The sequence below is a fragment of the Peribacillus sp. NPDC055009 genome (assembly GCF_053608705.1).
Genome location: NZ_JBSGVZ010000015.1, coordinates 1 through 57,671, shown reverse-complemented (window position 1 = coordinate 57,671; position 57,671 = coordinate 1). Strand labels below are relative to the sequence as shown.

Here is a 57,671-nt window from a genome sequence, read left to right as displayed (position 1 = left end):
TGGTCACCAAAGAATGATTGTCAAACAAACAATGAGGGTGCCGGAACTTTTCCGGCACTCCTTTTTTAATTCCATTGATGTTATCTGATTGTGGATATTCAGCTTGAATTGATATGAATGAGAGAGTATAAGAAAGTGAGATCCTTCTTTTACAAAAGTAAGGCGGCCCATGTCGGACCGCCTCCTAAATCAACTGATTGCTAGAGTATACCTTGAGTCAGCATCGCATCCGCCACTTTAAGGAATCCGGCAATATTGGCCCCAACAACTAAGTTGCCAGGCTCACCATATGCTTCTGCAGCCTCTACACTGTTTTTATAGATGTTTTTCATGATTTCATGCAGCTTGGCATCGACTTCTTCGAAAGTCCAAGGCATCCTGGCGCTGTTTTGGGCCATTTCGAGTGCAGACACGGCTACACCGCCAGCATTGGCCGCTTTTGCTGGTCCAAAAAGGATGCCGTTATTAAGGAATACATCAATGGCCTCAAGGGTTGAAGGCATATTAGCACCCTCACCGACCGCCTTCACATTATTTTTGACCAGTAGTTTTGCTGCTTCTTCATCGATTTCATTTTGTGTGGCACAAGGCAGTGCGATGTCGCATGGTACAGACCAAATACCGTAGCTCCCTTCATGATATACAGCTTCCGGATGCGCATCGACATATTCACTCAAGCGTTTTCGTTCCACTTCTTTTAACCGTTTAACTGTATCCAGGTTAAGACCATTTTCATCATATATGTAGCCATTTGAATCGCTGCATGCAACCACTTTTGCGCCTAGCTGTGTAGCTTTTTCAATGGCATAAATGGATACATTGCCAGATCCGGAAATAACGGCAGTGCTGCCATGGAATTGTAACCCTTTGTCATTGAGCATCTCCTCGACGAAGTAAACCGTTCCATATCCAGTCGCTTCTGTACGGGCCAAGCTTCCTCCGTAACTTATACCTTTACCAGTTAGAACACCGGCATGGTAGCTGCCTTGCATCTTTTTATATTGACCGAACAGGTATCCAATCTCTCTTGCACCGACTCCGATGTCACCAGCTGGTACGTCTGTATCAGGGCCGATATAGCGAGATAGTTCCGACATGAAGCTTTGGCAAAAACGCATGATTTCTGCGTCCGATTTTCCTTTTGGATCGAAGTCCGACCCGCCTTTTCCCCCGCCGATCGGCTGGCCAGTAAGAGAGTTTTTAAAGATTTGCTCGAAACCAAGAAACTTTATGATGCTGGAATTGACAGTGGGATGGAATCGGAGACCGCCTTTGAATGGTCCGATTGCACTGTTGAATTGCACACGAAAACCACGGTTTACTTGAACATTGCCCAGGTCATCAACCCAAGAAACACGGAAGGTGATCATTCTTTCGGGTTCAACCAGCCTCTCCAATATCCCGCTTTTCATATATTCAGGATGTTTTGCAAAAACAGGGATCAGTGAAAGGAATATCTCCTTTACGGCTTGATGGAACTCATTTTCGTGAGGATTACGCTCCTTTACCTGTGCGTATACTTGACTTACAAACTCTTTGGCAACTTGTAATTCCTCATGCTCGACTTCTTGTGAAGTGGTCATTGTTCTCTCTCCCTTAAGGTAATATAGTAGTTTTAAAATACTAATTGAATAAGATATCGGTTTTTATATGATACTTTCATGATATAATTTAAAAATAAAACAAACAATCTGAATATTAGATAAGTAGCATGCTGTTTTGATATGGAAGAGGGAGCTTAGAGTGGAATTAAGGCAAATCGAATATTTCATTGAAGTGGCAAAGCGTGAACATATGACGGAAGCAGCAGTGAACTTGCATGTTGCCCAGTCAGCTGTCAGTCGTCAAATCTACAATTTAGAAGAAGAATTAGGCGTGCCACTATTTATCAGGGATGGCCGAAAGATTAGATTGACGCCTATCGGACATACCTTTTTAGCGAATATGGAGCAAGCTATGGATATAATCGATCGTGCCAAACGTGAGATGGCTGAAAGCCTGCACCCAGAAAAAGGGACAATCCGGATTGGCTTTCCCAGCAGTTTAGCTTCTTATGTATTGCCAAGGGTCATTTCCGACTTCAGGGAAAGTTATCCGCAGGCAAAATTCACATTGAAACAAGGTTCATATCGATACCTGATAGATTCGGTAATAAAAGGTAACATTAACATGGCCTTGATCGGTCCTCTGCCGATGAATGAAAAGAAAATCAAAGGTGAAACGCTATTTATTGAGAAGTTAGTTGCCCTTTTACCAGAGAGTCATCCTTTGGCCTTGAAGAAATCACTACACTTGAATGAGCTTCAAGGAAACCCGTTCATCCTATCTCCAAAGGGTTATGTATTAAGGGATCTCGTTATGAAAGCTTGCAAACTGCATGGCTTTGAACCGGAAGTGGCATTTGAAGGAAAAGATACTGATGCCATAAAAGGCCTGGTGGCAGCAGGTCTGGGTATAACCTTGATACCTGAGATTTCCTTAGTCGATAGCTTGCCGCGTTTTACGGTTAAATTGCCGCTGGAGGAACCTTCTGTTACCAGGGCTGTAGGTGTCATCGTTCCAACTGATAGGGAACTGATGCCCACGGAGAAATTGTTTTACCAATATTTGAAGGAAACTTTTGCTAAATTGGAAGGTTTTCAAAAATAGGATGGGTATCTATTAGAAAAGTCATAAATCCAGCTAATGGGAGAATCCTTAATCGGGTTCTTTTTTTTTGGTCGCAAATGTACCGAAATATCTCCATATAGACATCTTAAAATGGGGATAAATTATTTTGGAATAATAAATCATTAGTTTTTATTGAATAGTAATGTGTTAAATCTTTATTTTTGAAAGCGCTTTTATTTTTTTAGAATAAAAATATCACTTACATTATCAGAAAATTCATGTTATTATACGAACAGACATTAGCAGACATTTAGGCAGCGGTACGATATACTTGATAGGCTTTTTTAATGAAGACCTTTATTTTTTTTTTTTGTTTTTCCTAAATTGAATATTCAGATAATTAATAAGGAGTGGAGATAAAGTGAGCAGGAAAGAATACATCAGCGATCGAATGTACAAGGCATCAACAGGGATAGCCAACGCAGTCTTGGTTACATTAGGGATCGGGTTATTGTTTGAATCCATAGGGGGCTATTTAGGCTGGGAGGTCTTCATGGCAATAGGCGGGGCTGCCAAGGTCTTGCTAGCGCCAGCTTTAGGAGCAGGTATCGCATATCAGCTCGGAGGAAATTCATTAATTATCTTTAGTGCCATGGCTTCAAGTGCTGTTGGAGGTGCTGCCATTCACAGAACTGCTGAGGGTGCCTTCACGATTGTAACGGGTCAGCCACTAAGTGCTGTCTTGGCGGCAGTGATTGCAACATATATAGGTAAGCGCCTAATCGGCAAAACGAAGTTGGACATCATGGCCATCCCAATGGGCGCTGTTCTGGTCGGTGGAGTTTCTGGATATGGCCTGGCTCTTGTCACCACTCCGCTCCTAACATGGATAAGCAGTCAAACCACCGCTGCGGTCGAGGGTTCTCCCTTAATCGGTTCCATGGTCATAGCCTTGGTATGGAGCATTTTATTGATGACACCGGCGTCTTCCGCTGCACTGGCGATCGCCCTGCAATTAGATCCCGTTTCCAGTGCTGCAGCTCTAATCGGATGTACCGTTCAGTTTGTCGGGTTCACTGTCATGTCTTATAAAGATAATGATATGGGCGGGTTCCTGGCACAGATGGTCGTTACACCAAAAGTCCAATTTCCTAACTTGATCAAAAAGCCATTATATGTAATTCCTCCTTTTGTGGCGGCAATCATCTGTGCGCCTATCGCTACCCTGGCATTCGATTTTCAAGTGCCGTATGAGCTTGGAGGCATGGGGTTAAGTTCAATGATTGCCCCGATTGCCATCATAACTGGTCAGGGGCTGTACACGTTCTTGGTTTATGTGGCAGTGGGTATGGTATTGCCAGCTGTAATCACACTTGCCTTGCATCGGGTATTGAAGATGATGGGTAAAGTTAAGCCAGGCGATCTTCATTTGGAAGTTTCATAATCAAAGTTTTCTTAAGAAACCAGCCTGGTTAAGGAACCGGGCTGGTTTTTATTTATAAAGGGATTAGGGTAAAATGGGGAGGAAAGCAATTGCATAGATAGGATGATATAGATGGTAAAAGAAATCGATATAAAAGTGAAAGCTAAGTTCGTGAGTAAAATCGCCAAGGGTTTTCCCTTGATTGTTAAAGAGTCGATAGCCAACCTTAATGACCTTCAGGAAGAGGGGTCCTTGGTGCGTTTGGTGGATGAAAACAACCGCTTTCTGGCAAAAGGTTATTATGGTAAACAGAATAAGGGCTATGGCTGGGTATTGACCCGAAGAGAAAATGAAAAGATCGATCAATCCTTCTTCAACGGCAAAATCCAGGCAGCATATGAATTCCGAAAGTCTTTTTTTGAAGATGGGGAGACTACAGCTTTCCGCTTGTTTAATGGGGAAGGTGATGGAATTGGCGGTTTAATCATTGATCATTATGATGGTCACTATGTCATTAGCTGGTATAGCAAAGGGATATATTCCTTTAAGGACTACATCATTAAGGCATTGCAGGAAACGGTCGAGGTCAAATCGATTTATCAGAAGAAACGCTTTGATACAAAGGGGCAGTACGTGGATGAAGACGATTTTGTCATGGGCGAACAGCCGGCATTTCCGCTTCTTGTAAAGGAGAATGGAGTCCATTTTGCTGTTTATCTGAATGATGGGGCAATGGTCGGTGTCTTCCTTGATCAACGCGATGTCAGAAGGAAAATCCGGGATGAATACGCAAAAGGGAAAACCGTGTTGAATATGTTCTCCTATACGGGAGCATTCTCCGTGTTTGCCGCTTTAGGCGGTGCTGTTAAAACAACTAGTGTCGACCTGGCGAATCGCAGTTTACCAAAGACGATCGAGCAGTTCAGTGTGAATGGAATAGATCCCGAAGCTCACAATATCGTGGTGATGGATGTTTTCAAGTATTTTAAATATGCAGTGAAGAAGGCTTTGAAATTTGAAATGGTCATCCTCGATCCGCCCAGCTTTGCCAAATCGAAGAAGTTTACTTTCAGTGCCGGGAAAGACTATGCCAATCTATTGAAGGATACCATTTCCATTACGGAAGACAATGGGATCATTATCGCCTCAACTAATTGCAGTACGTTTGACATAAAAAAATTCAAGAGCTTCATTGATGTTGCTTTTAAGGAAATGAATGGAAAATATGAGATCATGGAAGAATTCTCATTACCGGCTGATTTTAAAACGATAAGGGAATATAAGGAAGGCGATTATTTAAAAGTAGTCTTCATTAAGAAAATTAAAGGTTAAATAAAGGCGTCACAGTTCAAGCAGGGCTGTGAACGCCTTTTTTTGTAATATAAATGTTTCATGTGGAACGATTGGACATTCAGATTCACTGGATAGGCCGTTCACTTTTCAAACCTTTCGATAAATGAAAGGAAGGTTTCATGCGAATGCTGTTAGCGATGCAAAACTGGGCTGCATAGTAGGTAAGCATGATAATTGGGCCAGAATAGGCAACATCATCGATAAATTTGTTCCAAGATAAAATGGAGTCGGAAATCACGAATAGGACCCCGCCGATGATTGCGGCCGTATTTCCGGTCATAAATGCCGCCCAGCCCATGAGGGAGATGACCGTTACATAACAGATCACAGGGATGATGAGGTTATGTTCACCTTTTTCAATTAACGAATGTACAATTTCACGGCTAATCCAAGTGGAGTAAATGCTAATCGGAACAATCGTCGCAAATCGGAGCCATGAAAAGTTCCATAGTCCAAAGAATGCCGTAATATAGAAAAGGTGGCCGATCAAGAAGGCGGAAAGCCCGATGACGAACCAAATCAACAAACCATCTCCAAGCATGCAAAAGAATAAACCAAGAAAGATTAAGGATTGGTAACGATCCCGTCTTCTCACATTTGTCCGGGCGTAGAGCAAAATCAATAACATGGGGAGTATCTTGAACAGTATTTTGATGATCAAAGGCTCTTCCGGTATAAGAAAAATATATGCTAGTCCCGTGATAAGGATTGCGGCAGGTAGGCATTTCATTAACATTCCATTCCCTCCTTCAATCTTTAATTCTATGTAAGGGGAAGGAACCCCTTGTCAAAAGTCGTGAAAATGAAAAAACTGGCTCCTGTTTAACCAGGAGCCAGTCAGTTATAAGAATCATACAGCTGAGTTTTCTTTAACGAAAGTTTGTTTTAACCAGTTTTTCCCCTCAACAAGCCTTGTGACAAGCATGGCACAAACCGTGTTTCCTGTTGAGTTAAGCAGTGTAGCGGGAGCATCGATGATTGTTGATATAACGGCAATGATAGGCAGGACTTCCACAGGGAAGCCGAAAACACTAAGAATCAGCATTTCCCCAATCATGCCGCCTCCAGGAATGGCACCCATAACAGCTCCAACCAAAAAGGCAACAGCAAGTATACTTAAAATGCTTGAAATGCTTGTCATATCCTTTCCAAATAAGCTGAATAGGAAAACGATTTTCAATACCCCGCCGAATACCGAACCATCTTTATGAGTGTTGGCTCCGAGTGGGATGACAGTCTCCGCTATATCCTTAGGCACGCCCATTTTCTTGACCGATTCCAGATTGACTGGAATGGAAGCGGCACTAGAACAAGTGGCGATGGCTGTAATGGATGGTGTCAGGGCATTTTTCCAAAATAACTTAACTCCATCTTTCCCGCCTGCGATAAAGGCATACAAAGTGAAGAAGCCAAAATAATAAATCAAGGCCAAGACTAGATAAAGAATGAAAGTGCGAGCATAGCCTTCTAAAATCTGCGGCCCAAGCTGCCCGATAATCGCCGCAAAATAAGCACCAAGTCCAATTGGAGCATAGTACATCACGATTTTGACGACCTTCATCATGACAGCTGTACCCGCTGTCAAAAACTCAGTAATCGGTCTTGCTTTCTCACCGACCAGTGCAGTGGAAAGTCCGATTAGTACTGAGAAAACGATAAGCTGAAGCATATTGCTTCTGGAGAACAGTTCTGGGAAATCGGAAACGGTTACCGTGTTGACCAGTTGACTGAAGAAAGATACTTCTTCTATGGTCTCTTCAGGGGAACTGTTTTCCATCAGTTCTTTAATGGCTGTCGTATCTGTGCCTTCCAACGGATTGACAATGGTTGTCCCAATAAATCCAATGACGGCAGCCAAAGCGGCTGTTGTCAGGAATACGAGAACGATACTTCCCATGATTTTTCCGAGACGCTTCATTCCGCTCATATTGGCAATCGCTGAAGCAATGCTGAAAAATACCAATGGCACGATGATCGTGAACATCAGATTTAAGAATAAGTCCCCTAGAGGCTGTATGATCGAGGTTTTATCCCCGAAAACTACACCCGCTATCCCGCCGATAATAATGGCAGTGAGCAGTATTAAAGAGGATCGATAGTTTTTGATAAAACTCTTCATTAAAATTCCGTCCTTTCAGGATGAAGATATCAATAAAAATATACTTCATTATCAACTCTAAAATCAGGTTTGACAATATATTTTTATAGGAAGGAATGTTAAAAGAAGAAATGCAATAAATAATAATGGGGAATGAATGGTGAAAATATCAAGAAGGAGGGATAGAATGGCATTTATTGAGGTGGAAGAAGGCGTTCGGTTATTTTATGAAGAAAAGGGACATGGGAAACCGATTATCTTTATCCATGGTGTGTGGATGAGCAGCCGGTTCTTTAAAAGGCAGCTTCCGTACTTTTCAGAAAAATATAGAACGATCTTACTTGATTTAAGAAGCCATGGCCAGTCAAATCATGTACATTACGGAAATACGGTCTCCGTTTATGCAAAAGATCTTCATGCGTTCATAGTTGAACTGGGATTAAGGGATGTCATACTTGTAGGCTGGTCGATGGGGGCATTTGTCGTCTGGGAGTATCTTAAGCAATTCGGTGAGGAAAATATTCATTCAACCGTGATTGTGGATGAATTGGCATCTGATTTCAAGTGGCCCGATTTCAAGATCGGCGCATTTGATATGGATACGTTGATTGCCTTCATGACTGAAATACAAACGAATCGTTCCTCGTTTTTGCAAAGCTTCCTTGCTTCCATGTTCAACAATGAATTAACTGCAGAGGATGCAAGCTGGATGCTTAAGGAAGTGACCAAAATGCCGGAATCCATCGCCAGTAGCATTCTATTTGACCAATCGATTGTGGACTATCGTGAATTCTTGCCAGAAATCAATATTCCGACACTACTCTGTTTTGGAAGGCATGAAAAAGTCATTCCTGTAGCTGCAGGCGAACATTTGCATAAAAACATTCCTAACTCCAAACTAGTAATCTTTGAAGATAGTTGTCATTGTCCATTTATGGAAGAAAGCGATTTGTTTAATGAAACAGTGAATTGCTTCATTCAAAAGGGAGTATAGCCGTACAGGATAGGAAAAGGGGGATGCAGTGCCTGCATTCCTTTTAATTATGAATATAATTGAATTTTCTTTTAACTAAACGGTTTTGGCAGGAAATAAAGGGAATACTGGTACTAAGAAAGATAGTAGTGAAGGTTAATGGAATTGATAAATTAAATAGGTAATATTTTTATATCCTTTTCACAGGAATTGGGCTATTATGAGGTGGATTTAAATTGGTGTGATCGTTATCTGTTATTGAGAGAAACTCATGCAGGAAGTGATGGAGAGGATAAAATGGATGATCGTTTACCATACAATGAAATTATAGATGTATGTTTACTTGCGGGAAAAATCATGCTTCAGAACGGAGCGGAAACATCAAGGGTGGAAGATACGATGGTTAGGATCGCTGCAGCGTTTGGGTGCGGTGAATCACACAGTTTTTCGACCCCTACTGGAATTATTTTTTCGCTGGATGGCATGCATCCAGCTTCAAAATTGATCCGAGTTTCCCAACGATCTACAGATTTACATAAGGTAACGCTGGTTAACAGTATATCCCGAAGCATTTCCAGCAAGGAAATGACACCCGAGGAAGCATATTTACGGTTAAAACAAATCGAAAAGGCCGGGATGGGGTATCCCATGTGGGTACAGGTCTTTGCTGCATTTATAGCGAGCGGCTGCTTTTTAATCATGTTCCAAGGACAGTGGAGTGATTTCATCTGGTCCTGTATAGCTGGAGGAATGGGATTCTCTTGCCTGCTTTATTTGCACTGGTTACTGGAAGTTCGTTTCTTTGCTGAATTCATCGCCTCTTTAGTCGTAGGATTAGTAGCTATGTTCTTTGTCCAGATTGGAGTTGGAAGTCATCTGGACACGATAATCATTGGAGCGGTGATGCCGCTTGTGCCAGGGCTGTTAATTACGAATGCAGCCAGGGATTTAATTGCAGGGCATTTGGTTTCGGGTCTATCCAAGGGTGCGGATGCAGGTTTGACTGCTTTAGCCATTGGGGCAGGAATATCGGCTGCGTTTGTTTTCTTATGATTTTAGGGGAGGAAGAATGATGATTGCACAGCTTATTACCAGTTTCATTGCCTCAGCCGCCTTTGGAGTCATCTTCAATGTACCAAAAAATTCATTGTTTCAATGTGGTTTCGTAGGGATGTTGGGGTGGATCTTATACTTTGCTTTGGTTGAAAATGAGATAAACAGCATCATTGCAACTTTAGCGGCTGCATTTATCGTTGCGGTCATCAGCCAGTATTTTGCTAAAAGGTATAAAACGCCGATTACGATTTTCAATGTATCGGGAATCATCCCCCTAGTGCCTGGAGGTTTGTCATATGATGCGATGAAGCATTTTGTCGGAAATGATTTTTATGTCGCCGTTCAGCTGGCGGCCAAGGTCTTCATGCTGGCTGGTGCCATTGCGATGGGGCTGATCTTTGCAGAAGTCATGAACCAGTTAGTAACTAAGTACAATAGAAGGAAGTTAAGATTGAGAAGCTAGCGGGAATATTCCTGATGAATATGTTCTGAATAAAAAGAAAGGAGAGCAGGTCGAACACCCTGATCTCCTTTCTTTTTTTGATATTTTAAAATAATAATAAATCTAGCTTATATGGGATCTTTCATCCCAGTGTTAGCAGTGACCAAGATTTCGTCGTATTTTTTGGCATCAGCTTTCTTGCTTGACAGAAGTGTTCCGGCGATGGCTGCGATAAAACCAATCGGGATGGAGATGATGCCTGGATTGGCAAGCGGGAATAATGGCTCCCCAACGAATATTGCCGCTCCCTCTACCGGTGACCAGACATTGGGACTTAGGAATACAAGCAATAAAGAACTGACCAGTCCAACTATCATGCCCGTGACAGCCCCGGCAGTGTTAAAACGTTTCCAGAATACCGTGAAGACAATGATTGGCAGATTGGCACTGGCAGCGACGGCAAAGGCAAGTGAAACAAGGAAGGCGACATTCATGTTTTGGGCAAATAAGGCAAGGATGATGGAAAGGACGGATACTCCGATGGATGCCCAACGAGCTGCAACGACTTGTTCCTTGTCAGTGGCTTGGCCTTTCCGGATGATGTGGCCATAGAAGTCATGGGCAAAAGCAGATGCTGCCGATAGGACGAGACCTGCTACAACCGCTAAAATGGTTGCGAAAGCAACAGCAGAGACGAAGGCGAACAGGAAGTCACCCCCAATAGCTTCGGCAAGTAGCGGAGCAGCCATATTACCGGCTGCATTCGCGGCTATGATTTTGTCGTATCCAACAAAAGCTGCCGCTCCAAAGCCGAGGAAAATGGTCATTATATAAAAGATGCCAATGATCCACGTGGCATATACTACGGACTTACGGGCTGTGATGGCGTCTTTCACCGTAAAGAAACGGATGAGAATGTGAGGCAGTCCAGCTGTACCGAGTACAAGCGCTAAATTAAGGGATAAAGTATCCAAAGGATCCTTGAATTTGTTACCTGGGTTGAGGAAATCCCCGCCCAAAGGAGTGGCTGTTTTCATTTGCTTGAACATCTCGATCACGCTAAAGTCGAATTTCGCCAACACGATGATGGAGATGATGAATGTACCTGCCATCAATAAAACGGCTTTAACGATTTGGACCCAACTGGTAGCCGTCATACCGCCAAATACGACATAGACGGTCATTAAAATACCTACAATGATGACGGAGTAAAGATAATCAATTCCAAGTAAGAGTTTTATAAGTGCACCTGCACCGACTAATTGGGCGATCATATAAAAGGTTGAAATCGAAATGGTGTTAAGGGCAGCAACCCCGCGTACTTTCTTTTCATTGAAACGGGCAGCGATCATGTCCGCCAATGTATACTTGCCAAGGTTACGGAGCGGTTCGGCCACGATATAAAGAACGACCAGATACGCAACGAGAAAACCTATGCTATAGAAAAAACCATCAAATCCGGAGAGTGCGACCATGCCAGCTATCCCCAAAAATGAGGCGGCGGACATATAATCTCCCGCAATGGCCCAGCCATTCTGCCAGCCAGTAAGGCTGCTGTCAGCCGTATAAAAGTCCGCGGTCGTTTTGGTGCGCCGTGAAGCAAAATAGGTAATGACCAATGTTAGTCCGACAATGATTAGAAATAAAATAAAAGCAAGTATATTCATTGTGAATTCACCTTTATCCTTTCGCTTCTTTAACGATTTTTTCTACTAATCGGTCAAATGTCGCAGCTTTTTTGGAATAGAGGATGCATAATGTCCAGGTCATGATAAATTGAGCGAAGGCAAAGATCCAGGCCCAGCTGATTGCCCCGAAAGCATAGGAGTTAAGAACTTTAGAATAGGAAGTTAGTATGGGTAGGGTGAAATAAAAGACCATGAAAAAGATGGATAGCGGGACGATGAAATTGCGTTTTTTCCTTAAGAGTTCTTGAAAAGATTGTGATTGGACGATCTTGGTGTAGTCCGTGGAAGCGCTTACCTCGGTTTCCTTAGCGATTGAATCGTTTGATGCCAAGTTGGTTCCCCCTTCATCATCATTGATTTGGTTTTCATTACCAATTTCCGATAACAGTATCAGTATATATTTTTCAGAATATATTGTAAATTTAAATGCTGAAAATAAACCATTTTTCGTTCGACATAGTTTTTTATTGTTACGTACAAGCAAAAGCTGCTTGCTGATTGATATCAAACACATGGCCATTAAGGAAAAGTTAAGCTTCTTTCACGATACTGGTTTCAATGAAGGAAATCTGAAAGGAGAAAAGTGATGAAAAAGTTGATAATGATAGGCACGGTTTTAGTTCTTGCGATTGGTGGATGCGTTTGGTTTTTCATGAAGGACAATGCTGAGCCTGTAATTGCAAAGTCGGTGACGGCTACAGTTGAAAAGGGAGATCTTGAAGTTCAAATAAGCGGTTCCGGATCGGTCGCCGCAATCAATAGTGAGGACATCACTTCCTCGGTAACGGATGAAGTGGATGAAGTCCTTGTAGCGAAGAATGAATTGGTTGAGAAAGGCGATGAACTCATTACCTTCACGGATGGAAGTGACCCGATAACGGCACCATTCGATGGTACCGTGACAACATTGGATGTAGAAGAAGGAGATCGCGTATCAAGCAGTGAAGTGGTGGCACATGTTACGGATTATAAAAAATTGAAAACCACGATCAGTGTTGATGAATTGGATGTTCCAAGTGTTAAAAAAGGACAAACAGTTGAAATTAAAGCCAGTGCTTTTGAAGATGAAACGTTTACGGGTGAAGTGACCAGTGTAGCAAAGGAAGGTACATATGAGAATGGAGTTTCTACGTTCGATGTCACTATCAAAATTGACAAACCCGGCGATATAAAAATTGGGATGTCGACTGAGGTGAGCATTTTGACGAATAGTGTAAAAGATGCTTTATATGTTCCGATTGAAGCAGTCCAAATTGAAGGTGAAGAGAAATATGTGAATATACAACAATCCGGTACAACTGAAGGAGCTGCCAGTACAAAAAAAGTGGTTGAGACTGGGATCAGCAACGATAAGTATATTGAAATAACTTCGGGTCTTGAAGAGGGACAGTTCGTTTCCTTGCCCATCACCATCAATGAAAGCTCCACTGGCAGTGGCGGCGAAGGAATGAGGGGAGGCCAAGGAGGCGAAATAAGAATGCAGAGCGGCAGCGGAGTTCCGAGCGGCGGGATGCCAAGCGGTGGCGGAATGCCGAGTGGCAAGGGAGGTCAGTAAAATGGCGAAACCCATCATAAAAATTAAGAACATGTCTAAATCTTATGAATTAGGCGGTGAAACGGTCAACGCCCTTCAAGATGTCTGTCTTACAATCGATAAAGGCGATTTCATTTCAATCATCGGTCCTTCCGGATCAGGGAAATCGACGTTCATGAATATGATTGGCTGCCTTGACAAGCCTGACATAGGTGAATATCTTCTCGATGGAAAAGAAGTGGAAAAGATGAAGGATAATGAGCTGGCTGCCATTCGTAATATTAAAATCGGATTTATCTTTCAAAATTTCAACCTGTTGGCAAAACTGACAGCGTTGGAGAATGTCGAACTTCCCCTGGTTTATAGAGGGGCAAGCGTGAAGGAAAGAAGGGAAGTGGCCAATGCATGCCTTGATATGGTCGGCCTGAGTGACCGGAAGAATCACCTGCCGACCCAACTGTCGGGTGGACAGCAGCAAAGAGTTGCGATTGCAAGGGCACTTGCCGGTAACCCTCCCGTTTTATTGGCGGATGAGCCGACGGGGGCACTTGATAGTAAAACGAGTAAAGAAGTGCTGCAGATGCTGAAAGAATTGAACGGAAAGGGACAAACAATCATTCTTATAACCCATGACTTGGAAGTTGCTAAAGAAGCGACTCGTGTCGTCCGGATACAGGATGGTCAGCTATTTGAAAACGGAGGTGATTGGATTGAACCTGAGCGAATCTATGAAGATGGCTATACGCAGTATCAAAACCAATAAAGTCAGAGCATTTTTAACCATGCTTGGGATCATAATTGGAGTTGCCTCCGTAATCGTCCTTGTTTCGATTGGGCAGGGTTCCTCACAGTCCGTTCAGGATGAGATCAATAGCCTGGGAACGAACCTGATAACGGTAAGTGTCACGGATACCGACTCCGTGGAGCTGACGGATGATACAATTGAACAGTTTAAAGAGCTGAACGGGATATCGGAAGTGGCGCCTGTGGTCACTGGACGCGTTTATGCTAAGAATGGAGAAGCTACGGCACAGGTTTCAATGACCGGTGCATCTTCATCCTACTTATCAGTCAGGGATCTGGAGCTCAGTCAAGGCCGGTTTTTGACGGATATGGAAACGGAATTACGCTCCAAGGTCGTTGTCCTGGGATCAGATACAGCCGCCACGCTTTTTGAAAATCAAAAAGCCGTGGACCAGAACGTTCTCATCGGCGGCGTTTCTTATCGCGTGATCGGTGTGCTGAAATCTGTAGGCACCTCAATGGGATCGAGCGGGGATGATGTAATCATTGCCCCGATCACCACTGCCGAAAGGGCTACAGGCAGCACGACAATCGGAACCGTCTATTTAAAAGCGGAGAACGAGAATATCATAGATAGGGCGATGTACCAGGTACAAGGTACGATGACCACATCATTCCCGGAACAGAGTGATAACTATTCGGTATCCAATCAAGAAGATCTGATGGATACAATGAGCTCCGTGTCGGACACGTTCACACTCATGCTTGGCGGTATTGCGAGTATTTCGTTACTGGTAGGCGGAATCGGGATCATGAATATCATGCTGGTTTCCGTCTCGGAGAGGACGAAGGAAATCGGGATTAGAAAAGCAATTGGGGCAAATCGGAAATCGATCCTTCTTCAGTTTTTAATTGAAGCGATGGTCTTGAGCTGCTTCGGAGGACTGTTGGGAGTTGGAATTGGCTTGGGAATCGCAAAATTGATTTCAGCTTTTTCAAGCTTAACGATTAGTTATTCATGGTCGGTGACATTGTTTGCCTTCTTATTCTCCATTTTAATCGGGATAATATTTGGTGTATTTCCTGCCAATAAGGCATCCAGGTTAAATCCAATTCAAGCACTGCGTCACGAATGAACATACAATTTGAGAGAAAGCAGGCGATTAAAAGCCCGCTTTCTTTTGCATATGAAAAAGGATAAAATCAACATATATATCACAATTGAAGCGGCTGGGAGGTACCCTGAATGAAGGTTTTGGTGGTAGAGGATAATGTTTCATTATTAGAATCGATCCGACAGATTCTGACTGATGAATATGAAGTCGATACAGCAGACAATGGGGAAGATGGGCTATTCATGGCTCAGCAAAGTATATACGATATCATCATTTTGGATGTAATGCTTCCGGGAATCGATGGATTTGAAATCGTACGGAAAATCAGGGACGCAAAAATCGATACAAGTGTCTTGTTTTTGACGGCAAAAGATGCTCTTGAGGATCGTGTCAAAGGATTGGAAATGGGTGGCGATGATTATTTAGTCAAGCCGTTCCAGGCACCGGAACTTAAGGCCAGGATTCGTGCCCTGCTTCGAAGGAGCGGCATTATATCGCTTGCGCAGCATGTAAAATACCGTGGTATTGAACTGCTGGAAAAGGAAAAGGATATTTTAGTTGATGGAAAGGTCATTAAAATGACCTTGAAACAGTTTGAATTACTGGAGTACCTAATTCAAAATAATGGGAAAATATTGACCCGTGAGCAAATTTTCGACCGTATTTGGGGGTTTGATTCAGATACGACGATTGCCATTGTCGAAGTGTTCATCCATCACCTTAGAAAAAAATTGGAACCTTTCAATTATCATAAAGATATTCAAACCGTACGCGGTATTGGTTATATGCTAAAACAACCATAAGGGGATCATTATGTTCCAAAAAACACGGCTTCAACTAACATTATTGAATTCTATCGTCTTTATTGTCTTAATAGCCATATTAAGCAGAACGATTTATTTCTATACGGAAGACCAGATCTATAAGGATGTAAATGATTCACTTATAAAGGATTACAGGGATTTCAATAATGGCGGCATGCCAGGCGGACGTCCGCAAGGTGAGTTCCTCTTAGGTCCGGGGCCAAGTGTCATCGTTTGGGGACCGGATGATACGATCATTGAGCCAAGACTGAGTGTAGACAATTTTTTTAAGGTCAATGAAAAACAATTTTTCCCTAAAACATTTGATGACATTGAAGAAATATCGGTGAATGGATACACGTATCGGGCCCTCTCCACCCAGGTCGATACGGGGTATGGAGAGATGGCCGTGCAATTCATCAGGAATGTGGATACTGAAAAGGAAATGCTCGATCGCTTGCTGCTCATATTGTTTGTTGGTGGAGGAATTGGAAGTCTAGTGGCGGTTGGAGCAGGCTATCTTCTGGCAGGACGGGCTTTGATCCCGGTCAAGAAATCCTGGGATCAGCAGCAGCAGTTTGTCTCGGATGCTTCGCATGAAATTAGAACGCCTCTTGCTGTCATACAATCGCGGGCTGATTTGCTGTTTCAATCACCGAACGCGACAATCGAGGAAAAAGCCGTTGATATATCCATCATTTCGAAAGAAGTCCGGCGATTGAATAAGCTTGTAAACGGACTTTTGACCTTGACCAGAACGGATTCAAATCAAATGGAGGTTAAGAAATCAAACTTTTTCCTTGATGACTTACTTATGGATATCGTGGAACAGTATACGGATATAGCATCTTTTCAAGAAAAATCAATCATTAGCCATGCTCCCGAACAAGTGGTGTTTCATGGTGATAAAGAGAGAATTCATCAGCTGTTGGTTATATTGGTGGATAATGCCATGAAATTCACCGAGGAAGGCGGGAAGATTTCCCTATCCTGCATCAAGAATGCTTCATCCATCATTCTTACTGTGGAGGATAATGGGAAAGGCATTCCGCAGGAAGATCTCCCCTTGATTTTTAACCGTTTTTATCAAGTGGAGCAATCCCGTTCAGCAAATGAAGGCTCAGGCTTAGGTCTATCCATAGCCAAATGGATTGTAAACATACATCAAGGGAACATCAAGGTTACGAGTGAACTGAATGAACGCACCCGTTTCGAAATCACTTTTCCGAGAAATCAAAGGAAAAATTAATCCGCCTTAAGAAGTCATCCAATAGTAAAAGACCCTTAATTTTTTCCTTGTTGCTTAAGGAAAAGTTAAGGGTCTTTTTAGATAATCATCTTATAAATACAGTTATTTTCGGAGGGGAATCATTAATGAAAAGACTTGGTAAGTTACACTTTTTGGTTGGAATATTTGCTTCTATCCTTTTAATGGCCCAAGCAGTCATCGGGATCATGATGTATGTGGATGGCAGCGGCACTGAACCCATGAACCGACAGGCGGTGATGGGTCAGCCTGCCGATCGCAACACAACAGAAACGGATGATACGGAAGAATCGGCTAATAGCAGTACGGCGACCGATGATTCATCTACGGAAACGGCATCTAATGATACGCAGGGCACTCCACAAGGAGGGCCAAATGGTTCCGGGACTCCAGGGGAGATGCCAAGCGGTGGCGGTTTCCAAGGCAGAGACTCTTTTGCAGGGAAATTCATCGACTTTTATCAAGGGGCAGGTGGCTTGGCCGCATCCATCATCATCTTTGTAATTGGAGGCGCTGGATTAGCGACAACGATGATATCCAGAAAAACAGCTGCCTAAATAGTCGAAACTATTTAAGGAAAGAGAAGGTTCCCTTCGATGGGGAGCCTTCTTTTTTAATTCAAGAAACGCTTATTGTCACTAATTGTTATTTTAAAAAGGGAAATAATAATTGCACTTAAAAAAATATTAGTTTAATATAGACTTCTGGAGAGGTACGTACATGTATTTTGGATGAAAGAGAAAACGTTTGCATAAATTTTTTGAGGGTATCCTACTATTAATGCACGAACATTAAATTCACCCTTAGTGGAGGCAGAATATATGAAATTTCTGATTGCAATTTTAGGACTGCTTATTGTTTTTGGACTAGCTATCTTAGCCAGCAGTGACCGGAAGAAAGTTAAAATTAAACCGATCATCCTCATGGTGGTCATTCAGCTTATTTTAACTTATTTATTATTAAACACGAAGTTTGGCTTAGTGATCATCAATTCGATTGCCGATGGTTTCGGAAAACTCTTAGAATGGGCAAATGAAGGGATAACCTTTGTATTTGGCGGGATTGTGAACGAAGGAGCGTCGCCTTTCTTTTTAAATGTCCTTCTTCCTATCGTATTCATCTCAGCATTAATCGGGATTTTACAGCACTTCAAGATCCTTCCGTTCATCATGAAGTGGATTGGATTCCTTCTAAGTAAGGTGAATGGAATGGGTAAATTGGAATCTTACAATGCGGTAGCATCAGCAATAGTGGGCCAATCCGAGGTTTTCATAACCTTGAAAAAACAACTCGGTGCCATTCCGCCATCTCGCATGTATACGCTTTGTGCATCAGCGATGTCAACTGTATCGATGTCGATCGTCGGCGCATATATGACGATGATTGAACCAAAGTATGTTGTGACGGCAATTGTTATTAACATGTTTGGTGGATTTATCATCGCATCCATTATCAATCCTTATACCGTAACGGATGAAGAGGATATTCTCCCTGTTGAAGAAGGGGCAGAGAAGCAGTCTTTCTTCGAAATGCTTGGGGAATATATCATGGATGGATTTAAAGTTGCTATCACTGTAGCAGCGATGTTAATTGGTTTCGTTGCATTAATCGCAGGGATCAATAGCTTATTCGACATGATTTTCGGCATCAGCTTCCAAGACATCATGGGGTATATCTTTGCACCGTTTGCCTTTATCATGGGTATACCGATTTCCGAGACCGTGACTGCTGGCGGAATCATGGCGACGAAACTGGTAACCAATGAATTCGTTGCCATGCTGAGCTTAGGGGACGCATCAGCAGCCTTGAGTGAAAGAACGATAGGGATCGTTTCGGTTTTCTTGGTTTCATTCGCCAATTTCTCATCAATTGGAATCATTGCCGGTGCAGTCAAAGGACTTCATGAAAAACAGGGAAATGTTGTAGCCCGTTTCGGCTTGAAGCTGCTTTACGGTGCGACTCTTGTCAGCATCCTATCAGCGATCATTGTAAGTGTGATACTATAATTAACGAATCTAACACAAAAGGGCACTTGGGTATACTCCTAAGTGCCCCTTTTAATATTTGTAAAGTAAAGATAGAAAACGATTTTTGAATTTGAAGGCGTTTGGCTTGCTGGTATATAATACATAAAATGGCAGGCGCGAAAGGGGAGTTTTAGGATGACGATGGCTGGAAAAGAAACGGCTATCTTTGCAGGAGGCTGTTTTTGGTGCATGGTTGCTCCCTTTGATGAAATGGAAGGTATTATTTCAGTGACATCAGGTTATACAGGCGGCAAATTTGCCGCGCCCAGTTATAAACAAGTGATTACTGGTTCGACTGATCATGTTGAAGCGGTTCAAGTGGTATTCGATCCATCAATCATTTCCTATAAAACGTTATTAGAGATATTCTGGCACCAAATCGATCCTACGGATGACGATGGACAGTTCTCGGATAGGGGAAAGCAATACAAGGCAGCCATTTTCTATCTTAATGAACGTCAGAAACAGGAGGCAGAACAATCGAAGGAAGAATTAATGATGAGCGGGCGGTTTAAGAAACCTATTGTTACGGGTATTCTACCCACGGGGAAATTTTACGCCGCTGAGGAGTATCATCAAGAGTTCTATCGAAAAAATCAATTTCGCTATGCATTATATCGTAAAGGCTCAGGACGGGATGCTTTCATTAAAGAAAATTGGCCAAAGGATAATGCACACCTTAGAAAAACCTTAACGGAGAGTCAGTTTCATGTCACCCAGGAAAATGGCACGGAGCCGCCTTTCGATAATGCCTATTGGGATCACTTTGAAGAAGGCATCTATGTGGATGTCGTTTCTGGGGAGCCTCTATTCAGTTCGCGGAATAAGTATGATAGCGGCTGTGGGTGGCCTAGCTTCACGAAGCCCATCATGTCGGCAAGTGTCAATGAAAAAATCGATCTCAGCCACCGAATGACCCGGACCGAGGTGCGCAGCAAGGACGCCGATTCCCACCTTGGACATGTTTTTCCTGATGGCCCAAGCCCTAAAGGCACAAGATATTGCATAAACTCTGCGGCCCTTCGATTCATTCCTAGAAATGAAATGGAGAAAGAGGGATATGGTGACTTATTATTACTTTTTAAAATGAAATAACTAGGGAGATAGGGGAACACAAATGGATAAAATAGATGAAAATTTATATCAATATATCCTTGATAACTCGTCGAAGATTACGGAAAACTGGCTGGCTTTAAGGGAAAAGCAGTCTGGATCCATCTATTCAATGGATTCTAATGAGGAAATCGAAAAGCTGCTTAGGGAACAGAATACATTGACGATCAAGACAGTGACCAGTGCTTTGCTTGAAGATAAAACTGCCTTTATTGAAACGATGGAGCAGTGGGCCACACTTGTCGCGAAGAGCAGGGTTGAATCTGACACCCCTATTTACGAAGTGTTGGAAGCGCTTAATAAGGTTCGCGAAACATATTGGGCCTTCATCACTGATTATATGCTCATGGATACGAAGATAACGAAGGATACAATCATCCGGTGGAGCCGGCTTATTAATCGTGCCTTCGATCAATTGAACCGTGAGTTCACAGAGCAGTATTACCTTTTGACAAAAGAACGACTCCTTGCTCAACAGGAGCTGATTAATGAACTGGGCGCACCTGTCATTCCCATTGTTGATGCCATTGCGGTATTGCCGTTAATCGGTGAAATCGATACCTATCGGGCAAAGGAAATATTGAATGGGACTCCAAGCAAATGCATTAGCAAAAATATCACACACTTATTCATCGATTTATCGGGGGTCTCCCTTTTGGATACGATGGTTGCCCAACAGATCTATCAATTGATAAGTACCCTGAACCTGTTAGGCATTCAATCGACCATTTCCGGGATTCGTCCTGAAGTGGCCCAGACATCGATTCAGTTAGGTCTTGATTTTAGTCAGGTTTCGACACATAGTACTCTTAAACAGGCTCTTTCCAAGCAAGGGATCAAACTTTACGAGAAAAAATGATATAAGGGTGCAGAAAATGAAAAAGAACCAGATCCCGCTAGGAATCTGGTTCTTTTTCGTGATTCTATAACTTGAATGAACTTTTCAACCCGACGATTTGGTTGAAGACCAAGTGATCGGCCGCAGTGAGTTTTGAATCAACATTATAATAGCCATGCCTGAAGAATTGGAATTTATCCTGAGGCTTAACATCTTTCATGTTAGGCTCGACAAATCCTTGTAAAATTTCTATAGAATCAGGGTTTACCCGGTCCAGGAATGATTTTTCTTCCTCTTCATCATTTTCCTTATCCAGGATTAAAGGCTGATAGTTGCGGAATTCCGCTGAAACGGCTTGTGAAGCTTCTACCCAGTGCAATGTACCTTTTACTTTACGGCCAGTGAAACCCGATCCGCTTTTCGTTTCAATATCGTATGTGCAGCGAAGTTCAATGACGTTACCGGCATCGTCTTTTATCACTTCTTCACATTTAATGAAATAAGCATGTTTCAAACGAACTTCATTGCCCGGGAAAAGTCGGAAATACTTTTTCGGCGGGTTTTCCATGAAATCGTCCTGTTCGATATATATTTCACGTGAAAACGGGATTTGGCGTGTGCCCATTTCCGGAACTTCCGGATTGACCTCAGCATCCAGCCATTCTATCTCGCCTTCCGGATAGTTGGTGATGACCACTTTAAGCGGGTTCAGGATGGCCATAGTCCGTGGAGCTTTCAGCTTCAAGTCTTCCCGCACGAAATGATCAAGCATTTGAGAGTCCACGACACCGCTTGTTTTGGCGACGCCTATCTCTTGGCAGAATGCACGAATCGCTTCTGGTGTATACCCGCGTCTCCGCAAGCCTGAAACAGTAGGCATCCGCGGGTCGTCCCAGCCGTCCACGAAGCCCTCATCGACAAGCTGCTTCAGTTTTCGCTTGCTCATTACTGTATTGGTCAGGTTAAGACGGCCAAATTCATATTGTTTTGGTTTGCTTTCCATTTCACAATTCTCAACGATCCAGTCATAAAGAGGGCGTTGATCTTCGAACTCAAGGGTACAAATGGAGTGTGTGACTCCCTCGATGGCATCTTCAATTGGGTGGGCAAAGGCATACATTGGGTAGATGCACCATTTGTTGCCGGTATTATGGTGTTCAGTATGGGAGATACGGTATATGACGGGATCACGCAAATTAATGTTAGGTGAGCTCATATCGATTTTTGCACGCAATACTTTTTTGCCGTTTTCGAATTCGCCGCTGCGCATCTTTTCAAATAGTTCAAGATTTTCCTCGACGGTTCTATTTCGGTAGGGGCTGTCTTTCCCCGGCTCTGTCAGCGTTCCGCGATATTCACGGATTTGGTCGGCATTAAGGTCGTCCACATATGCCAGTCCTTTATTGATGAGCAGCACAGCTCTTTTATACATTTCATCAAAATAGTCGGAAGCGAAGAAAAGGTTATCCCAGTCATAACCGAGCCATTTTACATCTTCCTTTATGGAGTTAACAAACTCAATATCCTCTTTCAACGGATTCGTATCATCGAAACGAAGGTTAGTTTTCCCATTGAAATCATCAGCCACCCCAAAATTCAAAATGATTGATTTGGCATGTCCGATATGTAAATATCCGTTCGGCTCGGGAGGGAAGCGGGTGATGACATGATCATGTTTTCCGGACTCTAGGTCATCTTTTATAATATTTTTAATAAAATTCGAAGAGTTATTTTCCAACTGAATTCGACCTCTTTCATTTATATACTTCTTTTAATTTTACCTGTATATATACCATAAATACAGATATTTTTCCATGTTCAAGCCGGAATCAGGGTTTATCTGAAACAATTCATCAAGTATTTAGTTTGTACAATCGGAGCCGAAATATCCCTGAAACTTTAATCAGGTAATTTAGGGAACTACCTAACTGGATATTAAGGAAACCAATAAATCCTTTTTCATTCAAAAAAAGCAATACAGGAATTCACGCCTGTATTGCTTATAATCTCGCTAGCAGACAGATTTTAGAATTGAAATCAAAAGACTGTCGTTTGCAAAAATTCTTTTGTACGCTCTTCCTTTGGATTGGTGAAGAATTCTTTTGGCGGTCCGCTTTCGACAACCCTACCATTATGCATGAAGACAATCCAATCCCCGACTTCACGTGCAAAGCTCATTTCATGTGTAACGACTACCATTGTCATCCCTTCCAAGGCAAGTTCCTTCATCGTGGCAAGAACTTCACCGACAAGTTCGGGATCCAGAGCCGAGGTGGGCTCATCAAAGAGCAGGATATCAGGTTTCATGGCAAGGGCGCGGGCTATGGCAACACGCTGTTTCTGGCCACCTGAGAGCTTGCTTGGATAGACATCCGCTTTATCTGATAAACCGACTTTTGCAAGCAATGCCTTTGCTTCTTCAATCGCTTGGGCCTTAGCGACCTTTTTGACGTGTGTCGGTGCTTCGATGACATTCTCCAGTACGGTCATATGAGGAAAGAGGTAGAAATGCTGAAATACCATTCCGACTTTTTCGCGGATTTTATTAATATCATGGGTACCCGGATTGATTTCCGTTCCTTCAATGAGGATTTGGCCGCTGTCTTTCTTCTCTAAATAATTCAAACAGCGGAGCAGGGTGCTTTTTCCGGAACCGCTTGGTCCGATCAGACAGACAACATCGCTATCGAGTACCTTCATATCAATATCTTTAAGTACATGCAGATTTCCATACGATTTATTTAAATTCCTTATCCGAATCATTTCTTTTTGTTCCATTTCAATTCCCCCTATCGATCACTAATGGACAGTTTCTTTTCGAATAAATTGACGATAATGGTCAGGAATGCCACTAGAATCAAGTAGTAGACCGCTACAATCAATAAATAAGTCATTTCATCGAAATTATTCGAGCCTAAGGTAGTCGCCACATTAAACAGCTCATTCATGGATATGAAGGCTGCAAGTGATGAATCCTTCAGTCCGATGATGAATTGGTTGCCAAGCGGCGGCAATGCGCGGCGGAAGGCTTGAGGCAAGATGATTCTCCTTAAGGTGAGCGAATTGCTCATGCCAAGGGAGCGTCCGGCCTCCATTTGGCCTTTGTCGATGGATTGAATCGTCCCACGTAAAATCTCTGAGATATACGCTCCATTATGGAAGGCCAGGGCAAGTGACGCCGCCCAGAAGTCCGGCAGTAAGAAGAGATTGCTGATACCGAAATAGAGTATGAATATCTGTACGATTAAAGGTGTTCCACGTACCAGGAATACATATGTATCTGAAATCCATGCAAGAATTTTTATATTGGATATTTTTAAAAGTGCAAATAGCAAACCGATGACGATACCTACCAATATGGAGACTACCGTCAGTTCCAATGTGAGGAGCATGGCTCGGATGAATACGTCCGAGGAGCTAAATAATGTATCAAAAAAATGTGAAAAACTTGGCAATGTAATGACTCCCTTTCTATCAATCTTTATTCAGGCTTAGTTGTGATGTCCTCACCGAAGTATTTTTTGCTGATTTTCGCAAGAGTTCCATCTTCCCGGAGGTTTTCAAGTGCTTCGTTGATGCGTGCAAGCAGCTGCGGGTTGTCGTTAGGCAGTACGATGGCCTGCTCGCTTCGTTCGATCAATTGCCTTCCTTCGATGTCGAAACCTTCCTTGGTCGCTTCCTTGCCGGTTACGAAGTCGGTGATGACGGCATCATGACGCCCTCCGCTCAATGCTTTCAGGGCTGTGATATCACTGTCATAGGTTTTTACATTGGTTGTATATTTTTCTGCTGTGGTTGCGTACGTAGAGCCTTTAGAAGCCGCAACTTCCTTACCCTTTAAATCTTCAACCGTTTTAATATCACTATCCGAACGGACAAAAATTTGAGGACCTGAATAGTAATAAGGGGTAGAGAAGGCAACATGTTTACTTCGTTGTTCATTGATTGTATGACTGGCAACCGCGGCATCTGCCCGACCGGTTTTAACACCTTCCACGATACCTTTGAACTTTATCCGTTTAGGCACTGGCTCTAGGTCGAGTTCCTTTGCAATTGCATCGCCAACTTCAATATCGAACCCGGTTACGGTCATGTCATCATTGACATAACTGAATGGCTTGAATTCACCTGAAGCAGCGAAAACAAACTGGTCCTCATTGATCAGCTTACTCCCGTCCTCCAGCTGGTCCTTTTCAGCACAGCCGGACAGAAGACCAAGAACAGCCAGAATGGATACAATGAATGTAACTGATGATTTCATGATAATTTCATTTCCCCCTTTGAAAAAAACTAATAGAATGGTCTATACCCTTATAAGGCAGTGAATAACCTTATTAACTAGGGAAAATAAAAACTGAAATAAAAATGGTTGTCCAGATCATGCCGACATTTCATTCAAGAATCCCCCTTAACTATGCATTTCATAAAGGTTCTCGGCCTTTGCCTTCATTTCCTTTAAATTCACCAGTTATTTATTGGAAGAATGATAGCGCCTATTAATAGAGGGTGGGAACTAATGGTATCTTTTCAATTCCATATAGGTAATTTCTATTTCAATATAAAAAAGCCGACCGTGATCAGGCCGACTTTTCCGCGATTAAAACCTATGAAATATGACTAGAGGATAGCTTTATCAAATGGAAACTCCATTTGATTTTGCAAGTGTTACAAAGTAGAACTAGTGACTCTTGGAATAAAAGACCCTCATTTCATATCATCACTTTCTCTTTATTTACTCAAAAATGAAACCCATTGTTCCAAAGTAGGAATGTATAACAAATTCCTTTTATATACGATTAAATTATTACAATTCAATTTTCATTAATAAAAGGGGCTGAATTAAAAGCTGATGCTTCATTTAAATCCCATGTATCAAGTTCCAAAGAAGGAAGAATAAAAGATTTGAAGTAAGAGGTGATTTCATATGTTTAGCAGTTCGAATCAAGCAATATATGAGCCAGATTATATTTCTCTACTGTTACTGCTTTTAGGAATTGTTTATGTGATCTACTTCGGATTAACTATCGTTAAAATCAAATTAGATACACTAGCTATAAGTACCCTGGCTATTTCCCTTCTAACTTATTTACTAGTTGGATTTTATATGGCAGGCTTTGGCTTTTATATTGATGAGGAAACCCCGAACAACCTAGTATTTGAGAAATACGGGTTTCCGGATTTAATTTTATTGGCGTTCCCTTATATCTTTTTATCTCTAGCGGCAAGTTTAGGTGAAAAAAACAAAATAAATAATAAATAAAAAATCATCTCTATACTGAGACACATTTACCATTTATTCCTTAGAATGCAAATAATTTAAAGGGTCCACTAGTTGTTTTCATAACAATATCGAGTTTGGTATTAAATAATATTTACACATCCAACAAATGTTCTGTTAATTGAAATTGCCTTTTCCGCTCGAGTACAGATAAAGTATTGACTTGTATATCTTCAATCTTATTAGTAATTGTTTCAGGTATTATTGAAAGTATATCTTCTAATTCCGTTCCCTGATGTATTAAATCAACAAAATGGGATCTAAATTATATTCACTAAATAAATCTATAACATAAGGACTGAAAATTAGTTTTTCACCTTCATCTGTAATTATTTGTTTCTTTAACCCAGTTGTTATTCCCAAGATTAACAAAAGTATAGCTTTCTCCATATGTTCTTTCTCTTTAGTTTTTAATTTTAAGGTAACCATTTTATTTTTTCACACTCCATCCTTGTTTTAACGTCAAACACTAAACCTGATTTACTTTGGAAATATAGTTTAATTTTCATGATTAATGAAGTTTTCATATAAAAATTAAACTTATTCCAAAAGTAACACGCGTAAAGTCTTTTAGAGTTTCAATAATTGTAATTACTATTTTACTAGGCATAGCGATACTTGTAATGGGAGATTATTTGCAAAAAAAAGAATGAGCAGCTAATTTTAGCGGCTTATCCCAATTTGTCACATTTAAAACTTATTCTTATCTTTTGAATCTTCTTGCAATTTTAAAAAGAAGAAAGCCTATTAAAGTTATTATAACTATTGTTATTAAAGCTCCTATTGGACTAAAGGTTTTCATATTATTTCTCCTTAGAATGCATATAAGTTGAAGGACCCACTAGTTGTTTTAACTTCTACATAAGTATCAGTGTATGTGTATACTACAGCAATTGCACTATATTTTACAGTCTTATCCATTGCCCATGATGTTTTTTTTGTGGTTGTGCTACTTTGTGCGGAACCACTATAAACTATGCCTACGTAAGTTCCGCTTTTTCCTAGTACGCCATAAGCAACATTTGTTACAGCAGTTTTTATTCCTTTAACTTTTGAACTTCCGGCAGGAATCGTAGCTTTAAGGTTTCCTCGATAACTATGATTTAATACATTTATATTTGTATAAACTTTTCCAGTGAATTTAACAGTGACACCATATTTTGATTTTGATTTACTAAAAGATTGGCTATTTGTATTACCAAATTTCAGTGAAATTGGTTGAATTAAGTTAGTTGGTTGGACGGCAATGTCCTCCGTTTCGTTTGTACTTGAAGCATAAGCTCTTATAAACTCTGTATCTTCCAATGAAAAGGGTTCATTTATATTATATTTTGAATTAATTTCTTTAAATCTATCAATGATTTGTTCGTCTGATAAATTTTTATTAATTTTAAATTTAATTTCCTTAATTTCAATCGGGTCTAATGATGTTGGTTGTCTTTCAACTGGCTTTTCCTCCGTTACAGTTGAGTTACCCTCAGCTGCAAATACATGAGATGGAAGTAGAGCGGCTCCTAAAACTAGAATCAAGGATAAAAATAGTAAAGATTTCATTTTTTGTATCATTGTTATTTCTCCCTCCATTTAGTTTGTGTATTCTATGTTAAATGAAAAGAGAGACGTGCATTTCTCAAAATTGAAATCAAATGTTTTAACACTGAAACAACCAAAAGATTACGTGATTTCGAATCTCTTAAGAAAACAGCCATTTAGTTTTTAATTTTAAAGTAGCCATATCTTATTTTCCCCACTCCATCATTGTTTTGTTTTAACGTCAAATAGGAATTAGTTTAAATTGGAAAGAATAATATCCACTGTGCTTCCGGAATATGTATAGCTCAGAATAAGAGGTTGTAATAATGCTGCCTGCAAGTGGTTGGATAGTTTTTTAATATTGCCTAAAATCATCCCAAACGTAACATAAGAAATGATTTTTAGAGTTTCAATATATAAATAATTTATTTCATTATTGGAACTTTATTAATTTCTATTAAATATAAACACCAATTTTTTTTACAGGATAAAGATGTTATAGATAGGATATTAAGGTACAAATCCTTGTAAGCAAAAATTTTTAAATATGTTGTACTTATTTCTACTGTGTAATCTGTGTATGTTGGAATAAAAGTGGAATGTTTCGAATCGTCGTGGCTACCAACAAAATCCCGAATTGATTGACTGACTTTAATTTTTGCCATGAATTGAAGTATAATATAGCAAAATAGAAGAAGGGCAGTTGGGAAAATGGTGAGCAACTTTGTGCAAGAGCAGTTACAGGAATTTCGCGAAAGAAATCAAGATAGAGGCCGTTTGATTATAAAATGTCCGGACCAGCCGGGAATTGTTTCGACAGTTACGGCTTTTCTTAAAGAATATGATGCAAATATTGTTGAATTGAGTCAGTATTCGATGAATCCTGAGGGCGGTACCTTTTTCACCAGGATCGAGTTCGATTGTCCAGGATTGAAGGATAAGGCAGCGGATATGCAACTGGCATTCCAGGAAGTTTCGACAGCATTCTCGATGCAATGGACATTTAACCATGTCAGTGATTTGAAGAGAACGGCCATCTTCGTTTCCAAGGAACCTCATTGCCTTTTGGAATTGCTATGGGAGTGGCAAAGCGGGGATTTATTGGCTGACATTGCGCTAGTCATCAGCAACCATGAAGATACGAGGGAAATTGTCGAATCGATGGGCATCCCGTTTTATTACATTCCTGCCAATAAGGATATACGCAAGGAAGTGGAGACTAAACAGCTTGGACTTCTGGAAGAATTCAAGGTGGACCTTATTGTATTGGCCAGGTATATGCAGATATTGACGCCGGACTTCGTAGCGGCCCATCCGAACAGAATCATCAATATCCATCATTCATTTTTACCTGCCTTCATTGGAGCACGGCCTTATGAACGAGCTTATGACAGAGGTGTTAAGCTGATTGGGGCGACTTCCCATTATGTGACGAATGATTTGGATGAAGGTCCAATCATCGAGCAGGATATCGAACGGGTGGACCATCGTGATTCTGCCGCGGATATGAAGAAAATCGGTCGTTCAGCTGAACGCAGGGTGCTGGCCCGTGCCGTTAAATGGCATTTGGAGGACCGCGTCATTGTTCATGAAAATAAAACGGTAGTCTTTTAAAATGAAAAACCCCCCTTTGGGTTGCCAAGGGGGGTTTTTAGGATGGAATTTAGTGAGTGTTAGTACGTGTATTCCACCCTTACTGAGGCAGTGATGTTCAGTTCACCAGGCTGAATCGGGGTAGTCGTCGCCATTTTTGAAAAGGTACTTGTTTGATAAAGCATTGGGGTTGCCGTTTCGGATAGCTCTTCAACCTTATTAGGAACTGGGTTCAATGAGATTCCCAGTGTTCGAGCCATGGAGAGTGCTTTTTCATATGCATTTTTTAAGGCGAGAGAAAGTGCCTGGTTATAGTATGCATCTGGATTTGATAAAGAGAAGCGGATGCTGGTGATTGAATTGGCGCCGCTTCTGACGGCCGTGTCGATTATGCTGCCTATTTTCTCGATGTCGGACGTTTGGGCTTGTATGATGTGCTGGACTTTATAGTTCTTGAACAATTCCTTTCCGTCAATATAATCATATTGTGGATCGATTCTGTAATCACTCGTTTTCAATTGCTCTTCGGGAATGCCTGCGGATTTAAGTGATGCGATGACATTTGCGATTGCTTGGGAATTGGCTTGCTGGGCCTTTTGCGGATCCTTATCCTCTGTTATGACTCCAAGGGTGATCGTGGCTTGATCCGGAGCAGCAGATAGCGTCTCTGAGCCGGAAACTTTCAATGTATGATCATCATTGCGGTAATAATCCCTTTCGGGGGCATTGTATTCTTGATTCATTTTGACACCAGCCTTTATAAGAGATAATCTCACCCCTATTGTACGAATTATGAACGGGAAACATGATTGAAATATCCCCATCGTCATTAATTCGTTCGAATGATCATAAAAAAACACTCGGCCAAGACCGAGTGCGCATTACTTATGAATGACTTGAACCCTGCCAACCTGCCCATCAGTCAACCTTACTTTAATTCCATGAGGGTGAGTGCTGGAGTTGGTTAAAATATCCTTTACAGTGCCGCTTGTCAGTTTTCCGGTGCGTTGATCTGCTTTAAGTACAATGTCCACAGAGGCACCTGGGGTAACATCTTTCCGGTTTTTACCGTTCATGTTCAATTCAATCCTTTTCAGAGTTATTTGCAACCATTCAATCATGCAGTAACTTCAGTATAAGGAAAACGGCGGGCCCAGTCGACTTTTAGATAAAATCACAATTGGCACTTAGCGAATTTTTTTCAATGGTTCGACAGCAGGGCCATTCAACACTTCACCAGCGATGGAGTAGCGGGAGCCATGACATGGGCAATCCCAAGTACGGTCGCCGCTATTCCAGGCAACTTCACACCCCATGTGTGTACATGTGGAATCAACGATATGAAGCTGGCCATCATGATCACGGTAACACCCAGCTTTGTCTCCATCCACCTTCACGATTGCTCCTTCATCAATTCCTAAGTCTTCCGGCGTTTTTTGAATGACGGCCAATTTGCCTTTAATCAGATGCTTCGCCACATCAGCATTATCTTGGACTATATTCTTCACGCCTTTTAAACGGGCAGGATCATACAATTCCGCATACCTGTTATCTATTTGCAAAATCCGGTCAGTTAAGATCTTGGCGGCAATCGATCCATTCGTCATTCCCCATTTCGCATAGCCGGTAGCTATCAGGACGTTTTGTTGGTTGGCTGTCACTGGACCGACGAAGGGGATATTATCCGGTGTCACGATATCCTGTGCCGACCAGCGGTAGGGAATGTCCTTCACATCGAAATACTGGGAACTGAAGTCCTTCAGTGCTTCATAATGCTCGATCGTCGAGATTCCCTGGCCTGTCTTATGGCCATCTCCGCCAACAAGTATAAGTTTTTCCCCATTGTCCAATTCCGTATAGCGAAGGGAGCGGCTAGGGCTGTCTGCACTGTAATACATCCCGCCTGGATACTCCTGTTCAGTCCTGATGCCAAGCACATAGGACCTACTTACATGAACACGGGCAAAGTATAGGCCCTTTTCATCATTGAAAGGGAAGTGGGAGGCCACGATAACCTGATTGCTTTTGATTGTATGTCCAGTATCGGTCAGAACGGTCGGTGGATCGCCGTCTTCAATTTTCATTGCCGTTGTACGTTCATAAATGGTGCCTCCTGCATCGAGAATTGTCGAAATGAGGGCCGTTAAATATTTTAATGGGTGAAACTGTGCTTGATCTTTCATTATCACAGCAGCTTTACAAGGAATGGAGAAAGGGATATTCTCCGCATAATCCCCCCGAATGCCAAGTTTTTGATAGGCTCTCAGTTCTTTTTGGATTTTGCTTAGATATTCGTCCGTATTTGCGTACACATAGGCATCCTGTGCTGTCAAATTACATTCAATGGATTGTTCTTCTACCAAGTCTTTAATCAGCTTCATTCCATCTGTATTGGCTTCATAATAAAGTTTGGCATTCTCTTCACCATGGTCAGTGATCAGCTGGTCGTAAATCAGGCCATGTTGGGCCGTGATTTTTGCTGTAGTGTGTCCTGTCGTTCCAGTAAGGATTTCGCCTGCTTCAATCAGTGTGACTTTAACACCTTGTTTAGCTAGTAGGTAAGCAGATGTGATTCCGGTAATTCCGCCGCCTACTATTAAGACATCAGTGGTTAAATCTGTATCTAATTTAGAAAAAGTAGGGAATGTCAACGCACTGCGCCAATAAGGTTCCGGAAATCGGGGAAGGTCTGTATTTTTTTCAGTCATTTGAATACCTCCATACAGTTCATTAGTGAATCGTCCATTTATTACCATACCCAAATCCGCTATTTATACGCTTATTTTTGTAAGAAGAAAGACTAAAAAAATACATTATTTGGTTTGTTTACAATTATGTATACATGTAAACAAAAATAGATGGTTTGTACACAAATATGTATATATGTTTACAAGTACGTACACATGGCTATATATAAGGTGTATACATGTTTGTTCCTAATGTATACAAAAATGAATACAATTCGACAAATGAAAATAAAGCTACAGCTTATGTAGCATCGACTAATATAGAAATCTCTTCTATCGAGAGTGCTCCACCTAATTTTTTCTATGAAAAAGGGGGTGTTTTTAGATGAGTTCTAGAATCGCAGCAGTAGACGTAGGAAATGATGCAATTAAAACTATTTTTGGAAAGCTAGAGCCTAAAACTATATATACCAAATGTCATTGCAAAAGACATGAAGATCGGCCAGTCATAGGAATCGAAGAACTCGATGAAAAAAACCTTGGAAGGGATACATAATAGAGTCCATTCACCAGCATTGCAAGACAATAATGCCATTAATCGTGTCGGAAATTTAGCGACAAAAAGTGATAACCCAACAGAACTAGATTTGGGGAGCAGTAACTCAGAGGAGGACCAAACATTAGTATTTGCGTATACATAAGCATCTTGTACATTCAATAGAATGTTCTTCTATCAAACCTTTTGATAGCTCCGTTCCTTCAGTGTTGGCCTCATATAGTATAGTCTGGACTATTCCTCACTGTGATCAGTAATAAATTGGTCGTAAATCAAGCCGTGCTGGACCGTGATTTTTGCGGTTGTGTGGCCTGTTGTTCCATTAAGGGTCTCATCTGCCTCAGTGAATGTGGCTTTCACACCTTGCTTGGCTAATAGATAAGCTGAAGTGATACCCGTAATTCCGCCATTAACAATTAAGACATCAGTTGTTATATCTGTTTCTAGCTTAGAAAACGAAGGAAGGATAAAGTGCTGCGCCAATATGGCTACGGATATTGAGGAAGTTCTGTGTTTTTTCGGTGATTTTAATATCTTCCTACGTTTCATTAGTGGTTTGACCAATTTATTACCATGACCAAATTCTTCTTTTTACGCTTTCTTTTTATATGAAGAAGATTATTAAAAGTTAGTTTTTTTGTTTGTTTGCAATATCGTATACATGTAAACAAAAATAGTTGGTTTGTACACAAAAAAGTAAACACGTTTACAAATGAGTACACATGGCTATATATAACGTGTGTACATATTTGTTCCTAATGTGTACACAAATGAATACAATTCGACAAATAAAGCTACAACTTATGAAGCATTGACTAATATAGAAACCTTTTCTATGCTTAATAGAGTGCTCCACCTAAATTTTTTTATGAAAAAGGGGATGTTTTTTAGATGAGTTCTAGAATCGCAGCAATAGACGTAGGAAATGATGCAATTAAAGCTATTTTTGGAAAGCTAGAGTCTGAACTATATATACCAAATGTCATTGCAAAAGACATTGAAGATCGTCCGGTCATAGGAATCGAAGAACTCGATGAAAAAAACCCATTGGAAGGGTTACATATTAGAGTCCATTCACCAGCATTGCAAGACAATAATGCCATTTATCGTGTCGGAAATTTAGCGACAAAAAGTGATAACCCAACAGAACTAGATTTGGGGAGCAGTAAATCAGAGGAAGACCAAACATTAGTCATGCTTTTTGCGGCTATTGCATTGGATGCTGCCAAGCAAGGGAATAATGATAAGTTCAAAAAAGTAAATAACGTTGTCGAAGCGAATTATACGCTTGGAACAGGTCTACCTCTTCGGGAAGTTAAGGAAGGGAAAGATGTTGGGTACCGTTCGAAGCTACTGGGATCCGTTCACCAAGTAGAATTTTTAATTACACCTAAATACCAAGGTATTAAGGTTAATATCAAATTTGATGAAGTGAAAGTCTATCCAGAGGGCTTCGCCGCATACATTAATTTAGTCATGGACAATGATTTGAATATCATTAACCGTGAATTAATAGATAGAAGAATTCTCATTCAAGATATTGGCGGACTATCGACAGATATCGCGGTCATTAAAAACCGTAAAGTTGACGATGATAAGGCGCAAGGATTCAATCTAGGAGTAGCTGAGGCTCTTGAATCTATTCGTGAAGAAATCAGAAAAAAACACGGTGTCGAGCTGGATAGCAGACGAGATGTCGTTGAAATCATCACGAAGAAAAACGATCGTAACCATATTATGGTTCGCGGAAGCCGGACAAGCGTCCATGATATCGTCGACCGGATTTTAGGAGAACTTGCCAAAAAGCAATATCGCCATCTGCGCAACGTATGGCAGAAAAACTCGCAAACGGAAATCTGCTATTTTGTTGGCGGAGGTTCGATTGTCTTGAAAGATTACCTGAAAACGCTCAATCAGAATTTTGATGGCTACAATATCGACTTTTTTGAAGATGAACGGGAAAGCGTTTGGATGATGGCCAACGCCTATTATAAATTGATTTCGGATTTTAATCGCCGGAATTCAAAGGAACAGCAGCAATCCCACCAAAAGAAGAAAGAACAAAGATCAGGTGCTGTTAAATAGGTGAGAGAATGAAAAAAACAGCTTCTTCTGAAATCAAAAGAGGACAAGCCATCACTTTTCGTATCCCTTCAGATGTATCAGATTATACGTTAAGGCAGCTGCAGAAATTGAAGGAAACGGAAAGAAGGAATTTTTCCAGTAAAATTGCCGAGTATGTTCTCGATGGAATCGGACAATCGACCCATCAGGAACGGGAAATGATTGCCCTGCCCATGCCGAACAAGCTTAGCAAATCTCAGCGTGACTGGCTCAAACATTCCCACTCAGAAGCTATGCTTGGAACGATTATGTACCATCTTTTATCCGATCCTTTACGCGCAACAGCCTTGCTAGCCTCATTAGACAGCAATGTAATTAATGAGGAGATTTATTTGCAGGATGAGCCCGAAGAACAGGATAATGAAGTGGTGCAGGTAGAAATATCTAAGAAAAATTTGGATGACTTTGATTGGAGTTTGGAAAAAACCACTCAACAAGTGGAGGAACCAGAACCTGAAGAGGAAAATCTTGATGATCTTCTTGGTGATTTTCTCGATCAAATGAACCAGTGAGTGAACATATAGGAGGATATCCGGCGACAAGTCGGATATCCTCCTTTTTCTTTGCGGGGGTTATGAGGAATGAAACATAAAAAAGAATATATCAAGCTGCAGCCTTTTCCCGGCAAACATCGGGGAAAGGCTTTTTCTGTCGAATGACGAGTCCCCCAAGTAACACCGGACACATTCCTCCTCTTTTCAATAGTGGCGCAAGGAGGTTTGTTTTCCCATTACAATCCGGTTTACCCCTGAGCTATTGAAGGTTTTTTGTATGGGGAAATTGTCGAATGAACTATACGTTTAAGCGACTGTTCCAAGATTAAAACATCTTATGTTGATTTTGAGAAACTCACATCTCAAATCCCTTGTAACATTAGATAGGCACCACTCTTTTCTAGGTCGACTAGGGTGTCGTGTCTGGTTTCTGCCCTGGAAAATGCAAAACAACTGTAGAAAAAATGAATAAAAGACATGGGAGTATTCAGATGAAACGATTATATGAAATAACAGGAATATATACTGTGTTTATCGTGGCGCTCTTCTCCCTTCAATCAACTGCAGTCGGGGCAAACGAGATCTGCAGTCCCACAACGGGCACCGCGATTCAGTTATTGGACAATAAAGGGGAGTTAAAACAAACGCTGTCACTAGACGCAAACCATTCCGGCACATCGATCCGCACGATCCTTAATAATGCCATTACAAAGGTTTCCGCCTATCCGCAAGATGTATCGAATGGGAAAAGGGGAACGGTCCGTTTGTCAAAAGGCCAGTTTACGGCGAGTGCCTTTATTGCAATGAAAGAAGGGGTCATTTTAGAAGGGACGGTTGAGAACGATCGCCCCGTCACGACAATGTGTACCCAGCCCTCAAGCAATTCTGTCACGATTAAAATCATGGTGAGCCATACTGGTGTCAAAAACCTGATACTAGAAGGAAAACGAAGGACGGAAGACCCCAAAACTGGGAAACCGAGAAATTATTTTGAAGCAAGGAACAGGGGCATTGAGGTCACTGCAATCGATCAATCCAAATCCACGGCGGATTTGGTGTCTGTTTATTCGGCTGTGAATGATTTGCACAGGCTTCAAAATATCCTGATCGAGGATGTTCAAATTTCCGGGTATGAGGGATATGGCATTTACTTAGAACATGTGAATGGAGTCATGATTAAAGGGTCTGATTCAAGAAAAAGAAACAAAATGGCCATAAAGGATATTGGATATGCAGGCATCGGCGGTTATTCCGCGAGTAACGTGACTGTAAGGCATGCGACGGTGAGAAACCTTGGGCCCGGGGAGACGGTGGGCAATACCAAACAAAGCTATGGCATCGCCTTTAGTCACCGGAAAGACAGTGCCGGAGATGCAATGACTCAATCAAAGTTCCAGCGAAGTGACACAATCGCAGTCGAGGGGAATGTGGTGGCGAACAACCCTGGATGGGAAGGGATTGACACCCATTCAGGCCAAAATGTTTCCTTCACGAATAATGTCATCTTAAACACGCGTTTTCCAATCATTGTCGGCGGAATGGATTACAAGGGAGGAGCTATCTCAGCTTACCCACCCGGCAATATTACGATTGAGGGGAATAGAATCAATTCTTTTAATGATTATGCGTATTACGATATAGGTAAAAATGCAACAGTCAGCGAACGGGGCATTACAGTCAACGGAACGCAATACCATGATCTTACTGAAACAAAGATGGGCTTCCTGCAAAAGGTCGTGATTAAAGGCAATTATGTGAATGATATCCGGGCTGCTGTCGAGGAATGGGGAGGCATCAGTATTCATGTGACCAAAAATGCCCTTATTGAAAGCAATATCATTGAAAATAGCCTCAACAATGGGATCGCGATGCTTAGCTCCAACAAGTTCACCAAAATCAAAGGAAACATCATAAACCAAATTCATAAATCCGATGAAAAGTTCATTTCAGCGGGCATTGGTATCAGAGGGTCGCATAATAACGGCAGCCCTACAAATGACTATGCCATCACCTCTTTGAACATGAAAAACAACGTCATTGAAGGGGATAACAGATTTACCGAAGTTGGGCATGAAATCCATGTACATGATAAAACGGTTTATAACCGCCTGGATGACTGGATTGCCATCTCGGCATTCCTTGATTGGAACAAACCTAATGTGAAAAACATCATGGAAGATGGTGAAACACATCTGAATTATCTAGAGTAAGGGAGGGCTGTACAAGCTAGTGGGTTTCAAAGTTAAAACGCCTCATTCTAAAAAAGGGACATGCCTCACCTATATTAAGTGTTACATTTGTTTTCTGGGGTGAAGCAAAGCATTACTCTGTAAGTCAAATTGAATCACGATGGGTAAAAGAGGAAGTGGAAAAGTGAAGATTCTTTATTTGCATCAATATTTCAATACCGATAAAGGCAGTACCCGATCTTATGAAATAGCTAAATTTTTAGTCTCTAAAAATAATAAAGTCACCATCATCACCGGGAATTCCATAGATTCGCGAGAGGGAATAAAGATAATCTCAACCAAAACTAAATATAAACAAGAATATAGTTACCTGAAAAGATTACTATCGTTTGTTCATTATATGTATAAAAGTTTTTTTATTGGGGTGAAGGAGAAGGAGGTAGACGTTGTTTATGCTTCTTCGACCCCTTTGACAATTGGATTGATAGGTATGCTTCTTGCAAAGGTGAAGCGCAGCGAATTTGTTTTTGAAGTAAGGGATTTATGGCCAGATATACCTATTGAGCTGGGAATCATCAGACATGAATGGTTAAAGGGAATTTTATTGAAGCTAGAAAGCATGATTTATTCTTCAGCTGATAAAATCATCGTGCTTTCGCCTGGAATGAAAGAAGATTTATTGAGAAAAGGAGTCAAACGGGAAAAAATTGCTACGGTTACTAACTTTGCGGATATAAACTATTTTTCTCGAATTCGTTCCGAAGATAAAGAAGAGGCATTGGATAAATTAGGTTTAAAAGCGAAGTTTATCTGTTTATATGCAGGCACATTAGGATTTATCAATAATATCGATTATATTTTACAGCTTGCCGAAAAGACGGATGACCCCGATATTGTCTATCTAATTGTAGGTGATGGAAAGGAAAAAGAACGCTTAATTCAAGTGAAAGAGAGCAAAAGATTAAACAACGTCATTTTCTTGGATCAGGTATCTAAAAAAGAAGCGTACTTATTAATGGCCATATCTCATATTGGTCTGTGTTTTGTACGTGATAATGAAATATTGGATAGGAATAGTCAAAATAAACTTTTTGATTTTTGGGCAGCCGGAAAACCAACATTAATAAACTATAAAGGCTGGCAGCATGAGGTCATGACAAAATATGATGCAGGTCACGGTTTTGAATATAGTGAAGAATCACAGATGATAGAGTATGTAAAAGCAATGAAAAATGACAAACGAATGTATCTGAAAATACAAGAAAATATAAAGCGTTTAACCCTGAATTATGAGAAAACCAAATTGATTTCAAAACTGGAGCGAACACTGTCGGAATTGGTTGTTAATGATCATTGAATATTCATGAACAATGGGTCATACAGAATTTGATATATTTGTCTGCATCTCACTTAAGGTCTATTGAAAGATCTAATTTTGGAAAAAGGATGGAGTTCCATGGAGACTATCGTAAATACAAAGCCAGTGATAACAGGTTGGGTAAAACGGGAATACCTTAAGAACATCGAGCGGATTTTGGATTCTGGCAGGTTAATTTTAGGTGAGTATACTCGGAAATTTGAAGAAAGCGTCAGACAATACAGTGATTCTAAGTATGCTGTCGCACTTTCCAGTGCAACGGCCGCCATTGAAATTATTTTAAAATATCTAGATGTTGAAGGAAAAGAAGTGATCATGCCAAGCAATACGTTCATTTCTCCAGTATATGCGGTGAAAAATGCGAAAGGAAGGGTCGTTCTTTGTGACATTAATTTAGAGGATTTCAATTTGGATTTAAATAGCCTGAAGAACGCCGTGACTCCTAAAACGAAAGTTGTCCTAATTACGTATATTGCCGGAAGGATTCCTGATAACATCTTTGAGATTAAAGAGTTTTGTGATGAGAATGATCTTTATCTAATCGAAGATGCTTCACATGCTTTTGGTGCCACTATAAATGGATATAAAGCAGGCACAATTGGATTTGCTGGGGTTTTTTCAATGTACCCCACTAAAATTGTTACAAGTGCAACAGGCGGTGTCATTACATCGGATGATATAGATTTAATCAAATACTGTGAGTTGTTAAGGCACCATGGGAATGAAAATGGTGCAGTCAATCAAGTATTATCCGGTGACATGCTTCTTAGTGAATTTAATGCATTGCTTGGTTATCTGCAAGTTCAGGAAGCTTATGGGATGATTCAGGTCAGGCAGGAAATCTTCAGTTTCTATCAAGAAAACTTGAATGAGATTTTTCATGAACACGGTCTTTACTTCCAAGCTTCATCTGACCATAATATATCTTCATTTTATAAAATAATCGTCATGTCTAAAAGCAAAGAGCAATGCGAAACATTTAAAAAGCATTTAAACGAGTGTCATATAAGCACCGGGCATTGTTATGGGGTCCCATTACATTTACAGCCCACATTGCTAGAGGAATATCCCCTTGCGTCTCTCCCGAATGCCGATAGATTTCGTGAATCTCATTTCACGTTGCCATGTCACTTGGATTTGTCAGATGAGGATCTGAAATACATTGTAGCGAAATGTAAACAGGCAGTGGAACATGGCGATTAAAAATAGGATTGGAGTGGTGGGGTCAGGTCCAATAAGCTGTGCCATGATTGATGCCATTAATGAAAGTTCAAATGGAGAGGTGATGGGAATTTGGGGGAGAAGATTTCATTTTGCCAAGGAGCTTGCAAAAGAAAAAGGAGTTTCTAAAGTTTATGGATCCCTGAATGAAGTGTTTGAAGATGATGAGCTGGATACTGTTTATATAGCCACTCCAAATGCTTCCCATTATGATCAAGCGATGGCTGCCATTGAGCATGGAAAGAACGTTATTGTGGAGAAAACGGCATTCATGACAGCCGATCAGGCCAACCGAGTTTTCGATGCTGCAGAAAAACAAAATGTTTTTGTGTTTGAGGCGGTTAGATCCATTTATGAACCCAACTTTCAAATTTTAAAGAAAGCTATTAAAAAGTTAGGGAAGATCCATGGGGCAACCCTAAAGTACCAAAACTATTCCAAGCAGTATTCGGCCTTATTAAAAGGGGAGAAAGCTCCACTTTTCGATGATAATCATGGTGGCGGGACATTAAGAACGATTGGAATTTATCCTATTTATGCGGCCATCCAATTATTTGGTGTTCCCGTTAAAAGTTATTATTTTAAACAACTGATCGTAAAAAACATTGATTTAGGCGGTACGTGCATCTTTGAATATGAAGATTTTAATATAACGATGTTGATTTCAAAAATTAACTTAACGAATGATTCAATATCGGAAATTTACGGAGAGAACGGAACCTTGCGTTTTCACTCGTTATACGATATCCGCACAATAAGTTACCGCAGTATCATTAATGACAATGAAGATACGATAAGTGAACCTATCAGTGATAACAGTTTGCATTATGAAATCACTGAATTTTCAGAATGGGTTTTAAAGAAAAATGTAACGGCCTACATGGAACAAAAGAACATTACGCTTAAAGCGATATCTATCATTGAACAAGCTTTAAATGGAGGAACATGATGAAAAAAATATTGCTAGTAACAGCACACCCGGATGATGCGGAAATTAGTATGGGCGGTACCGTTCGTAAGCTGTTGAACCAAGGACATTACATTATCAACATCATATTTTCCATCCCTTCGAATATCGAGGTCAGGAAAAAAGAGGCAATGGAGTCATCAAAGAATTTCGGATATGAGGTACAGTTTTCTAAGTACTGTGAGGGTAATAACGTTGAGGATATCCCTCTCCATAAATTAATAAAAGAGCTCGACGATATCATCGAAAAGATGGAACCAGACGAAGTCTACACACATTGGATGAATGATAGTCATCAAGATCATCAAAAGTTATCAAAGGTGGTAAGAAGCTGTTTCAGGAAAAAACAATTTACACTATATGAATTCGAACAAATCAACCAAAATAATAACATCGCTGCCAATCAATTTCACCCGAATATTTATAGTGATATTACAGATTTCATGGAAGATAAAAAACGTATGATTACCGTGTTCCAATCACAGCTAACCGGGTATATGGGGCATTATTTAGTGAATGCGGAGCATATCGGCAGTTGGAGGGGTTCCCAAGTGAATTGTAAATACGCGGAGACATTCCTATTAATTTTTTCAAAAGAGGTTTTGTAGGTGGAAAAAAAGAAGATAGTCACAATTCACCAGCCCAATTTCCTGCCCTGGATTGGTTTGATTCATAAGGTTTTCCAATCGGACGTTTTTATATATTTGGCCGATGTGAAATACTCTTCAAGTAATTTTCAAAATAAAACATATATTCTAGGTGCTGATGGAAAAGAGTCAAGGCTAACTGTACCGCTTCAAAAAAAGCCTGAAATGTTACATGAAAAATTAATCAGTTATCATACCCCGAATCAAAAATGGAAAAGGAATCATTTGAAGCAAATATCCGAAGTTTATAAAAAAACTCGGCACTTTCAAGATTTCTTCCCGTTGTTGGATGAAGCATATCAAAAAGAACACGCTTTGTTAGTCGATTTAAATATTCATTTATTTGAATTGATTTTAAAATATTTAAATTATGAAGGAGAAACACACCTTTCCAATGATTTTAACACTTCCTTTGGAAAAACAGAGAGATTAGTCAGCTTAGTTAAGCAAACCGGAGGTACATGCTATTTAAGCGGGAAAAGCGGAAAGGATTATTTGGAAGAAGAATTGTTTCATAATGAAGGTATTGAAGTCGTTTATCAAAAGTTCATACATCCCATGTATTATGTGAAAAATGAAAAAGAATGTGTAAAAAATTTATCGATTCTAGATTGGATCATGCACTATCCGGCGGATCAAATAAAAGAAACGTTAACGGAAGATAATGTAGGCAAATCAGAACAATTTAAATGAGTATATAAAATAGAGATGTGGCGTGGTTGAAAATATGAAAATAAAAAATGAATTTATGAATAAAATCCTTTTATTATTAACAGGGAATTCACTTGCACAGCTTATTCTATTCGCAAGTTCCCCCATACTGACAAGAATATATACACCAGAAGATTTTGGTGTGTTTTCAACCTATACGTCACTTTTGGCCATTCTCATGTCATTTTCATCTCTTTGTTTAGAAAAGGCGATTCCTTTAGAAAAAAAACATAGTAATACGGTTCACTTGATGTACATTAGCATGTTTACGATTGCCGTCGTTTGTATCCTGAATATAGGTTTAGGCTTCCTTAATCTATCATTATTTCGATTATACGGTATAGAAGCTTCGATAATGAATGACTTTTTGCTTTCAATTGGCCTGTTTTTTGCTGGAATCTATCAAGTGATGAGTTACTGGATGTTAAAAGAAGATAAGTTTAAAGGGTTAACTCACTCTAAACTGCTTCAATCGATTAGCAATGTAATAAGTCAGTTCTCACTTATTTCCATTAATCATCAAGGAATAGGTTTAATAGCGGGAGATATGATTGGACGGGGAATAACCCTTGTGTACATTTGGCGATATTTCTTAAAGCGAATGCATTGGCCAAAAGTGAACTATAGGAGAATCGGTTATTTACTTAAAAAATATGAGAAATTCGCAAAATACTCCACATGGTCAACCCTCTTAAGTTCCTTATCTATGCAAATCATATTTTTGTTATTGATGCGTCTATACGGACCTGACGTGACAGGGCATTTTTCCATGGCTACAAAAACGATTGGTTTACCCATTAGTTTGTTGGGAGCGAGTATTTCGACAGTATTCTATGCCGAAGTGGCAAAAAGCATTTCAAATGAACCAGGAAGAGTTTTACATTTGTATAAGAGCATTATTACTAAAACGGCCATGTTAGGTGTGCCGATAATGGTAATTTTGGCATGGATGGCACCCGGTCTCTTCAGCTTTGTTTTTGGAGGAGAGTGGCGTGTTTCCGGTGAGTATGTGACATTGATGTCTTTTATGTTTTTAAGTCAAGTGATTGTCATGCCAGTTTCCCAAATATTGTTTTTAATCAAAAAACAACGGACTCAGCTCTTATGGGATGTTTCAAGGCTGTTACTGTCTTCTATTGGAGTACTGGTCATATTCATTTCAGGGGGTTCAGCTGAAGCAGCCATTTTATACTTTAGCATTTGTATGGGGGCCAGCTACTACTTTTTTGCTCTCCTTGGCTATAGGGCGATACATTCCATAGATCGAGAGGATAATCTAAAAAAATGAAGCTGATTCAACTGGGTCTGGTAGGATTATACGTCTGGTTACTGGATATATCCTACGTTTACTTTATTTCCCCTGAATATGCTTATATGGGGTATATATATCGGCAACATCCAAGTGCAGTCATGATAGTAATTTCCATGTTTTTTATTATATTGCCAGCCATATTCATAAAAAAGGAACTGGATAAGCCGTCGGAACTCGTTTTCTGGATTTTGTATTTTATTGTCTATATACCGGTAGTATGGGTTCCGAACTATTTATTTACGCTGCAGCCTGATTTTATATATACGAATGTTCTTTTGTTTTTTTGTTTACTTATCATTGGAAATGTAAATAGATTGCCAGCCATGAAGATTACACCTCCTAATGTTAATCTCGGTCTATTAAAAATCATTTTTGTTATAACATTATTGATTTTTTTTCTTTACATCTTCAAAGTTTCGGGCGGAATTAGTCTAAAACCTCCTATAAATTCCGAGGATATCTATGATAAGCGAATGGCCTTTCGAACGAAACTAACCCCTCTTGCAGGCTATATTATACAGTGGCTTGCAAAAGTATGTAATCCATTAATCGTGACCATTGGCTTATGCAAAAAAAAATATACCTATGTGGTTATCGGACTAGGGCTGCAATACCTTTTGTACACCGTCAATGGCTTGAAGTCAACTCTTTTATCGACTGGATTATTAATCATTGTATTCATTGCTTTTCGGAAGAAGGGAAGGGATTTTTCCATACTTTTTTGTATAAGTCTTTGTTCGCTGTTAGGCATCAGCATTTTTCTTGATTTTATCCTTGATCAGGAATATTTTTCTAATTTATTTGCCAGAAGGATGATCATCACACCGGGCTTGCTGACAAGCTATTATGTAGACTTCTTTTCAACTCATCCAAAAGCCTTGCTATCGTATAATATTTTAGAAAAATTCATAGATCCTGTTTATGACAAGAGTCCGCCATACATTATCGGTACAGAGTACTTTGGCCGACCAGAAATGGCTGCCAATGCCAATATGTTCGCCGATGCTTATGCTAATTTCGGTTATATTGGATTCTTGGTTTATACAGTGATCTTGGCAGCGATATTATGGTTTTATGATAGCTTGACGAAAAATGAAAAGTGGCAAGGTGTCGGCATAATCCTGTTTGTTGTACCTGCATGGTGTTTAGCGGATACTGCGCTTACCACAACGTTTGTGACAGGCGGGATGTTTTTTACTTTCGTTATCATGTATTTATTGTTAGGGTCAGATTTACAAAAGGGAGATAACAGATGAAGTTATTTTATAATATTAGTTCGGTGCACCCATGGAATGATACGAGGATTTATTTCCGGCAAGCCTTTTCTTTTGGAGAAACGGGAATGTACAAGGTGAAGCATATAGCGATTGAAAATAACTTGATCCCTGAAAACATCCCTGCCAATATCGAAGTTGAATTGTTGACTAAGAGATCAAGGAAAGGGCGAATGTTGAATTGGATTGCTCTTTACCGCAAGATCAATAAAGATAAACCTGATGTGATTCAGTTTCATGATCCGGAGCTGCTGATTTTAATGAGCTTCATAAGGAGAATTCCCCGTTATCATCCAGTCATTGTTTATGACATGCATGAAAATGTACCAAAGGTCCTTATGAGAAAAAAAATCCCCGGAATTGCATTGAGTATATATCGTCATTTGGAGAAACGATTGCTAAGGGCATGCAGCGGGGTCGTGTTTGCAGAAATGACGTATAAAGAGGATTATCAGTTCTTAACTTGTCCAACAACAGATGTGTACAATTACCCGAAAATTCCTGAAATGAAAGAAAACAAAGGAAAAGAAGATGTTTTCACCTTTATCTACCTAGGAAGCATCTCTGATATACGTGGCGGGGAAACCATGCTGATTCTTGCAAAAAGATTAGTAGAATTAAAGAAAGTGTTTCATATGAAGATCATTGGAACGGGCAGTGAAGGCTACATCGAAAAATTGAAAACCTTCATCCTGGACAACAGCTTGGAAGATTATATCAGTCTAGAGGGTGTAATGGCCTTTGATAAAGCATTCGAATCCATCCAGAAAGCACATGCAGGCATGGCATTTTTAGTTCCTGATCCTAATTTCATGGGTGGTAAAACAACAAAGTGTTTTGAATATATGGCCGCTGGCATTCCATTTATGGTTTCTGATTTTCTTATTCAAGATGTAATGGATAAATGGAGCTGTGGAGTATCGGCCGATGTAGCAAACATGGATGATATGGTTCAAAAAGCGGTTTATTTACTGGAATCCCCAGCCATGGCCGCGAACATGGGGGAACGAGGAAAAGCTGCATATAGAAAAGAATATAATTGGGAGAATGAAAAGGAAAAACTACTATCTCTGTTTGATGAATTAAATTCATGCTCCTAGGAGGTTTGCTATGGGATTATTTAAATGGATAAATAAATTGGCATTTATTAGTAACTGGGGGAGATTGGGCGGAATCCACGGAATAATCGTCATGTTTGTTTACCGGATAGGCAATATAATTTACTATAAAGTGAACGTTCCAATCTTAAAACAAGTATTATGGATTTTGTACCGCATGATTGATTTGTTAATTATAAGACTCTTCATGAACTGTGAATTTCCTGCGCAATCTCAAATAGGGAAAAAATTGCACCTCCCACATGGAGCAAAAGGCATTATAATCAATCCGTTTACTAAAATAGGGGATCATGTTACAATATTGCATCAAGTAACGTTCGGGCAAAGTAAAGAAATCAGAAAAGCTCCTGAGGTTTGTGATTATGCATATATTGGAGTGGGCGCTAAAATATTGGGCGGCATCCGAATTGGCACGAATTCGAAAGTGGGGGCAAATGCAGTTGTTTTGACATCCGTTCCCGATAATTGCACGGCTGTTGGGGTGCCAAGCGTGATTAAAGGTAAGCAGAAAGAAAACGTTATAAAATAATTGCACGTAAACAAATAAAGGAGTGTTCAATTAGCCTAATTGAACACTCTTTTTTATTATCCCATGGTGCCCTTCATGAGATGATCAAGCCAGGAAAATCAGTTGATAAAGAAATAGGGCAGCAAACATGTACACGAACGGATGCACTTCACGGAATTTGCCTCTTGCCATTTTTAAAATGGGGTAGGCGATGAATCCGAGTGCTATCCCGTTGGCGATGCTTGATGTCAAAGGCATGGCGACAATGACCAAAAAGGCTGGGAATGATTCATCAAAGTGTGTCCAGTCAATTTCATTAATGCTCTTAATCATCATGCTTCCCACGATGATCAAGCTAGGTGCAGTGATTGCCGCTACATTTGAGACAGCTCCTATCAATGGACTGAAGAAGGCTGTTATCAAGAAAAGGATGGCCACTACCAAAGCGGTTAAACCTGTCTTGCCGCCCGCTCCTACACCAGCTGATGATTCAACCGAGGCAGCGGTCGGGCTTGTACCGAACATGGCACCGACAGTAGTGCCGACGGAATCTGCAAAGAAGGCACTGCCGGATTTTTCAAGCTTGTTCTCCTTCAGCAATCCAGCTTGGCGGACAATTCCTAATAAAGCACCGGTCGTATCGAATAGCATTACAAGCAAAATGGAGAAGACGACGCCATATAGCCCGTAGTTAATGACATCGGCGATAGATGTGATGGGATTGGCGACTATAATGCCTTCAGGTAATGAAGGGGTGGAAACCAGGCCGTTAATTTCCAATTGGCCTGTAAAGAAAGCGATTATGGCAGTCACGATCATTCCGATGAATATCGCTCCCTGCACATTGCGAACGATCAGTACGATCGTTATGACCAAACCAACCAATGTAAGCGCCACGCTGGGATCCCTGAAGCTTCCAAGGGTAACCAGGTTGGATTCATGCTGTGTGACGACACCTGACAAACGCAGTCCGATGAAGGTGATGAAAAGCCCGATTCCGGCACTGATAGCATGTTTCAAGTTATTTGGTATGGCCTCGATCAATTTTGAACGGAAAGAGGTTAGGGATAAAAGGATAAAGATGATGCCCGTAACAAAGACTGCAGAGAAAGCAACTGTATATGAGATATCATGGGTTCCCAATACCGAGTATGCAAAATAAGCATTCAATCCCATTGCCGGTGCTATGACAATTGGGTAATTGGCTAAAAGGGCCATGCATAGGGTACCGACTATTATTGCGATTATGGTTGCTGTGAATGCCTGGTCGAATGGAACACCGGCATCAGAAAGGATCATGGGGTTTACAACGATGATATAAGCCAGTGTTAAAAAGGTTGTAAGCCCCGCAAGTACTTCCGTCTTAATATTTGAATTCCGTTCTTTTAATTTAAACATGCGGTCACTCCTTTTTTCTATACAAAAAATCCTTGCAAAAATCTACAAGGAGGAGATGCTTACCCTTTTTCAAGTAAGTAGCTCGATGATAATAAATCTTATAAATTATATTAGAAAAATAACTAAAGTACAATAGCATGAAAAATTTTAAGGTACAGGTTTTCTCGAAAATAGATAATGATATACTAACAAATAGCTTAGACTAAGGATAATGACATGAAGTGAACGAAGCTGTTACCATTAAAGTGGATTTATCAGTCAATTAAATGAAGAAATTCAGAAAGTAGGCCCATACATGACAGAATTCATCGACCTTGGCGTCAGCCCGGCGATTAATAACATATTAAAGCAAATAGGAATATCCGCCCCTACCCCGATTCAGGAGAAATCGATACCAGATATCCTTGCTGGAAGGGATGTCATCGCGAAGGCGCAGACGGGAACGGGGAAGACTTTGGCATTTTTGCTGCCAATCTTGGAAAAGGTCGATCCCGCCGCATCCCACATACAATCATTGATCGTCACGCCAACCAGGGAATTGGCTTTGCAAATCACTGCTGAATTGAAAAAATTCGCTGATGAAATCGAGGGACTTCAAGTGCTTGCAGTTTATGGCGGACAGGATGTCGAGCAGCAAATGAAAAAGCTGACAAGAAACATCTCCGTGGTGGTCGCCACTCCAGGAAGGTTATTAGATCATTTACGAAGAGGCACCATTGATCTCTCACAAACTCAAACACTTGTGCTTGATGAAGCTGATCAAATGCTTCATATTGGGTTTTTACCAGAAGTGGAAGAGATCATGGGACAGCTTCCAGATGAGCGCCAAACGCTGCTCTTTTCAGCAACGATGCCTGAACAGGTGCATCAATTGGCAAAACGCTACATGACTAAACCCTTAACTGCCGCTGTGAAGGCCGAGCAAGTAACGGTCGAGAAAATCAGGCAGCTTGTCATCGAGACGACCGATCGTGCCAAACAATCTTCATTAATCAACATGATCAAAGAAGAACAGCCATACCTTGCGATCATATTTTGCCGTACAAAACGGCGTGTTTCGGTTTTGAATGATGCCCTGAAGGCAGCTGGATTCAATTCTGAAGAGCTTCATGGTGACCTTTCACAGGCAAAGCGGGAACGTGTGATGAAAAACTTCAGAGACGCAAAGCTTCAATATTTAGTGGCAACGGACGTTGCTGCACGAGGGCTTGATGTAGAAGGCGTGACCCATGTGTTTAATTATGATGTTCCTGAGGATGCAGAAAGTTACATCCACCGAATTGGCCGGACGGGCAGAGCGGGTGAGAACGGCTTGGCTGTAACCTTCATAGCAACGAAGGATCTTCAGCTTTTAAGCGATATTGAAAAAGGGATATCCATGAAAATCGAAAGAAGGACGATTGAAGGAGTGAAAATGTTCCAACCCGATGAGGTGAGGCAAAAAAGGAAGCGTCATGATGACTCTTCCGATGAGGGTACCCGCCGCCCGCGTTCGGGAGGGGGAAGGAAACATCGGGAACGGATAGATACGAGAGGACCGAATCGGGGCAGTCACCGTTCTGTAAATCAAGCGGACAATCGTGAAGTCGAGAGGGAGAAACCACGTGGAGGCCGGATGGAAAACAGCCGCGGACCTATACGTGAGGATTCACGGGGAGGCCGTTCGGAAAACAGCCGTGGACCAAGGCGAGAGAATCCGCGGAGTGGCCGCTCGGAAGACAGCCGTGGACAAAAGCGTGACAATCCACGAGGGGGTCAAAGAGACAGCCGTAGATCAACTAGTACACAAGGGGCGAGTAATCGCAGAGGTGGATCTGGCAGCAGCCCCAATAGAGGGAGAAACCGGTAAAAGGGGGAGACGGGAGTGAACAAGCCTTGGTTGGCAGAATATCCAGTTTCTCTGGATCTGGCAGGGAAATTGATCATGCTGCAGTTTCCGGAAATTGAGTTGAAAGAGATCAAGCAACTTGGGGAGGGTTTCGATAACACGGTCATACAAATCAATGGGCAATTTGTATTCCGTTTTCCCCGCCGCCCTATTGCAGTTACGTTGATTCAAGTGGAAAATCAGCTTTTGCCTTCCATTGCAGGCACTTTTCCGCTTGCTATCCCTGAACCAATCTTTTTTGGGAAACCAAGCACTTTGTATCCTTATCCTTTTACCGGTTATAAAATGGTGAAGGGACACTTGCCTGTAGAAGGAACAAAAGCAAATAAGGTCCAATCGGCAAAAAGATTTGCCCGCTTTTTGAAGGTTCTTCACAGTTTCCCTGTCGAAAGGGCTATGCGTTTGGGTGTGCAGCCTGATGGGATGATGAGGCTTGATGTACACTATCGAAAGAAATCACTTATGGAAAATGTCTCGAATCTAATAAACCTAGGATACTTTGAACAGGCGCATGCAGTTAAGGATTTTGTTGAAACCTTAGGTGAATTGGACGTTCAGCATCCGATTTCACTCGTTCACGGAGACATTCATATCCGGAATGTTTTACTTGATGACGAAGGCGTTCTCGCAGGTGTTATTGATTGGGGAGATGTTCATATCGGGAATCCAGCCATTGATTTCTCCTTTTTATACAGTTATTTCCCAAAAGAGGTGCGCAGGGCTTTTTTCGAAATCTATGGTGAAATCGAAAAGGAAACAGAGAGCCTAGCCCGGTTCAGAGCCATATATATGCTTGTTACATTACTCGTTTATGGCATAGATCGCCACGATGAAGAGCTGATTGCCATTACGAGTACCGGTTTGGAATTTGCTATAGAAGAATAATTGTCATGCTCTTTTGATGTTTAGGAGGTACATATGAAGGCAAGTTATTATCAAACAATCACATTAATGGCGAACATATTGGATCAAGCTAATATTCCCTACCAATATTCAGGTCGATCTGCTCTTTTCGTACAAGGAGTGGATATCGATGAATATAAGAAAATCGACATGGATGTACAATGGGATGTCTTTAATGAGGCTTTGGATCTTTTTTCCGAATACGCGCCAACAAAGCCTGAAAGAAGTCCTGAGACTGCATTCTTTCTAATGGATGTCGAGGGGATTTCTGTCACTGTTCGCTGCCGGTTTAACACGACCATTAAAACGGACCCTTATCGTTTATCCATAAAGATGGGGGATATGGAGGTTTGGTGCAGGTCGTTCTACAGTTATTTATACGAAGAAGAAATGAGAAAGTTCAGTGCCGAGATTCATGCTTACTTATCAGCCGAGCAGAAGGGGTTCACAGCGGAAAATGAACAGGCGTGGAACCAGAATAATTATTTAGCGCTTGTCAATCGTTATGGAGATCCCGTTGAATTGGCATCAAAAATCAAACAGAACCCAAAATGGAGACTGCACCCTTTTTATAAATATATGGGGGAAATATCCGGCAAAAAAATCACTCATTTGATGGGATCGAACGGTGTTAAGGCTGTTGCACTGGCCATATTGGGAGCAGAAGTGAAAGTCGTTGATTTTTCCCAGGAAAACGCAATGTTTGCAAATGAGCTGGCAAGTGGCGCCAAAGTCTCCATCGAGTATATAGTTTCGGATGTCCTTTCGCTATCATCCGAGCATGAATCGGGGAATCAGGATCTGGTTTTAATGGAGCTCGGTGTACTTCATTACTTAATAGATCTGCAGCCGTTATTTGAAAAAATTAAAATGATGCTGAAACCTGGAGGCCGATTCGTACTGCATGAATTTCACCCGATTTCAACAAAGCTCATTACTTCAAATGGTAAAAAACGCAAAGTCACAGGCAACTATTTCGCTCCGGCAATCGAAAATAATGAGGTCGCTTTTTCGAAGCATATGCCGGATGAGGAAAAAGGGAGCCTTTCAAGAGTTGTACAGCGTAAATGGACAATCGGGGAACTTATAACGTCAATAGGTCAATCAGGGCTCGTTATTAAAGTGCTCGAGGAAGAACCGAATCATAAAATCCATGATATTGGGCTTCCGAAAACATATACCTTGGTGGCGGAACGAGTTTAAGCTGCATGATGAGGAAATGAAAGCTGACTGAAGGAGCCTTTTCAGTCAGCCTTTTTATTTATTCCTTAATAAAGGGGATGCCGCTTCTGCGACATCCCCGAAAAAGATTAATTTTGGGCCGACCATTCTTCTACATCCCATACTTTGGTAACCCAATCTTCATAGAAATCAGGTTCATGGCATACGAGGACAATCGTTCCTTTATACTCTTTCAATGCACGTTTCAGTTCTTCTTTTGCAACGACATCCAAATGGTTCGTCGGTTCATCGAATAACAGCCAATTGCTTTCGGTAAGCATGAGTTTACATAGGCGCACTTTAGCTTGTTCTCCACCGCTTAGATGGCTCATCGGACGTGTAATGTGCTCATTTTTCAAACCGACACGGGCAAGAATCGCACGTACCTGCGGTTGGTCCAGATGCGGAAATGCATTCCATACTTCATCGATCGGCGTCGTATCGCCTGCTTTCACTTCTTGTTCAAAATACGAAGAAAAAAGGAAATCGCCAAGTGATCTTTTACCGCCTAGAGGATCGATTTTACCCAAAATCGTTTTTAATAGAGTGGATTTACCAACTCCGTTACAGCCGACCACGGCAATTTTTTCTCCCCGCTCGATGGTCATGGACAACTTCGGAAGCAATGGGCGGTCATATCCGATTTCTAGATCTTCACCTTCAAAGACATAACGGCTGCTCGCACGTGACTCTTTAAAGTCAAAGGTAGGTTTCATTGCAGTTTCCGGACGATCGATGCGTTCCATGCGATTCAATTGCTTTTGACGGCTCTTTGCCCGTCCGGTCGTTGAATAGCGTGCTTTATTCTTTGCAATGAAATCTTCTTGCTTTTTAATGAATTCGCGCTGTTTTTCATAGGCGTTAATATGTTGGTTTTTATTCAATTCAGCCAGCTCAAGGAATTTTTCATAAGTTGCCGTGTAACGGGTCAATTTAGAAAATTCAAGATGGAAGATGACGTCGACGACGCCGTTCATGAACTCGGTATCATGCGAAATTAATAAGAATGCATTAGGATATTCCTTTAAGTAGCTGCTCAGCCAGCGGATATGCTCCACATCCAAGTAGTTCGTCGGTTCATCAAGGAGCAGTACTTCAGGCTGTTCCAAAAGTAGCTTGGCTAGTAAAACCTTTGTCCGTTGTCCGCCGCTTAGGGCAGAGACATCACGGTCCAAACCGATTGCATCCAACCCTAAACCGCGTGCCGCTTCTTCAATTTTAATATCCAGATTGTAAAAACCGCCGGCTTCCAGCTTGTCCTGGATTTCACCCATTTGTTCCAAGAGTTCTTCAAGTTCCTCCGGAGTGGCAGTGCCCATTTTCTCTGTAACTTCATTCAGTGCTTTTTCCTGCTCGAATAAAGGTAAGTATGCATCCCGTAAGACGTCGCGAATCGATTTACCCTTTGAAAGTATCGTATGTTGATCAAGATAGCCATATTCGACACCAGGTGTCCATTCGACCCGTCCATCATCATGGATAAGTTGCCCTGTAATGATATTCATCATCGTTGATTTCCCGACACCATTTGCCCCGACCAGACCAACATGTTCGCCGGCCATCAGGCGGAACGAGACATCCTTGAATAAGGTACGGTCGCCAAAGCTGTGTGCTAATTTATCTATAGAAAGTAAGCTCATTTTATATTGAACCTCCCAATTAATTTGAAAAAATCCCTACGTTTCATCATACTAAAATCTGCACGGGAATGCTATCTAATCTATTAATTTACATATATGTGGGTACGGGGAGCCCCTCGAAGGGTAATCCTTAATGTGAACCAATGGATCCAATGCCATGCCGTGCATTATCGCCCTGTCTTAAATTATATGAGATAATGGAGGAACCAGTTTAAAAGCGAAAGGATGTTATTATGAGTAAAACAGTCGTACTGGCCGAGAAACCTTCGGTCGGCAGAGATATAGCAAAAGTACTGAATTGCGGGAAAAAGGGTAATGGCTTTTTTGAAGGCGATCAGTATATCGTCACTTGGGCACTAGGTCATTTGCTCACCCATGCAGATCCGGAATCTTATGATGAAAAATATAAAACTTGGCGCCTTGAGGACCTGCCCATGCTGCCGCCTGCTTTGAAATTGGTCGTGATCAAGCAATCAGGCAAACAATTTCAATCGGTTAAAACACAATTAAATCGCAATGATGTCAAGGATGTCATCATTGCAACGGATGCAGGCCGTGAAGGGGAACTTGTTGCACGCTGGATTCTCGAAAAAGCGAATGTGAAGAAGCCGGTCAAACGGCTTTGGATTTCCTCTGTAACGGATAAAGCGATCAAAGATGGATTCAAAAATCTGAAGGATGGCAAGGAGTATGAAAACCTATTTGCCTCTGCTGTAGCAAGGGCGGAAGCGGACTGGATCGTTGGGATGAACGCGACACGTGCCCTAACAACGAAGCATAATGCCCAGTTATCCTGCGGGAGGGTCCAAACACCGACACTTGCGATGATTGCAAAAAAAGAAGAGGAAATAAAACAATTCCAACCTAAGAAATATTATGGCGTTTCGGCCATTGCAGAACCCAATTTGCGCCTCGTCTGGCAAGATGCCCAATCAAAAGATATCCGCACATTCGATAAAAACAAGGCAGAAAAGGTTCTTGCAGCCGTTAAGGGGAAAAGTGCAGAAGTGGTTGAAGTGAACAAGGCACATAAGAAAAGTTTTGCCCCTTCATTATATGATCTAACAGAACTTCAACGGGACGCCAATAAGAAATTCGGCTATTCGGCGAAAGAGACGTTATCGATCATGCAGCGATTATATGAAAGCCATAAGGTCTTGACTTATCCAAGGACGGATTCACGCTTTTTATCAACGGATTTGGTTGATACGCTAAAAGAAAGATTACAGGCTGTAAGCATTAAACCATATGCCCAGTATGCATCTAGGATTCTGCGCAGCCCGATTAAAACCAATAAATCGTTCGTGGACGATAGCAAGGTTTCTGATCACCATGCAATCATCCCCACTGAGCAAACGCCGCTGCCGGGAAAACTGAGCGACAAAGAATTGAAAATCTATGATTTGGTCGTTAAAAGGTTCCTTGCTGTATTGATGCCGCCTTTTGAATATGAACAAACGACCATCACCGCAAAAATGGGGCAGGAAACGTTCATGGCAAAAGGGAAGGTCGTCCTGAAATCAGGATGGAAGGAAGTCTATGATCACCAATTCGATGAGGAAGAAGCTAAGGATGGCCTTGCTGAGCAACTGCTTCCGAATGTTCAAAAAGGTGACAGTTTAACCATTTCGACCGTGAAACAAACAGAGGGTGAAACGAAACCGCCGGAACCATTCAATGAAGGGTCGCTTCTTTCGGCGATGGAGAATCCTGCACGTTTCATGGCAGGGGAAAGCAAAGAGCTCATCAAGACTCTTGGTGAAACTGGCGGGATTGGAACTGTGGCAACGCGGGCTGACGTTATTGAAAAATTGTTCAATAGCTTCCTGATCGAGAAGAGAGGAAAGGGCCTTCATGTTACCTCGAAAGGAAAACAACTTCTTCAATTGGCACCTGAAGACTTGCGATCTCCAGCTTTGACAGCCCAATGGGAGCAAAAGTTAACTGCGATAGCAAAAGGGAAGCTTCCAAAACAGGCCTTCATCGGCGATATGCGCGCTTATGCCCAAAATATCGTTTTTGAAATCAAAAATAGTGACCAAAAATTCAAGCATGATAACGTGTCAGGAACGAAATGCCCTGATTGCGGCAAGCTGATGCTAGAAGTGAATAGTAAAAAGGGTAAAATGCTCGTCTGCCAAGATCGTGAATGCGGCCACAAAAAAAGTGTTTCACGTGTAACAAATGCCAGATGCCCACAATGTCACAAAAAGATGGAAATGCGCGGTCAAGGAGACGCACAGACATTCACCTGTAAATGCGGTTTTCACGAAAAACTTTCTTCTTACAATAAACGTAAAGGGCAAAATAAGAATCAAAAAGTATCCAAAAATGAAGTATCCAATTATATGAAAAAGCAAAATAAAGAAGAGCCGATCAATACTGCATTGGCGGATGCCTTGGCAAAACTGAAATTCGATAAATAAAAGAAAGAGTCCTTCACTTTTAGTTCCATGGTGAAGGGCTCTTTTTTTTATGGAGTTAATTGCATGGAGCAGGTATGGGGAAATTTCCTTGTCGGCAGGCCCGTCTTTCCAGAAAACAAGGTTGCAGCTTTATGAACGCAAAATTGGTATAAAAGAAAAAGACGGCAGAAAGGGATGGAGCGCTCGCTCCATCCCTTTCCATATATCGCTGCATCTCTTAAATTTCATTCAGTACGGTGCCATGTAATTCATATTCAAGTGTTTTGTCAGTGTGTGTGTGTTTATCCGAATCTACTCGTATGAGCGTACTGAATGGCTTCTGATCACCCGGACTGAAAATTGCTTCATCATTCTCTGGATTCCATAGGCTGTAAATACTCATGATCGTATCCTCCTCCTTTGGATGAGAAGACTAGTAATTCCCATATTTGATTATCATCCAACTCTTCAATTGACTCTAACGCTGATCACCGGGACTAAACACCGCTGCGTCATTCTCTTTGTTCCATTGGCTTCTGATTGTACTCATCATGCACTATCATCTCCTTTGGTGAGAATGTCTTACAGTATTCATATACCCGGATGGGACAGGATAAAACATATATTTTAAAAAAAACATGATTATGTTTCTGAATAACAAGTTGTAACATGCCGAGTTTGCGTCTGCTTCCAAATATCCATAATGCCCCATGGTGGACTGACGTTTTTTCATAAAGTAACGTTCTGCTGTAGACTTCGTGCCCAGGCAACGACATTTTCTGTAAGGGGCATTGGTTGAAAAGTTGGAAAAAAATCCGTACTTGTGAAAATTAAAGAACCTTTTCTACTATGTTGACAAATCATTATTGTAAAGTGATATAATTTTAAATTGTATGCATGACAAAAGGTAGGAGATAGAATCGAATGAATCAAAAATTAATTAATACTGAGAGTAAGTTCAGACCCGAAATCGAAGGGTTACGTGTTGTTGCCGCACTGCTGGTGGCGGTTTATCATATATGGCTTAATCGTGTTTCTGGCGGGGTTGATGTCTTCTTTGTAATTTCAGGTTTTCTTATTACTACTTCAATTGTTTCCACAATTAATCGAACAGGGGAATTTCGTTTTCTTCCATATGTAACCAAATTGATGAAAAGATTACTTCCTTCTGTATTTTTTATTCTTGCAATTGTTCTGGTTTTAAGTTGGTTTTTATTACCTAAATCAATTTTAGATAAAACTATACATGAAGTATTTGCCTCCATGTTTTTCTATCAAAACTGGCAACTTGCTTTTTCGAGCACGGATTATTTAGATTCCAGTCAAATGAAAACACCTGTTGAACACTTTTGGGCTTTGTCTATACAGGGACAATTTTATTTAATTTGGTTTTTATTATTCACTTTGATTTTATTTTTAATAAAAAAATATAAATAAAAAAAAAATAAATTTAAAAATTAATTAAAAAAAAAAAAAAAAAATAAAAAAAAAAAAAAAAAAAAAAATAAAAATTTAAATTAAAATAAATATAAAAAAAAATAA

At 40.9% G+C, this 57,671-nt stretch carries 52 protein-coding genes and 2 pseudogenes (1 of these 54 running past the window's edge); 36 read left to right on the top strand and 18 right to left on the bottom strand.

Annotation, left to right across the window (positions count from 1 at the left end; all coding sequences use genetic code 11):
* Positions 1–17 carry the final stretch of a ribose ABC transporter substrate-binding protein RbsB gene (rbsB, locus tag ACWF5P_RS19825; protein ID WP_230176045.1) on the top strand. Its footprint begins 904 nt before the window's first position, so the window shows 17 of its 921 coding nt (coding positions 905–921); its start codon lies off the left edge, out of view; the stop codon is at positions 15–17.
* A 183-nt stretch (positions 18–200) separates the two neighbouring features.
* On the opposite strand, the gene gdhA is transcribed toward rbsB, so the two are convergent.
* The gene (gene gdhA, locus ACWF5P_RS19820) at positions 201–1,583 is read right to left on the bottom strand and encodes an NADP-specific glutamate dehydrogenase (RefSeq protein ID WP_434168216.1); all 1,383 of its coding nucleotides are present in this window, start codon (positions 1,581–1,583) and stop codon (positions 201–203) included.
* Between the two features lie 160 nt (positions 1,584–1,743).
* Here gdhA and ACWF5P_RS19815 point away from each other — a divergent pair, with 160 nt between their 5' ends.
* The 3 genes from ACWF5P_RS19815 (at position 1,744) to ACWF5P_RS19805 (ending at position 5,365) form a co-directional block, all read left to right on the top strand.
* Positions 1,744–2,649: a LysR substrate-binding domain-containing protein gene (locus ACWF5P_RS19815; protein WP_434168215.1), complete on the top strand. Its 906-nt coding sequence runs from the start codon at positions 1,744–1,746 to the stop codon at positions 2,647–2,649.
* 412 nt (positions 2,650–3,061) lie between these two features.
* Positions 3,062–4,054 (top strand): PTS transporter subunit IIC, encoded by a 993-nt coding sequence (locus ACWF5P_RS19810; protein WP_101224027.1) that lies wholly within the window; start codon positions 3,062–3,064, stop codon positions 4,052–4,054.
* Between the two features lie 111 nt (positions 4,055–4,165).
* Positions 4,166–5,365, top strand: a complete 1,200-nt coding sequence (locus ACWF5P_RS19805; protein ID WP_434168214.1) for a class I SAM-dependent methyltransferase — start codon at positions 4,166–4,168, stop codon at positions 5,363–5,365.
* A gap of 85 nt (positions 5,366–5,450) precedes the next feature.
* On the opposite strand, the gene ACWF5P_RS19800 is transcribed toward ACWF5P_RS19805, so the two are convergent.
* Together ACWF5P_RS19800 and ACWF5P_RS19795 are read right to left on the bottom strand one after the other, a co-directional pair.
* A complete protein-coding gene (locus ACWF5P_RS19800) occupies positions 5,451–6,122 on the bottom strand; it encodes a lysoplasmalogenase (RefSeq protein WP_434168213.1) in 672 nt (223 codons plus the stop codon).
* Between the two features lie 114 nt (positions 6,123–6,236).
* Positions 6,237–7,505: a cation:dicarboxylate symporter family transporter gene (locus ACWF5P_RS19795; RefSeq protein WP_434168212.1), complete on the bottom strand. Its 1,269-nt coding sequence runs from the start codon at positions 7,503–7,505 to the stop codon at positions 6,237–6,239.
* Between the two features lie 166 nt (positions 7,506–7,671).
* Here ACWF5P_RS19795 and ACWF5P_RS19790 point away from each other — a divergent pair, with 166 nt between their 5' ends.
* From ACWF5P_RS19790 to ACWF5P_RS19780, 3 genes are all read left to right on the top strand, one after another.
* On the top strand, positions 7,672–8,478 hold the full coding sequence (locus ACWF5P_RS19790; protein WP_434168211.1) for an alpha/beta fold hydrolase: 807 nt from the start codon (positions 7,672–7,674) through the stop codon (positions 8,476–8,478).
* 276 nt (positions 8,479–8,754) lie between these two features.
* A complete protein-coding gene (locus ACWF5P_RS19785; protein WP_230176051.1) occupies positions 8,755–9,510 on the top strand; it encodes a threonine/serine exporter family protein in 756 nt (251 codons plus the stop codon).
* Between the two features lie 16 nt (positions 9,511–9,526).
* Positions 9,527–9,976, top strand: a complete 450-nt coding sequence (locus tag ACWF5P_RS19780) for a threonine/serine exporter family protein (RefSeq protein WP_170973997.1) — start codon at positions 9,527–9,529, stop codon at positions 9,974–9,976.
* 107 nt (positions 9,977–10,083) lie between these two features.
* Here the strand turns inward: ACWF5P_RS19780 and ACWF5P_RS19775 are convergent, their stop codons facing one another.
* Both ACWF5P_RS19775 and ACWF5P_RS19770 read right to left on the bottom strand, forming a co-directional pair.
* Positions 10,084–11,622, bottom strand: a complete 1,539-nt coding sequence (locus ACWF5P_RS19775) for a solute symporter family protein (RefSeq protein ID WP_101223936.1) — start codon at positions 11,620–11,622, stop codon at positions 10,084–10,086.
* Between the two features lie 13 nt (positions 11,623–11,635).
* On the bottom strand, positions 11,636–11,956 hold the full coding sequence (locus tag ACWF5P_RS19770) for a DUF485 domain-containing protein (protein ID WP_434169746.1): 321 nt from the start codon (positions 11,954–11,956) through the stop codon (positions 11,636–11,638).
* A 273-nt stretch (positions 11,957–12,229) separates the two neighbouring features.
* Between ACWF5P_RS19770 and ACWF5P_RS19765 the strand changes: the two genes are divergently transcribed.
* The 9 genes from ACWF5P_RS19765 to ACWF5P_RS19725 all read left to right on the top strand — a co-directional run bounded on the left by ACWF5P_RS19765 (position 12,230) and on the right by ACWF5P_RS19725 (position 21,105).
* On the top strand, positions 12,230–13,198 hold the full coding sequence (locus tag ACWF5P_RS19765) for an efflux RND transporter periplasmic adaptor subunit (protein WP_101223935.1): 969 nt from the start codon (positions 12,230–12,232) through the stop codon (positions 13,196–13,198).
* Position 13,199: 1 nt separating this feature from the next.
* Complete coding sequence (locus ACWF5P_RS19760) at positions 13,200–13,940, top strand: ABC transporter ATP-binding protein (protein ID WP_101223934.1); 741 nt, start codon at positions 13,200–13,202, stop codon at positions 13,938–13,940.
* Positions 13,867–15,057: an ABC transporter permease gene (locus tag ACWF5P_RS19755; RefSeq protein WP_452445199.1), complete on the top strand. Its 1,191-nt coding sequence runs from the start codon at positions 13,867–13,869 to the stop codon at positions 15,055–15,057. The genes ACWF5P_RS19760 and ACWF5P_RS19755 overlap by 74 nt, the downstream gene beginning before the upstream one ends.
* Positions 15,058–15,167: 110 nt before the next feature.
* The gene (locus ACWF5P_RS19750) at positions 15,168–15,839 is read left to right on the top strand and encodes a response regulator transcription factor (protein WP_101223933.1); all 672 of its coding nucleotides are present in this window, start codon (positions 15,168–15,170) and stop codon (positions 15,837–15,839) included.
* Between the two features lie 10 nt (positions 15,840–15,849).
* The gene (locus ACWF5P_RS19745) at positions 15,850–17,088 is read left to right on the top strand and encodes an ATP-binding protein (RefSeq protein ID WP_434168209.1); all 1,239 of its coding nucleotides are present in this window, start codon (positions 15,850–15,852) and stop codon (positions 17,086–17,088) included.
* 125 nt (positions 17,089–17,213) lie between these two features.
* The gene (locus tag ACWF5P_RS19740; RefSeq protein ID WP_434168208.1) at positions 17,214–17,663 is read left to right on the top strand and encodes a hypothetical protein; all 450 of its coding nucleotides are present in this window, start codon (positions 17,214–17,216) and stop codon (positions 17,661–17,663) included.
* 264 nt (positions 17,664–17,927) lie between these two features.
* Positions 17,928–19,112, top strand: coding sequence for a NupC/NupG family nucleoside CNT transporter (locus ACWF5P_RS19735; protein ID WP_101223930.1), 1,185 nt, complete (start codon positions 17,928–17,930; stop codon positions 19,110–19,112).
* Positions 19,113–19,268: 156 nt separating this feature from the next.
* Positions 19,269–20,228 carry a peptide-methionine (R)-S-oxide reductase MsrB gene (msrB, locus tag ACWF5P_RS19730; protein ID WP_452445198.1) on the top strand — a complete coding sequence of 320 codons (960 nt, stop codon included), beginning with the start codon at positions 19,269–19,271 and terminating at the stop codon, positions 20,226–20,228.
* A 22-nt stretch (positions 20,229–20,250) separates the two neighbouring features.
* Positions 20,251–21,105 (top strand): STAS domain-containing protein, encoded by an 855-nt coding sequence (locus tag ACWF5P_RS19725; RefSeq protein ID WP_434168206.1) that lies wholly within the window; start codon positions 20,251–20,253, stop codon positions 21,103–21,105.
* A gap of 64 nt (positions 21,106–21,169) precedes the next feature.
* On the opposite strand, the gene ACWF5P_RS19720 is transcribed toward ACWF5P_RS19725, so the two are convergent.
* The 4 genes from ACWF5P_RS19720 to ACWF5P_RS19705 form a co-directional block, all read right to left on the bottom strand.
* On the bottom strand, positions 21,170–22,822 hold the full coding sequence (locus tag ACWF5P_RS19720; RefSeq protein WP_230176057.1) for a glutamine--tRNA ligase/YqeY domain fusion protein: 1,653 nt from the start codon (positions 22,820–22,822) through the stop codon (positions 21,170–21,172).
* Between the two features lie 299 nt (positions 22,823–23,121).
* On the bottom strand, positions 23,122–23,862 hold the full coding sequence (locus ACWF5P_RS19715) for an ATP-binding cassette domain-containing protein (RefSeq protein ID WP_434168205.1): 741 nt from the start codon (positions 23,860–23,862) through the stop codon (positions 23,122–23,124).
* 11 nt (positions 23,863–23,873) lie between these two features.
* Positions 23,874–24,539: an amino acid ABC transporter permease gene (locus ACWF5P_RS19710; RefSeq protein ID WP_048685680.1), complete on the bottom strand. Its 666-nt coding sequence runs from the start codon at positions 24,537–24,539 to the stop codon at positions 23,874–23,876.
* A gap of 26 nt (positions 24,540–24,565) precedes the next feature.
* Positions 24,566–25,345 carry a transporter substrate-binding domain-containing protein gene (locus tag ACWF5P_RS19705; protein WP_230176058.1) on the bottom strand — a complete coding sequence of 260 codons (780 nt, stop codon included), beginning with the start codon at positions 25,343–25,345 and terminating at the stop codon, positions 24,566–24,568.
* Positions 25,346–26,008: 663 nt separating this feature from the next.
* Here ACWF5P_RS19705 and ACWF5P_RS19700 point away from each other — a divergent pair.
* Positions 26,009–26,344, top strand: coding sequence for a hypothetical protein (locus ACWF5P_RS19700; RefSeq protein WP_434168204.1), 336 nt, complete (start codon positions 26,009–26,011; stop codon positions 26,342–26,344).
* Positions 26,345–26,456: 112 nt separating this feature from the next.
* Here ACWF5P_RS19700 and ACWF5P_RS19695 read toward each other — a convergent pair.
* Both ACWF5P_RS19695 and ACWF5P_RS19690 read right to left on the bottom strand, forming a co-directional pair.
* Positions 26,457–26,752, bottom strand: a pseudogene (locus tag ACWF5P_RS19695) (DUF3969 family protein).
* A 423-nt stretch (positions 26,753–27,175) separates the two neighbouring features.
* On the bottom strand, positions 27,176–27,928 hold the full coding sequence (locus tag ACWF5P_RS19690; RefSeq protein ID WP_434168203.1) for a hypothetical protein: 753 nt from the start codon (positions 27,926–27,928) through the stop codon (positions 27,176–27,178).
* Positions 27,929–28,609: 681 nt separating this feature from the next.
* Here ACWF5P_RS19690 and purU point away from each other — a divergent pair.
* Complete coding sequence (gene purU / locus ACWF5P_RS19685; RefSeq protein ID WP_260358827.1) at positions 28,610–29,509, top strand: formyltetrahydrofolate deformylase; 900 nt, start codon at positions 28,610–28,612, stop codon at positions 29,507–29,509.
* Positions 29,510–29,568: 59 nt separating this feature from the next.
* Here the strand turns inward: purU and ACWF5P_RS19680 are convergent, their stop codons facing one another.
* The 3 genes from ACWF5P_RS19680 to ACWF5P_RS19670 form a co-directional block, all read right to left on the bottom strand.
* Entirely contained in the window at positions 29,569–30,231 is a 663-nt protein-coding gene (locus ACWF5P_RS19680; RefSeq protein WP_452445197.1) for an SIMPL domain-containing protein, read from the bottom strand.
* A 138-nt stretch (positions 30,232–30,369) separates the two neighbouring features.
* Entirely contained in the window at positions 30,370–30,564 is a 195-nt protein-coding gene (locus ACWF5P_RS19675; protein WP_260358825.1) for a YwbE family protein, read from the bottom strand.
* A 111-nt stretch (positions 30,565–30,675) separates the two neighbouring features.
* Positions 30,676–32,196, bottom strand: a complete 1,521-nt coding sequence (locus ACWF5P_RS19670) for an FAD-dependent oxidoreductase (protein WP_452445196.1) — start codon at positions 32,194–32,196, stop codon at positions 30,676–30,678.
* Positions 32,197–32,560: 364 nt separating this feature from the next.
* On the opposite strand from ACWF5P_RS19670, the pseudogene ACWF5P_RS19665 reads away from it, so the two are divergent.
* A pseudogene (locus ACWF5P_RS19665) lies at positions 32,561–32,873 on the top strand (ParM/StbA family protein); the annotation flags it as partial.
* Positions 32,874–32,965: 92 nt separating this feature from the next.
* Here the strand turns inward: ACWF5P_RS19665 and ACWF5P_RS19660 are convergent.
* Positions 32,966–33,280: an FAD-dependent oxidoreductase gene (locus tag ACWF5P_RS19660; protein WP_434168199.1), complete on the bottom strand. Its 315-nt coding sequence runs from the start codon at positions 33,278–33,280 to the stop codon at positions 32,966–32,968.
* 342 nt (positions 33,281–33,622) lie between these two features.
* Here ACWF5P_RS19660 and ACWF5P_RS19655 point away from each other — a divergent pair, with 342 nt between their 5' ends.
* The 12 genes from ACWF5P_RS19655 (at position 33,623) to ACWF5P_RS19600 (ending at position 46,695) form a co-directional block, all read left to right on the top strand.
* The gene (locus ACWF5P_RS19655; RefSeq protein WP_048680510.1) at positions 33,623–34,816 is read left to right on the top strand and encodes a ParM/StbA family protein; all 1,194 of its coding nucleotides are present in this window, start codon (positions 33,623–33,625) and stop codon (positions 34,814–34,816) included.
* Between the two features lie 8 nt (positions 34,817–34,824).
* The gene (locus ACWF5P_RS19650; protein WP_452445195.1) at positions 34,825–35,367 is read left to right on the top strand and encodes a hypothetical protein; all 543 of its coding nucleotides are present in this window, start codon (positions 34,825–34,827) and stop codon (positions 35,365–35,367) included.
* 473 nt (positions 35,368–35,840) lie between these two features.
* Complete coding sequence (locus ACWF5P_RS19645; protein WP_452445194.1) at positions 35,841–37,559, top strand: right-handed parallel beta-helix repeat-containing protein; 1,719 nt, start codon at positions 35,841–35,843, stop codon at positions 37,557–37,559.
* A 163-nt stretch (positions 37,560–37,722) separates the two neighbouring features.
* Positions 37,723–38,895 (top strand): glycosyltransferase, encoded by a 1,173-nt coding sequence (locus ACWF5P_RS19640; RefSeq protein ID WP_434168196.1) that lies wholly within the window; start codon positions 37,723–37,725, stop codon positions 38,893–38,895.
* Positions 38,896–38,994: 99 nt separating this feature from the next.
* The gene (locus tag ACWF5P_RS19635; protein WP_230176061.1) at positions 38,995–40,119 is read left to right on the top strand and encodes a DegT/DnrJ/EryC1/StrS family aminotransferase; all 1,125 of its coding nucleotides are present in this window, start codon (positions 38,995–38,997) and stop codon (positions 40,117–40,119) included.
* Positions 40,109–41,086, top strand: a complete 978-nt coding sequence (locus ACWF5P_RS19630) for a Gfo/Idh/MocA family oxidoreductase (protein ID WP_434168195.1) — start codon at positions 40,109–40,111, stop codon at positions 41,084–41,086. The genes ACWF5P_RS19635 and ACWF5P_RS19630 overlap by 11 nt, the downstream gene beginning before the upstream one ends.
* The gene (locus ACWF5P_RS19625; RefSeq protein ID WP_434168194.1) at positions 41,086–41,712 is read left to right on the top strand and encodes a PIG-L family deacetylase; all 627 of its coding nucleotides are present in this window, start codon (positions 41,086–41,088) and stop codon (positions 41,710–41,712) included. The genes ACWF5P_RS19630 and ACWF5P_RS19625 overlap by 1 nt, the downstream gene beginning before the upstream one ends.
* Positions 41,713–42,444 carry a WbqC family protein gene (locus ACWF5P_RS19620; RefSeq protein ID WP_452445193.1) on the top strand — a complete coding sequence of 244 codons (732 nt, stop codon included), beginning with the start codon at positions 41,713–41,715 and terminating at the stop codon, positions 42,442–42,444.
* Between the two features lie 34 nt (positions 42,445–42,478).
* Positions 42,479–43,750 (top strand): oligosaccharide flippase family protein, encoded by a 1,272-nt coding sequence (locus tag ACWF5P_RS19615; RefSeq protein WP_434168192.1) that lies wholly within the window; start codon positions 42,479–42,481, stop codon positions 43,748–43,750.
* Positions 43,747–45,030, top strand: a complete 1,284-nt coding sequence (locus ACWF5P_RS19610; protein WP_434168191.1) for an O-antigen polymerase — start codon at positions 43,747–43,749, stop codon at positions 45,028–45,030. Before ACWF5P_RS19615 ends, ACWF5P_RS19610 begins: the two co-directional genes overlap by 4 nt.
* Positions 45,027–46,148 (top strand): glycosyltransferase family protein, encoded by a 1,122-nt coding sequence (locus ACWF5P_RS19605; RefSeq protein WP_434168190.1) that lies wholly within the window; start codon positions 45,027–45,029, stop codon positions 46,146–46,148. Before ACWF5P_RS19610 ends, ACWF5P_RS19605 begins: the two co-directional genes overlap by 4 nt.
* A 10-nt stretch (positions 46,149–46,158) precedes the next feature.
* Complete coding sequence (locus tag ACWF5P_RS19600) at positions 46,159–46,695, top strand: serine O-acetyltransferase (RefSeq protein ID WP_402943184.1); 537 nt, start codon at positions 46,159–46,161, stop codon at positions 46,693–46,695.
* An 84-nt stretch (positions 46,696–46,779) separates the two neighbouring features.
* Here the strand turns inward: ACWF5P_RS19600 and ACWF5P_RS19595 are convergent, their stop codons facing one another.
* Positions 46,780–48,072, bottom strand: a complete 1,293-nt coding sequence (locus ACWF5P_RS19595; protein ID WP_101223911.1) for an NCS2 family permease — start codon at positions 48,070–48,072, stop codon at positions 46,780–46,782.
* 295 nt (positions 48,073–48,367) lie between these two features.
* Here ACWF5P_RS19595 and ACWF5P_RS19590 point away from each other — a divergent pair, with 295 nt between their 5' ends.
* The 3 genes from ACWF5P_RS19590 to ACWF5P_RS19580 are packed head-to-tail and all read left to right on the top strand — an operon-like array spanning position 48,368 to position 52,066.
* Positions 48,368–49,921, top strand: a complete 1,554-nt coding sequence (locus ACWF5P_RS19590; RefSeq protein WP_452445192.1) for a DEAD/DEAH box helicase — start codon at positions 48,368–48,370, stop codon at positions 49,919–49,921.
* A gap of 15 nt (positions 49,922–49,936) precedes the next feature.
* A complete protein-coding gene (locus ACWF5P_RS19585) occupies positions 49,937–50,845 on the top strand; it encodes a phosphotransferase (protein ID WP_434168188.1) in 909 nt (302 codons plus the stop codon).
* Between the two features lie 33 nt (positions 50,846–50,878).
* Positions 50,879–52,066: a class I SAM-dependent methyltransferase gene (locus ACWF5P_RS19580; protein ID WP_452445191.1), complete on the top strand. Its 1,188-nt coding sequence runs from the start codon at positions 50,879–50,881 to the stop codon at positions 52,064–52,066.
* 107 nt (positions 52,067–52,173) lie between these two features.
* On the opposite strand, the gene ACWF5P_RS19575 is transcribed toward ACWF5P_RS19580, so the two are convergent.
* Positions 52,174–53,724 (bottom strand): ABC-F family ATP-binding cassette domain-containing protein, encoded by a 1,551-nt coding sequence (locus ACWF5P_RS19575; protein WP_034316019.1) that lies wholly within the window; start codon positions 53,722–53,724, stop codon positions 52,174–52,176.
* 233 nt (positions 53,725–53,957) lie between these two features.
* On the opposite strand from ACWF5P_RS19575, the gene ACWF5P_RS19570 reads away from it, so the two are divergent.
* Positions 53,958–56,150: a DNA topoisomerase III gene (locus tag ACWF5P_RS19570; RefSeq protein WP_452445190.1), complete on the top strand. Its 2,193-nt coding sequence runs from the start codon at positions 53,958–53,960 to the stop codon at positions 56,148–56,150.
* A 217-nt stretch (positions 56,151–56,367) separates the two neighbouring features.
* Here the strand turns inward: ACWF5P_RS19570 and ACWF5P_RS19565 are convergent, their stop codons facing one another.
* On the bottom strand, positions 56,368–56,532 hold the full coding sequence (locus ACWF5P_RS19565) for a hypothetical protein (RefSeq protein ID WP_156404392.1): 165 nt from the start codon (positions 56,530–56,532) through the stop codon (positions 56,368–56,370).
* 521 nt (positions 56,533–57,053) lie between these two features.
* Between ACWF5P_RS19565 and ACWF5P_RS19560 the strand changes: the two genes are divergently transcribed.
* Positions 57,054–57,566, top strand: coding sequence for an acyltransferase family protein (locus ACWF5P_RS19560; protein WP_452445189.1), 513 nt, complete (start codon positions 57,054–57,056; stop codon positions 57,564–57,566).
* Positions 57,567–57,671 lie beyond the last annotated feature (105 nt).

Excerpts from the sequence above, each read along its gene's own strand:
- ACWF5P_RS19635 (WP_230176061.1), top strand. The coding sequence starts at position 38,995 with ATGGAGACTATCGTAAATACAAAGCCAGTGATAACAGGTTGGGTAAAA.
- ACWF5P_RS19610 (WP_434168191.1), top strand. The coding sequence starts at position 43,747 with ATGAAGCTGATTCAACTGGGTCTGGTAGGATTATACGTCTGGTTACTG.
- ACWF5P_RS19795 (WP_434168212.1), bottom strand. The coding sequence starts at position 7,505 with ATGAAGAGTTTTATCAAAAACTATCGATCCTCTTTAATACTGCTCACT.
- ACWF5P_RS19650 (WP_452445195.1), top strand. The coding sequence starts at position 34,825 with ATGAAAAAAACAGCTTCTTCTGAAATCAAAAGAGGACAAGCCATCACT.
- ACWF5P_RS19605 (WP_434168190.1), top strand. The coding sequence starts at position 45,027 with ATGAAGTTATTTTATAATATTAGTTCGGTGCACCCATGGAATGATACG.
- ACWF5P_RS19600 (WP_402943184.1), top strand. The coding sequence starts at position 46,159 with ATGGGATTATTTAAATGGATAAATAAATTGGCATTTATTAGTAACTGG.
- ACWF5P_RS19565 (WP_156404392.1), bottom strand. The coding sequence starts at position 56,532 with ATGAGTATTTACAGCCTATGGAATCCAGAGAATGATGAAGCAATTTTC.
- ACWF5P_RS19625 (WP_434168194.1), top strand. The coding sequence starts at position 41,086 with ATGAAAAAAATATTGCTAGTAACAGCACACCCGGATGATGCGGAAATT.
- ACWF5P_RS19570 (WP_452445190.1), top strand. The coding sequence starts at position 53,958 with ATGAGTAAAACAGTCGTACTGGCCGAGAAACCTTCGGTCGGCAGAGAT.
- ACWF5P_RS19780 (WP_170973997.1), top strand. The coding sequence starts at position 9,527 with ATGATGATTGCACAGCTTATTACCAGTTTCATTGCCTCAGCCGCCTTT.
- ACWF5P_RS19690 (WP_434168203.1), bottom strand. The coding sequence starts at position 27,928 with ATGATACAAAAAATGAAATCTTTACTATTTTTATCCTTGATTCTAGTT.
- ACWF5P_RS19575 (WP_034316019.1), bottom strand. The coding sequence starts at position 53,724 with ATGAGCTTACTTTCTATAGATAAATTAGCACACAGCTTTGGCGACCGT.
- ACWF5P_RS19615 (WP_434168192.1), top strand. The coding sequence starts at position 42,479 with ATGAAAATAAAAAATGAATTTATGAATAAAATCCTTTTATTATTAACA.
- ACWF5P_RS19765 (WP_101223935.1), top strand. The coding sequence starts at position 12,230 with ATGAAAAAGTTGATAATGATAGGCACGGTTTTAGTTCTTGCGATTGGT.
- ACWF5P_RS19700 (WP_434168204.1), top strand. The coding sequence starts at position 26,009 with ATGTTTAGCAGTTCGAATCAAGCAATATATGAGCCAGATTATATTTCT.
- ACWF5P_RS19680 (WP_452445197.1), bottom strand. The coding sequence starts at position 30,231 with ATGAATCAAGAATACAATGCCCCCGAAAGGGATTATTACCGCAATGAT.
- ACWF5P_RS19790 (WP_434168211.1), top strand. The coding sequence starts at position 7,672 with ATGGCATTTATTGAGGTGGAAGAAGGCGTTCGGTTATTTTATGAAGAA.
- ACWF5P_RS19775 (WP_101223936.1), bottom strand. The coding sequence starts at position 11,622 with ATGAATATACTTGCTTTTATTTTATTTCTAATCATTGTCGGACTAACA.
- ACWF5P_RS19590 (WP_452445192.1), top strand. The coding sequence starts at position 48,368 with ATGACAGAATTCATCGACCTTGGCGTCAGCCCGGCGATTAATAACATA.
- ACWF5P_RS19760 (WP_101223934.1), top strand. The coding sequence starts at position 13,200 with ATGGCGAAACCCATCATAAAAATTAAGAACATGTCTAAATCTTATGAA.
- ACWF5P_RS19660 (WP_434168199.1), bottom strand. The coding sequence starts at position 33,280 with ATGAAACGTAGGAAGATATTAAAATCACCGAAAAAACACAGAACTTCC.
- ACWF5P_RS19645 (WP_452445194.1), top strand. The coding sequence starts at position 35,841 with ATGAAACGATTATATGAAATAACAGGAATATATACTGTGTTTATCGTG.
- ACWF5P_RS19805 (WP_434168214.1), top strand. The coding sequence starts at position 4,166 with ATGGTAAAAGAAATCGATATAAAAGTGAAAGCTAAGTTCGTGAGTAAA.
- ACWF5P_RS19715 (WP_434168205.1), bottom strand. The coding sequence starts at position 23,862 with ATGGAACAAAAAGAAATGATTCGGATAAGGAATTTAAATAAATCGTAT.
- ACWF5P_RS19630 (WP_434168195.1), top strand. The coding sequence starts at position 40,109 with ATGGCGATTAAAAATAGGATTGGAGTGGTGGGGTCAGGTCCAATAAGC.
- ACWF5P_RS19750 (WP_101223933.1), top strand. The coding sequence starts at position 15,168 with ATGAAGGTTTTGGTGGTAGAGGATAATGTTTCATTATTAGAATCGATC.
- gdhA (WP_434168216.1), bottom strand. The coding sequence starts at position 1,583 with ATGACCACTTCACAAGAAGTCGAGCATGAGGAATTACAAGTTGCCAAA.
- ACWF5P_RS19735 (WP_101223930.1), top strand. The coding sequence starts at position 17,928 with ATGAAATTTCTGATTGCAATTTTAGGACTGCTTATTGTTTTTGGACTA.
- ACWF5P_RS19675 (WP_260358825.1), bottom strand. The coding sequence starts at position 30,564 with ATGAACGGTAAAAACCGGAAAGATGTTACCCCAGGTGCCTCTGTGGAC.
- ACWF5P_RS19580 (WP_452445191.1), top strand. The coding sequence starts at position 50,879 with ATGAAGGCAAGTTATTATCAAACAATCACATTAATGGCGAACATATTG.
- msrB (WP_452445198.1), top strand. The coding sequence starts at position 19,269 with ATGACGATGGCTGGAAAAGAAACGGCTATCTTTGCAGGAGGCTGTTTT.
- ACWF5P_RS19560 (WP_452445189.1), top strand. The coding sequence starts at position 57,054 with ATGAATCAAAAATTAATTAATACTGAGAGTAAGTTCAGACCCGAAATC.
- ACWF5P_RS19655 (WP_048680510.1), top strand. The coding sequence starts at position 33,623 with ATGAGTTCTAGAATCGCAGCAATAGACGTAGGAAATGATGCAATTAAA.
- ACWF5P_RS19705 (WP_230176058.1), bottom strand. The coding sequence starts at position 25,345 with ATGAAATCATCAGTTACATTCATTGTATCCATTCTGGCTGTTCTTGGT.
- ACWF5P_RS19740 (WP_434168208.1), top strand. The coding sequence starts at position 17,214 with ATGAAAAGACTTGGTAAGTTACACTTTTTGGTTGGAATATTTGCTTCT.
- ACWF5P_RS19725 (WP_434168206.1), top strand. The coding sequence starts at position 20,251 with ATGGATAAAATAGATGAAAATTTATATCAATATATCCTTGATAACTCG.
- ACWF5P_RS19785 (WP_230176051.1), top strand. The coding sequence starts at position 8,755 with ATGGATGATCGTTTACCATACAATGAAATTATAGATGTATGTTTACTT.
- ACWF5P_RS19595 (WP_101223911.1), bottom strand. The coding sequence starts at position 48,072 with ATGTTTAAATTAAAAGAACGGAATTCAAATATTAAGACGGAAGTACTT.
- ACWF5P_RS19745 (WP_434168209.1), top strand. The coding sequence starts at position 15,850 with ATGTTCCAAAAAACACGGCTTCAACTAACATTATTGAATTCTATCGTC.
- ACWF5P_RS19810 (WP_101224027.1), top strand. The coding sequence starts at position 3,062 with ATGTACAAGGCATCAACAGGGATAGCCAACGCAGTCTTGGTTACATTA.
- ACWF5P_RS19670 (WP_452445196.1), bottom strand. The coding sequence starts at position 32,196 with ATGACTGAAAAAAATACAGACCTTCCCCGATTTCCGGAACCTTATTGG.
- ACWF5P_RS19800 (WP_434168213.1), bottom strand. The coding sequence starts at position 6,122 with ATGTTAATGAAATGCCTACCTGCCGCAATCCTTATCACGGGACTAGCA.